The sequence below is a fragment of the Serratia marcescens subsp. marcescens ATCC 13880 genome (assembly GCF_017299535.1).
Taxonomy (GTDB): Bacteria; Pseudomonadota; Gammaproteobacteria; order Enterobacterales; family Enterobacteriaceae; genus Serratia; species Serratia marcescens.
On sequence record NZ_CP071238.1, the window covers coordinates 3,348,428 to 3,406,098 of the forward strand.

52 protein-coding genes (2 of these 52 running past the window's edge) are annotated in these 57,671 nt (G+C 59.2%); 26 read left to right on the top strand and 26 right to left on the bottom strand.

Features of this window, described 5'->3' with window-relative positions; translation table 11 throughout:
* From psrA to J0F90_RS16035, 3 genes are all read right to left on the bottom strand, one after another.
* Positions 1–524, bottom strand: partial view of an L-proline-binding transcription factor PsrA gene (psrA, locus tag J0F90_RS16025; protein WP_016927033.1) — the 5' portion only. 376 nt of this gene lie to the left of the window's left edge; only the first 524 of its 900 coding nucleotides appear in the window; it begins with the start codon at positions 522–524; its stop codon lies beyond the left edge, outside the window.
* 104 nt (positions 525–628) lie between these two features.
* Entirely contained in the window at positions 629–994 is a 366-nt protein-coding gene (locus J0F90_RS16030; RefSeq protein WP_004935528.1) for a diacylglycerol kinase, read from the bottom strand.
* Positions 995–1,213: 219 nt separating this feature from the next.
* Positions 1,214–2,338, bottom strand: coding sequence for a hypothetical protein (locus J0F90_RS16035; RefSeq protein WP_016927031.1), 1,125 nt, complete (start codon positions 2,336–2,338; stop codon positions 1,214–1,216).
* Positions 2,339–3,074: 736 nt separating this feature from the next.
* Here J0F90_RS16035 and J0F90_RS16040 point away from each other — a divergent pair.
* The 4 genes from J0F90_RS16040 to spt are packed head-to-tail and all read left to right on the top strand — an operon-like array spanning position 3,075 to position 7,176.
* On the top strand, positions 3,075–4,814 hold the full coding sequence (locus J0F90_RS16040; RefSeq protein ID WP_033639872.1) for a fatty acyl-AMP ligase: 1,740 nt from the start codon (positions 3,075–3,077) through the stop codon (positions 4,812–4,814).
* Positions 4,811–5,725: an NAD-dependent epimerase/dehydratase family protein gene (locus J0F90_RS16045; protein WP_016927029.1), complete on the top strand. Its 915-nt coding sequence runs from the start codon at positions 4,811–4,813 to the stop codon at positions 5,723–5,725. Before J0F90_RS16040 ends, J0F90_RS16045 begins: the two co-directional genes overlap by 4 nt.
* Positions 5,726–5,756: 31 nt before the next feature.
* A complete protein-coding gene (locus tag J0F90_RS16050) occupies positions 5,757–6,017 on the top strand; it encodes an acyl carrier protein (protein WP_015378483.1) in 261 nt (86 codons plus the stop codon).
* Entirely contained in the window at positions 6,004–7,176 is a 1,173-nt protein-coding gene (spt, locus tag J0F90_RS16055) for a serine palmitoyltransferase (RefSeq protein ID WP_033639871.1), read from the top strand. Before J0F90_RS16050 ends, spt begins: the two co-directional genes overlap by 14 nt.
* Before the next feature lie 70 nt (positions 7,177–7,246).
* Here the strand turns inward: spt and J0F90_RS16060 are convergent, their stop codons facing one another.
* Positions 7,247–7,978: a nucleoside/nucleotide kinase family protein gene (locus J0F90_RS16060; RefSeq protein WP_015378484.1), complete on the bottom strand. Its 732-nt coding sequence runs from the start codon at positions 7,976–7,978 to the stop codon at positions 7,247–7,249.
* A 371-nt stretch (positions 7,979–8,349) separates the two neighbouring features.
* On the opposite strand from J0F90_RS16060, the gene J0F90_RS16065 reads away from it, so the two are divergent.
* The 8 genes from J0F90_RS16065 (at position 8,350) to J0F90_RS16100 (ending at position 15,790) form a co-directional block, all read left to right on the top strand.
* Positions 8,350–9,075 (top strand): nucleoside/nucleotide kinase family protein, encoded by a 726-nt coding sequence (locus J0F90_RS16065; protein WP_033639870.1) that lies wholly within the window; start codon positions 8,350–8,352, stop codon positions 9,073–9,075.
* A gap of 30 nt (positions 9,076–9,105) precedes the next feature.
* Positions 9,106–9,900, top strand: a complete 795-nt coding sequence (locus J0F90_RS16070; RefSeq protein ID WP_033639869.1) for a nucleoside/nucleotide kinase family protein — start codon at positions 9,106–9,108, stop codon at positions 9,898–9,900.
* A 72-nt stretch (positions 9,901–9,972) separates the two neighbouring features.
* Positions 9,973–11,310, top strand: a complete 1,338-nt coding sequence (locus J0F90_RS16075; protein ID WP_004935553.1) for a lipopolysaccharide biosynthesis protein — start codon at positions 9,973–9,975, stop codon at positions 11,308–11,310.
* Complete coding sequence (locus J0F90_RS16080; protein ID WP_016927024.1) at positions 11,307–12,176, top strand: hypothetical protein; 870 nt, start codon at positions 11,307–11,309, stop codon at positions 12,174–12,176. The genes J0F90_RS16075 and J0F90_RS16080 overlap by 4 nt, the downstream gene beginning before the upstream one ends.
* A 20-nt stretch (positions 12,177–12,196) precedes the next feature.
* A complete protein-coding gene (locus tag J0F90_RS16085) occupies positions 12,197–12,763 on the top strand; it encodes a YtfJ family protein (protein WP_028127727.1) in 567 nt (188 codons plus the stop codon).
* Positions 12,764–12,791: 28 nt separating this feature from the next.
* Complete coding sequence (gene lptF, locus J0F90_RS16090) at positions 12,792–13,862, top strand: LPS export ABC transporter permease LptF (RefSeq protein ID WP_033639867.1); 1,071 nt, start codon at positions 12,792–12,794, stop codon at positions 13,860–13,862.
* A complete protein-coding gene (gene lptG, locus J0F90_RS16095; RefSeq protein WP_033639866.1) occupies positions 13,859–14,938 on the top strand; it encodes an LPS export ABC transporter permease LptG in 1,080 nt (359 codons plus the stop codon). The genes lptF and lptG overlap by 4 nt, the downstream gene beginning before the upstream one ends.
* A gap of 102 nt (positions 14,939–15,040) precedes the next feature.
* Positions 15,041–15,790 (top strand): glycosyltransferase family 2 protein, encoded by a 750-nt coding sequence (locus tag J0F90_RS16100; RefSeq protein ID WP_033639865.1) that lies wholly within the window; start codon positions 15,041–15,043, stop codon positions 15,788–15,790.
* A 67-nt stretch (positions 15,791–15,857) separates the two neighbouring features.
* Here J0F90_RS16100 and J0F90_RS16105 read toward each other — a convergent pair whose 3' ends face one another.
* On the bottom strand, positions 15,858–17,165 hold the full coding sequence (locus J0F90_RS16105; RefSeq protein WP_033639864.1) for a serine hydrolase domain-containing protein: 1,308 nt from the start codon (positions 17,163–17,165) through the stop codon (positions 15,858–15,860).
* 107 nt (positions 17,166–17,272) lie between these two features.
* Between J0F90_RS16105 and J0F90_RS16110 the strand changes: the two genes are divergently transcribed.
* Positions 17,273–18,160 (top strand): LysR family transcriptional regulator, encoded by an 888-nt coding sequence (locus tag J0F90_RS16110; protein ID WP_033639863.1) that lies wholly within the window; start codon positions 17,273–17,275, stop codon positions 18,158–18,160.
* A 388-nt stretch (positions 18,161–18,548) separates the two neighbouring features.
* Here J0F90_RS16110 and J0F90_RS16115 read toward each other — a convergent pair whose 3' ends face one another.
* Positions 18,549–20,780, bottom strand: coding sequence for an NACHT domain-containing protein (locus J0F90_RS16115; RefSeq protein WP_126186780.1), 2,232 nt, complete (start codon positions 20,778–20,780; stop codon positions 18,549–18,551).
* A gap of 376 nt (positions 20,781–21,156) precedes the next feature.
* On the opposite strand from J0F90_RS16115, the gene J0F90_RS16120 reads away from it, so the two are divergent.
* Positions 21,157–22,161: a LacI family DNA-binding transcriptional regulator gene (locus J0F90_RS16120; protein ID WP_004935582.1), complete on the top strand. Its 1,005-nt coding sequence runs from the start codon at positions 21,157–21,159 to the stop codon at positions 22,159–22,161.
* A 6-nt stretch (positions 22,162–22,167) separates the two neighbouring features.
* Here J0F90_RS16120 and araD read toward each other — a convergent pair whose 3' ends face one another.
* From araD to J0F90_RS16170, 10 genes are all read right to left on the bottom strand, one after another.
* Positions 22,168–22,860, bottom strand: coding sequence for an L-ribulose-5-phosphate 4-epimerase (gene araD, locus J0F90_RS16125; protein ID WP_033632583.1), 693 nt, complete (start codon positions 22,858–22,860; stop codon positions 22,168–22,170).
* Positions 22,854–23,723: an L-ribulose-5-phosphate 3-epimerase gene (locus tag J0F90_RS16130; protein ID WP_033639861.1), complete on the bottom strand. Its 870-nt coding sequence runs from the start codon at positions 23,721–23,723 to the stop codon at positions 22,854–22,856. The genes araD and J0F90_RS16130 overlap by 7 nt, the downstream gene beginning before the upstream one ends.
* The gene (locus tag J0F90_RS16135) at positions 23,710–25,197 is read right to left on the bottom strand and encodes an FGGY-family carbohydrate kinase (protein WP_033639860.1); all 1,488 of its coding nucleotides are present in this window, start codon (positions 25,195–25,197) and stop codon (positions 23,710–23,712) included. Before J0F90_RS16135 ends, J0F90_RS16130 begins: the two co-directional genes overlap by 14 nt.
* 8 nt (positions 25,198–25,205) lie before the next feature.
* The gene (locus J0F90_RS16140) at positions 25,206–26,195 is read right to left on the bottom strand and encodes an ABC transporter permease (protein ID WP_033639859.1); all 990 of its coding nucleotides are present in this window, start codon (positions 26,193–26,195) and stop codon (positions 25,206–25,208) included.
* Positions 26,192–27,682 carry a sugar ABC transporter ATP-binding protein gene (locus J0F90_RS16145; RefSeq protein ID WP_033639858.1) on the bottom strand — a complete coding sequence of 497 codons (1,491 nt, stop codon included), beginning with the start codon at positions 27,680–27,682 and terminating at the stop codon, positions 26,192–26,194. The genes J0F90_RS16140 and J0F90_RS16145 overlap by 4 nt, the downstream gene beginning before the upstream one ends.
* A 53-nt stretch (positions 27,683–27,735) precedes the next feature.
* Positions 27,736–28,653, bottom strand: coding sequence for an ABC transporter substrate-binding protein (locus tag J0F90_RS16150; RefSeq protein ID WP_016927010.1), 918 nt, complete (start codon positions 28,651–28,653; stop codon positions 27,736–27,738).
* A gap of 135 nt (positions 28,654–28,788) precedes the next feature.
* Positions 28,789–29,856: an erythritol/L-threitol dehydrogenase gene (locus J0F90_RS16155; RefSeq protein ID WP_016927009.1), complete on the bottom strand. Its 1,068-nt coding sequence runs from the start codon at positions 29,854–29,856 to the stop codon at positions 28,789–28,791.
* A gap of 354 nt (positions 29,857–30,210) precedes the next feature.
* Positions 30,211–30,528 (bottom strand): PTS system regulator TmaR, encoded by a 318-nt coding sequence (gene tmaR / locus J0F90_RS16160; RefSeq protein WP_004935612.1) that lies wholly within the window; start codon positions 30,526–30,528, stop codon positions 30,211–30,213.
* 161 nt (positions 30,529–30,689) lie between these two features.
* The gene (locus J0F90_RS16165) at positions 30,690–31,757 is read right to left on the bottom strand and encodes an FUSC family protein (RefSeq protein WP_016927008.1); all 1,068 of its coding nucleotides are present in this window, start codon (positions 31,755–31,757) and stop codon (positions 30,690–30,692) included.
* A 94-nt stretch (positions 31,758–31,851) separates the two neighbouring features.
* Complete coding sequence (locus tag J0F90_RS16170) at positions 31,852–32,619, bottom strand: N-acetylmuramoyl-L-alanine amidase (protein ID WP_033639857.1); 768 nt, start codon at positions 32,617–32,619, stop codon at positions 31,852–31,854.
* Between the two features lie 175 nt (positions 32,620–32,794).
* Between J0F90_RS16170 and J0F90_RS16175 the strand changes: the two genes are divergently transcribed.
* Positions 32,795–33,541 (top strand): S24 family peptidase, encoded by a 747-nt coding sequence (locus J0F90_RS16175; RefSeq protein WP_019453597.1) that lies wholly within the window; start codon positions 32,795–32,797, stop codon positions 33,539–33,541.
* A gap of 34 nt (positions 33,542–33,575) precedes the next feature.
* On the opposite strand, the gene J0F90_RS16180 is transcribed toward J0F90_RS16175, so the two are convergent.
* Complete coding sequence (locus J0F90_RS16180; protein WP_033641387.1) at positions 33,576–34,685, bottom strand: SDR family oxidoreductase; 1,110 nt, start codon at positions 34,683–34,685, stop codon at positions 33,576–33,578.
* Between the two features lie 258 nt (positions 34,686–34,943).
* Between J0F90_RS16180 and J0F90_RS16185 the strand changes: the two genes are divergently transcribed.
* The 3 genes from J0F90_RS16185 to sbcB all read left to right on the top strand — a co-directional run bounded on the left by J0F90_RS16185 (position 34,944) and on the right by sbcB (position 36,911).
* Positions 34,944–35,150 (top strand): hypothetical protein, encoded by a 207-nt coding sequence (locus tag J0F90_RS16185; protein WP_016927004.1) that lies wholly within the window; start codon positions 34,944–34,946, stop codon positions 35,148–35,150.
* A 54-nt stretch (positions 35,151–35,204) separates the two neighbouring features.
* A complete protein-coding gene (locus tag J0F90_RS16190) occupies positions 35,205–35,393 on the top strand; it encodes a DNA polymerase III subunit theta (protein WP_016927003.1) in 189 nt (62 codons plus the stop codon).
* 90 nt (positions 35,394–35,483) lie between these two features.
* The gene (gene sbcB, locus J0F90_RS16195) at positions 35,484–36,911 is read left to right on the top strand and encodes an exodeoxyribonuclease I (protein WP_033639856.1); all 1,428 of its coding nucleotides are present in this window, start codon (positions 35,484–35,486) and stop codon (positions 36,909–36,911) included.
* Between the two features lie 71 nt (positions 36,912–36,982).
* Here the strand turns inward: sbcB and J0F90_RS16200 are convergent, their stop codons facing one another.
* A complete protein-coding gene (locus tag J0F90_RS16200) occupies positions 36,983–38,350 on the bottom strand; it encodes an APC family permease (protein ID WP_004935642.1) in 1,368 nt (455 codons plus the stop codon).
* A 535-nt stretch (positions 38,351–38,885) separates the two neighbouring features.
* Positions 38,886–40,304: a glutamine synthetase family protein gene (locus J0F90_RS16205; protein ID WP_028127730.1), complete on the bottom strand. Its 1,419-nt coding sequence runs from the start codon at positions 40,302–40,304 to the stop codon at positions 38,886–38,888.
* Positions 40,305–40,699: 395 nt separating this feature from the next.
* On the opposite strand from J0F90_RS16205, the gene puuR reads away from it, so the two are divergent.
* The 5 genes from puuR to J0F90_RS16230 all read left to right on the top strand — a co-directional run bounded on the left by puuR (position 40,700) and on the right by J0F90_RS16230 (position 47,157).
* Complete coding sequence (gene puuR / locus J0F90_RS16210) at positions 40,700–41,257, top strand: HTH-type transcriptional regulator PuuR (RefSeq protein ID WP_016927000.1); 558 nt, start codon at positions 40,700–40,702, stop codon at positions 41,255–41,257.
* Between the two features lie 155 nt (positions 41,258–41,412).
* Positions 41,413–42,924: a sugar ABC transporter ATP-binding protein gene (locus tag J0F90_RS16215; RefSeq protein WP_033639855.1), complete on the top strand. Its 1,512-nt coding sequence runs from the start codon at positions 41,413–41,415 to the stop codon at positions 42,922–42,924.
* Positions 42,921–43,916 carry an ABC transporter permease gene (locus J0F90_RS16220; RefSeq protein ID WP_033639854.1) on the top strand — a complete coding sequence of 332 codons (996 nt, stop codon included), beginning with the start codon at positions 42,921–42,923 and terminating at the stop codon, positions 43,914–43,916. Before J0F90_RS16215 ends, J0F90_RS16220 begins: the two co-directional genes overlap by 4 nt.
* 243 nt (positions 43,917–44,159) lie before the next feature.
* Entirely contained in the window at positions 44,160–46,148 is a 1,989-nt protein-coding gene (locus J0F90_RS16225; RefSeq protein ID WP_033639853.1) for a ligand-gated channel protein, read from the top strand.
* Between the two features lie 55 nt (positions 46,149–46,203).
* Positions 46,204–47,157 carry a siderophore ABC transporter substrate-binding protein gene (locus J0F90_RS16230; RefSeq protein WP_016926996.1) on the top strand — a complete coding sequence of 318 codons (954 nt, stop codon included), beginning with the start codon at positions 46,204–46,206 and terminating at the stop codon, positions 47,155–47,157.
* Between the two features lie 33 nt (positions 47,158–47,190).
* Here the strand turns inward: J0F90_RS16230 and J0F90_RS16235 are convergent, their stop codons facing one another.
* Positions 47,191–47,979 (bottom strand): ABC transporter ATP-binding protein, encoded by a 789-nt coding sequence (locus J0F90_RS16235; RefSeq protein WP_033639852.1) that lies wholly within the window; start codon positions 47,977–47,979, stop codon positions 47,191–47,193.
* The gene (locus J0F90_RS16240; RefSeq protein ID WP_004935667.1) at positions 47,976–49,058 is read right to left on the bottom strand and encodes a FecCD family ABC transporter permease; all 1,083 of its coding nucleotides are present in this window, start codon (positions 49,056–49,058) and stop codon (positions 47,976–47,978) included. The genes J0F90_RS16235 and J0F90_RS16240 overlap by 4 nt, the downstream gene beginning before the upstream one ends.
* 364 nt (positions 49,059–49,422) lie before the next feature.
* On the opposite strand from J0F90_RS16240, the gene J0F90_RS16245 reads away from it, so the two are divergent.
* Positions 49,423–50,523 carry a GGDEF domain-containing protein gene (locus tag J0F90_RS16245; RefSeq protein ID WP_033639851.1) on the top strand — a complete coding sequence of 367 codons (1,101 nt, stop codon included), beginning with the start codon at positions 49,423–49,425 and terminating at the stop codon, positions 50,521–50,523.
* 46 nt (positions 50,524–50,569) lie between these two features.
* Here the strand turns inward: J0F90_RS16245 and J0F90_RS16250 are convergent, their stop codons facing one another.
* The 3 genes from J0F90_RS16250 to J0F90_RS16260 form a co-directional block, all read right to left on the bottom strand.
* Complete coding sequence (locus tag J0F90_RS16250; RefSeq protein WP_033639849.1) at positions 50,570–52,048, bottom strand: amino acid permease; 1,479 nt, start codon at positions 52,046–52,048, stop codon at positions 50,570–50,572.
* Between the two features lie 221 nt (positions 52,049–52,269).
* Entirely contained in the window at positions 52,270–53,136 is an 867-nt protein-coding gene (yieE, locus tag J0F90_RS16255) for a DNA-binding transcriptional regulator YeiE (protein WP_016926991.1), read from the bottom strand.
* Positions 53,137–53,243: 107 nt separating this feature from the next.
* A complete protein-coding gene (locus J0F90_RS16260; protein WP_016926990.1) occupies positions 53,244–53,441 on the bottom strand; it encodes a hypothetical protein in 198 nt (65 codons plus the stop codon).
* A 193-nt stretch (positions 53,442–53,634) separates the two neighbouring features.
* On the opposite strand from J0F90_RS16260, the gene J0F90_RS16265 reads away from it, so the two are divergent.
* Positions 53,635–54,708 (top strand): YeiH family putative sulfate export transporter, encoded by a 1,074-nt coding sequence (locus tag J0F90_RS16265; protein WP_016926989.1) that lies wholly within the window; start codon positions 53,635–53,637, stop codon positions 54,706–54,708.
* Positions 54,709–54,806: 98 nt separating this feature from the next.
* Positions 54,807–55,646 (top strand): deoxyribonuclease IV, encoded by an 840-nt coding sequence (gene nfo / locus J0F90_RS16270; protein ID WP_033639848.1) that lies wholly within the window; start codon positions 54,807–54,809, stop codon positions 55,644–55,646.
* A 61-nt stretch (positions 55,647–55,707) separates the two neighbouring features.
* Here the strand turns inward: nfo and fruA are convergent, their stop codons facing one another.
* Both fruA and fruK read right to left on the bottom strand, forming a co-directional pair.
* Positions 55,708–57,393 carry a PTS fructose transporter subunit IIBC gene (gene fruA / locus J0F90_RS16275; RefSeq protein ID WP_033639847.1) on the bottom strand — a complete coding sequence of 562 codons (1,686 nt, stop codon included), beginning with the start codon at positions 57,391–57,393 and terminating at the stop codon, positions 55,708–55,710.
* Positions 57,394–57,404: 11 nt separating this feature from the next.
* A protein-coding gene (gene fruK / locus J0F90_RS16280; RefSeq protein ID WP_015378523.1) for a 1-phosphofructokinase crosses the window boundary here: on the bottom strand, positions 57,405–57,671 show its 3' portion. Its footprint extends 675 nt past the window's final position; only the last 267 of its 942 coding nucleotides appear in the window; the start codon falls outside the window, past its right edge; the stop codon is at positions 57,405–57,407.

Consider the following 57,671-nt stretch of genomic DNA (forward strand, 5'->3'; position numbering starts at 1 on the left):
CGTCGGCAGGCGGCCACGTAGACGTCCCCCACCAGCGGCACAAATTCAAGATTAGGCTGCAGCCGCCCGGCAAAGCAGATGCCGAAATCGGCCTGGCCGCCGGTGACCGCCTCAATCACATTGCCTGCGCTGCCGTCGATCAGCTTGACGCGCACGCGCGGATAGCGCAGCCGGAAACGCCGTATCACGTCGGGCATGAAATAGTAGGCCGCCGAGGGCACCGTGGCGACGGTAACCAGCCCCACCCGCTCTTGACTGACCTTATCGATATCGGCCATCACCGCTTCGACGTTCATCAGCAACTGCTCCGAACGTTCGGCAAAGGCCTGCCCGTACAGCGTCAAGGTCACGCGCCGGGTGGTGCGATCAAACAGTTTGATGCCCAGCGCGTTTTCCAGTTTCTCAATCCTGCGGCTCAATGCCGACTGCGACAAGCAGATAGACTCTGCGGCCAGCCGAAAATTGCCGTACTCCACCAGCGCGCGAAACGCATAGAGATCGTTGAGATCAAAATTTACGGGCATAACGGCCAACTCTCCTTGCTGAAATGGCATAAGACGCAAACCAACGATGATAACCGCTTATATCGCCACGCTCACCGGCTTTGGTGGTTGAACCACCAAGGCCCCTATCGCCCCAGCAGCACCATTCCCCAAATAATGATAGTCATCACCACGGCTACCAGCTGCGCTGCGCCGCCCAAATCTTTGGCGCGTTTGGATAACGGATGCAATTCCAGCGAAATGCGATCGACCACGGTTTCAATCGCCGTATTAAGCAGCTCAACCACCAATAGCAGAAAACTGCAGGTGATTAATAACAGCCTTTCTATATTTGTAATATCTAAACCAAATGTAACAACCAGTAAGATAGCATTAATAACCAATAATTGGCGGAACGCATCTTCGGTAAGCACGGCATCAATAAACCCGGCCCAGGAATTCCTAATGCTGTAGGTTAATCGGCTTATTCCTTTTTTCTTTTCCACAGGCATACAATCAGCTCTCGTCAAAACTGCGACAGTCACTCGCAAATAAATCACGCAGCGTGAATTTATCTTGAGTTTATTAATTAAAAACCTTAACCGTTCTCTTTCCGGAGACGATGCATTCGCTCACTCGCCGTCACCCTGCTCCTGAAACGGCACCGCCCGAAAATGCCCTGGCGCGGTTATTATTCTGGGAGCGTAAAAAGAGGACGCGATATCAGCCGCTTAAAGCGTTTTCTCGTACAAGCGGTAGCGCTTGTACGGCACCGCGCCGATGCGTTCTAAAATCGTCCGCATGCCGGTATTGGTTTCCAGGATCCACGACATTTCCAGCGCGTCGATATTGCGCTTCGCGAAAGGCTCGCGCAGCGCCTCAATCAGCAGCAGCGCAATAATGGGCCCGATGCGGCTGAATTGATATTCCTGGCGTACGCCCATCAACGGCACGCGCGCGGTGCGCACGCCGCTGACTTTCAGGCGCCACAATAGCTTCGCCCAGCCGAACGGCAATAAGCGCCCCTGCAGATCGGCAATCGCTTCGTTAATGTTCGGCAGGCCGACGATAAAGGCGCAGGGCGCGCCATCCACCTCGGCGATATGGATCATATCGTCGGGCACCAGGAACTTCAGCTGATCCCCCATGGTGGCGAACTCATGTTCGGTGAACGGGACAAACCCCCAGTTATGTTGCCATCCGGAGTTGAACACCTCGCGCAGCACCTGCATCTCCTCGCGAAAGCGCTTGCGATTGAGACGGCGGACGGTCACCTTTTTACGCACCTGATCCATCATCCGGGTTAATGACGGCGAAAAATGCAGGTCGGTTCTTTTCATCCAATAGGCCAGCAAATCAATCCCCTCGCTGTAGCCCTGCTGCGCTATCTGGGCCGCGTAGTAGGGTTTCGCGTGCGTCATCAGGGCGGAAGGCGGGGTATCGAACCCTTCGACCAACAGGCCGCTTTCCTGATTGATATTAAGGCTGAATGGCCCGGTGATTTTACGCGCGCCTTTCGACCTCAGCCACTCCTCCGCTACCGTGAATAAGGTGCTGAACACGGCGGGATCGTCAACGGCGTCAATCATGCCGAAGTGGCCGGTATCCTCGCCATGCAGCTCCCGGTGCAGAGAATCGATTTGCGCAGTGATACGCCCAACCACTTTGCCCTGTTTTTTGGCCACCCATGCCTGCCATTCAATATGGTCGGTTCCGGGATTTTTCTTTGACAGGTGCTCTTCGCGCTCTACATGCAGCGGCTCAATCCAGTTCGGATCATCGCGAAACAGTTGCGAGGGGAAAGCAATAAATTCTTTAAGTTCGCGTTTATCCAGAACTTTCTCAATACGGATCATAAATAGCCTTACGTTTTAATAAAATAATTAAATAAGCACGCGACAACGCCTTTAGCATTTTTTATGCTGTTGCCTTTTATTGAATTGTGTATTACCTCCGGCTCACTGATAAGAAAAACCGAATATTCCCCCTCGGCGAATCAGCAACGTGTTGCCTGACATTCACCCTGTGATGTCCATAATTGATAAAAAAAGGAAACAGAAAGCGGCGCAGCCAGGCTACGCTAATAGTGCTCTTTTATTATTTCGTGCTGTTATGGTAAAAGAAACTCGCCGCTTTTAGTGTACCGACTTTAATCAGGAGGTGCGCCGCCATTTTTACCACTTAATGCTATTTTTAAGATTAGCCTTAAATGAATCGTTCACTTTTGAATTTCTTGCGGCATACTGTTTAGGAAGTGTTTAAGTTCCAAGATAGCCATGCATGAGGTCATAACCTATGAGCCGACAGTTATTTCCTGCCCGACAGATGCAGACTAAAGAACGGCGAAGTCCGGATATTACAATAGTCTCTCATATCTCGCCAGGGTGCCGCTCAAGGCTGATGACTCGGGCTACTTACGTTCTGCCCGGTTAATAACCGGCATGCCGCTCGAGCACGGCAATATACGCTGTTCGCGGAATGAAGATGGTTGAATAACAAACTTATTCAAAACCTATTCATAGTAAAACATCAATTACCTCGCCAAGAGTGATTTCTCTTTTGGTGATTTTTAATCTATGGCTAAGTTTGTCTATGTCTGAAACAAGTTCCGTTCATTCTCTTCCCATGCGCTATGCGGACTTCCCCACGTTAGTGGACGCGTTGGATTACGCGGCACTCGGTAATACGGGAATGAATTTTTACGACCGTCGCAATCAACTCGTGACCGTTCTCGACTATCGCACGCTGCAGCAAAAAGCGATCGCGGGCGCGCGGCGTTTATTGTCCCTGAAGCTCAAGAAAGGCGATCGCGTGGCGCTTATCGCCGAAACCAGCCCGGGCTTCGTCGAAGCCTTTTTCGCTTGCCAATATGCCGGCCTGGTGGCGGTGCCGTTGGCGATCCCGATGGGCGTTGGCCAGCGCGACTCCTACACCGCCAAACTGAAAGGGCTGATCGCCAGCTGCAACCCCGCGGCGATCGTCAGCAGCGAAGAGTGGACACCGCTCATCGCGTCGGCCACGGAAAACTCGTCGGCGATGCACATCCTCAGCGACGCGGACTTTAACGCCTTGCCAGAGCCGGAGATCGCGTTGCCGGCGCCTTCGCCCGACGATATCGCCTATCTCCAATACACCTCGGGCAGCACCCGTTTTCCGCGCGGCGTGATCATTACCCAGCGGGCGGCCATGGCGAACCTGAACGCGATCAGTCGCGACGGGATCAAGTTGCGCGCCGGCGACCGCTGCGTTTCGTGGCTGCCCTTCTATCACGATATGGGCCTGGTCGGTTTCCTGCTTACGCCGGTGGCGACCCAGCTGTCCGTCGACTACCTGCGCACGCAAGATTTCGCTATGCGCCCGATGCAGTGGCTGAAACTGATCGCCAAGAATCGCGGCACGGTGTCCGTCGCCCCGCCGTTCGGCTACGATCTGTGTCTGCGCCGCAGCAACGCCAAAGAGCTGGCCGATCTGGATCTTTCCAGCTGGCGGGTTGCGGGCGTGGGCGCCGAGCCGATCCCGGCCGAGCTGCTCGCCCAGTTTGGCGAACACTTCAGCAGCATCAACTTCGACAGCAAAGCCTTCATGCCGTGCTACGGCCTGGCCGAGAACACCCTGGCGGTGAGTTTTTCCGACCCCAGCTCCGGCCCGCAAACCAACGCGGTCGACCGCGATATTTTGGAGTACGAGGGTAAAGCGGTCGCGCCGGGCAAGAAGACCCGCGCCGTCTCGACCTTCGTCAACTGCGGCCGTGCGCTGCCCGGCCATCGCATCGAGATCCGCAGCGAAACCGGGCAACCGCTGCCGGAGCGCCAGGTCGGCCATATCACGATATCCGGCCCCAGCCTGATGAACGGCTATTTCTGCGACGATGAATCCCAGCAGCAGATCCAGGTGACCGGCTGGATGGACACCGGCGATCTCGGCTATCTGCTGGACGGCTATCTGTACGTCACCGGCCGCAAGAAGGATTTGATCATCATTCGCGGCCGCAATATCTGGCCGCAGGATATTGAGTACGTCGCGGAATCCGAACCGGAAATCCGTTCCGGCGATGCGATTGCCTTCGTGACCGAAGAACACGACGAAGCGGCCAGGATCATTTTGCAGATCCAGTGCCGAGTCAGTTCGGAAGAGCGCCGTGAACAAATCGTGCATTCGCTGAGCGCGCGCATTCAAAGCGAGTTCGGCATCGCGGTGGACATCGAGCTGCTGCCGCCGCACAGCATTCCCCGCACGTCGTCGGGCAAACCCGCGCGCGCGGAGGCCAAGAAACGCTGGCTAAGCGCTTCGCTCTACCCGCAAATGCCGCAGCTGGCCGGTTTCGCGCAATGAGCGGCACCGTGGCAGTGACGGGCGCGACCGGCTTTATCGGCCGGCATATCGTCCAGGAACTGCTGGCGCAAGGGTTTAGCGTGCGCGCCCTGACGCGGCAAGCCGGAAAAGCCGCCGTAGACAACCTGCAGTGGATCCCCGGCGCGCTGGAAGATCGGCCCTCGCTCACCGAACTGGTGCGCGGCGCGGAGTGCGTCGTGCATTGTGCGGGCCAGGTGCGCGGGCATGCGGAAGCGGTGTTCACCCGCTGCAACGTCACCGGCAGCCTGAATTTGATGCAGGCGGCCAAACAGAACGGCCGCTGCAATCGCTTCTTGTTCATGTCGTCGCTGGCGGCCCGCCATCCGGCGCTGTCCTGGTACGCCCATTCAAAACAGGCCGCCGAGCAGCAACTCATCGCCGCCACGGGCGATATCGCGCTGGGGATTTTCCGCCCGACGGCGGTTTACGGGCCCGGCGATAAAGAGCTGAAACCGCTGTTCAACGGCCTGCTGCGCGGCGTGCTGCCCCGGCTGGGCGCGCCTGACGCCAGGCTCTCTTTTCTGCACGTGAGCGATTTGGCAAAGGCGGTCAGTCAATGGGTGCAGACCGAACCCGCGCAGCCGAATATTTACGAACTGTGCGACGGCGTGGCCGAAGGCTATAACTGGCTGCGCCTGCGGGACATCGGCGCCGCCGTGCGTCACGGGCCGGTGCGTCTGGTGGGCATTCCGCTGCCGCTGCTGAAAGCCCTGGCGGATATCAGCGTGTTGTGGAACCGCCTGGTAAAACAAGAGCCGATGCTGACGCGCAGCAAAATACGCGAATTAACGCATCGCGACTGGTCCGCCAATAATCAGGCGCTGTCGCAACAGATTAATTGGTTTCCACAGGTGAGTTTGGAACGCGCGCTGCGTGAAGGGCTGTTTTAATTATTCCAAGTAGAGGTGTGTCAACGTTCTTATGCTAAATCGCGATGCTGTAATGGATTATATCCTGACGTGTTTGCAAGGTATCGTCGAAGGCGGAGTGGAAATCAAACCTGATAGCGATCTCGTCAATGATCTTGGCCTGGAATCCATCAGAGTCTTGGATCTGCTGATGATGCTGGAAGATGAATTAGATATCTCCATTCCTATCAATATATTGCTTGATGTCAGAACGCCTGAGCAACTGCTTGACGCGCTGCGCCCTTATCTGGAGAAAAACCATGGGACTGTATGATAAGTTTGCGCGGCTCGCCAATGACCGTGAACAATTTCAAACGTCCGGTCTGAATCCGTTCGGCACCTGTATCGACGAAGTGTATTCCGCCACCCAGGGGCGCATCGGCGATCAAAAGATTGTCCTCGCCGGCACCAATAATTACCTTGGCCTGACGTTCGATGCGCAGGCGATCGCCGCCGGCCAGGCGGCTCTGGCCGCGCTCGGCACCGGCACCACCGGCTCGCGCATGGCGAACGGCAGTTACGGATCGCACCTGACGCTGGAACGGGAGCTGGCGGAATTCTTCGATCGCCCAAGCGCCATTGTGTTCTCCACCGGCTATACCGCCAACCTGGGCGTTATCAGCACGCTGGCGGGGCCGGGCGCCGTGGTGCTGATCGACGCGGACAGCCACGCGAGCATTTACGACGCCTGCGCCCTCGGCGGCGCGGAAATTATTCGCTTCCGCCACAATGACGCCGCCGATCTGGAGCGCCGCATGGTGCGCCTGGGCGAACGCGCCCGCGAGGCGATCATTATCGTGGAAGGCATCTACAGCATGCTGGGCGACGTCGCCCCGCTGGTGGAAATCGTCGACATCAAGCGGCGATTGGGCGGGTATCTGCTGGTGGACGAAGCGCACTCCTTCGGCGTAATGGGCGAGCGCGGCCGCGGCCTGGCCGAAGCGCTGGGCGTCGAGCAAGATGTGGATATCATCCTGGGCACCTTCAGCAAAAGCCTGGCTTCGATCGGCGGTTTCGCCGTCGGCGGCAAGGGGATGGACGTGCTGCGCTACAGCAGCCGGCCGTATATTTTTACCGCTTCGCCGTCGCCGTCCAGCATCGCTTCGGTGCGTACGGCGCTGCAAAAAATCGCCCGCCATCCCGAGCTGCGGGAAAAACTGTGGAGCAATGCGCACCGTCTGTACCACGGCCTCGCCGAGCTGGGCTATACCCTGGGGCCGCGCATCAGCCCGGTGGTGCCGGTCATGATCGGTTCAAAGGAAGAAGGGTTGCGTTTCTGGCGCGAGCTGATCGCCCACGGCGTCTATGTGAACCTGGTGCTGCCACCGGCCGCGCCGGCGGGCGTGACCCTGCTGCGCTGCAGCGTCAATGCCGCGCACAGCGATGAAGAAATCGACGCCATCGTGCGCGCCTTTGCGGCGCTGAAAAAATAAAGCCTTTCCCTCTCGGCCGCGGCGGCGGTGCCGAAAATGGCCTCGCCGCCCTGCCGAACCGATGCGCGCCTCAGTGCGCAGCCGTTGATACCCCATCAGCCGAATAGCGATACCCCTGCGCCGCCATAAATTCCGCGATGGCTTTTTCCGCCGCCGAAAGCACCTCCTCGATCGGCCGATCGGCATCGAGATCCACGATGTCGGCGCCTTCGAACGTCAATAAAGGCGTGACGGCGATCTTCTTCTCCAGCGCCGCTTTGCGGTGATCGGGTTTGCGCGCACAGGCCACGTCCAGACTGACATTCAGCTTGAGCACCAGATCCGGTTTTTGTCCCGCCATCCATTGAAACGCCGCCCGTTCACGCGCCGCCAGCCAACGGACGAAACGGCTGCCTTCAACGTCGACGGGAAAAACCGTGCCGTCGTAAGCGCCAGGGATCTGCGCCTGCGGAAAACGGTCGGTCAACACGATGAACCCTTGCCGGCGATACGCCAGCATGCGGCGAAAACGCAGCAGCCGCCGCCCCACGAAAGCGATGATCACCGCCGACGGCAACAGGCCAATCCGGGATTTTTTCGTTTTGACCTTTTTGGTATTGCTCTCGATAGCCTTGCCCACCGAGCGCCCGAGCAGCGGCAATTTCGCCGCCGCGCGCCCGACGTTGCCCGCCTGTTTGCCCAGATGCACCTGCACCGCCGGGCCATAATGTTTCACATACTCGATCAGATGTTCACAAACGGTGGACTTACCCGATCCGTCGCTGCCGATAACCGCAATCAGCGGCGGAAATTTTGCACTCATAATAAGACTCTCTTTCAATACACCAGAAACGGCGTGCCATATTTGAAGCGAACGTTCGCTTATCATTGCCGCGGCGGCTGCGTGAAAAAAATTTGCCATACGCAGCGCCAAAAAGCACAAAACATTAAGCGAAAATTGAAAACCTCTGCTCTTTTTTCGCCGTGAGCCATGCCGAAAATTAACATAAAAAGCGAAACCGGCCCACGCACGAACAATTAGCACAAAATAACAAGAACAAGCGCCATGAATATCAATTCAAATAACGAAGAAGAATGCCGATCTCATTATTTTATCGCAGCAAATCACAATAAATATCTTGAACCCAAGGCGTATTGGAATACAATAGTTTTTTTCGCATTGGATCAATTATTGTGAGTCAGCAGATAAGACCTTCATCTGATCGCTCGCCCGTGCGCGTAATAGCGATAACCGGCTGTGACGGCTCGGGAAAATCCACGTTAGCCGCCAGCCTGGTCAACGCGTTATCGGCGCAAGAACCTGCCGAACTACTGTATCTCGGCCAGTCTTCCGGGCGCATCGGCGAATGGATCAGTTCGCTGCCGATTATTGGCGCGCCCTTCGGGCGTTATTTGCTGAAGAAATCGGAACGCGTGCATGAGCGCCCTTCCACACCGCCGGATAATGCCACGGCGCTGGTGATATTTTTACTCTCCTATTGGCGCGTTTATAAATTCCGTCGCATGCTGAAGAAAAGCCGCAGCGGCGCATTACTGATCACCGATCGTTATCCGCAGGCCGAAGTGGCGGGGTTTCGTTTCGATGGCCCGCAGTTGGCGAAAACCGCCGGCGGCAATCGCTGGATCCGCGGGTTGAGAAAGCGCGAACAAAACCTGTACCAATGGATGGCGTCTTATCAGCCCTTATTATTAATTCGGCTGGATATTGACGAACAAACGGCCTATTCACGCAAACCCGATCACTCGCTGGCGGCGTTGCGTGAAAAGATCGCCGTCATCCCGCACCTGACGTTTAACGGCGCTAACATATTGGATTTAGACGGCCGCGAACCCGCCGACCGTATTTTCGACGCATCGCTGCGCGCCGTTAAAATATCGCTGAGGGCCGCCAATGCCTAGCCGACAAATAACCTTTTCGTACCGAAACAGATGAAAAAAAATAAACTCACCGCCGAACAGGATACCTCTCCCGTCTGCATCACCGGGCTGATTGCCGTGGTGGGCAGCGACGGCACGGGCAAGTCCACGCTGACCGCCGACCTGGTGAAAAACCTGCAGCAACATCGCCCCACGGAGCGGCGCTATTTGGGGCTGATCTCCGGCGAAGACGGTGACAAAATCAAAAAGTTGCCGTTCATCGGCGTGTGGCTGGAACGGCGCCTGGCGGCGAAATCCGACAAAACCCAGCGCATGAGCAACAGGCCGCCGGCGCTGTGGGCGGCGCTGATCATGTACGGTTTTTCGCTGTGGCGCGCATCCAACCTGCGCAAGGTGCGGCGGCTGGCGCAGAGCGGCGTTCTGGTGATAAGCGATCGCTACCCGCAGGCGGAAATCTCAGGTTTTTACTACGATGGGCCCGGCATCGGCGTGGAGCGCGCAAAAGGGTGGCTATTGAGCCGCCTGGCGGCGAGCGAACGCCGTTTATATCAACGCATGGCCGTCTATCGGCCGGCGCTGATCATTCGCCTTGATATCGACGTCGATACGGCCTTTTCCCGCAAGCCCGATCACAGTTACGAAGAGCTGAAAGACAAGATCGCCGCCATGGTGCGCCTGCAATACAACGGCTCGCGCATCATCGAACTGGACGCCAGAGCCCCTTACGACGAGGTGCTGAGCAATGCGCTCAACGCCATTTCCGCCGTGGTGAACCCCGCGAAGCGCCCGCAGAGCGATCTCGGGCAACCTGGCGAGAACGCCGGTAAAGAAACTCAGGTTTATTAAACGAATACAGGGCAAGCGCATGACTGCGGAAAACAAAATGCAGCAAAACAACGATAACGGCTGGTTTGGGCTATGAAACGGTGGTTTTCCGACGGCGCGTTTCGTTCCATTTTACGTAATGCCGCCTACCTGGGCTCCGGCAGCGTCGCCAGCGCGCTGCTCGGCCTGCTGGCGCTCTCCTGCGCCGGTAAAGGCATGTCGCCTGAAATGTTCGGCGTGCTGGTGGTGATCCAGGCCTATACCAAAGCGGTCAGCGATTTCATCAAATTCCAGACCTGGCAGTTTGTGGTGCAATTCGGCACTCCGGCGCTGGAGCATCAAAATACCGGGCGCTTCCGCGACGTCGTCGCCTTCTCCTTCGGCCTGGATATCGCCAGCGGCGTCATCGCCGTGCTGGGCGGCATGATCATGCTGCCGTTCCTGTCTCACGCCCTGGGGCTGGACAGCGAAAGCTTCTGGCTCGCCATGCTGTACTGCACCCTGATCCCATCGATGACCTCGTCCACGCCGACCGGCGTGCTGCGCGCCTTCAACCGCTTCGATCTCATCGCCATCCAGCAGGCGATCAAGCCGTTCCTGCAGGCGGTGGGCAGCGTCATCTCCTATTATTTCGATCTGGGGTTCCCCGGCTTTATCGTCACCTGGTACGCCTCGAACCTGATCGGCGGCACGCTGTTTTGGTGGTTCACTGCGCGCGAACTGCGCCGCCGCGATATCCACGGCGCGCTGAGGCCGCGCCTGTTCAACGTCGCGCGCCGCATTGAGGGCGCCTGGAACTTCGTCTGGACCACCAACATCGCCCATACCATCTGGGCTGCGCGCAACTCCTGCACCACCGTGCTGGTGGGCGTGGTGCTCGGGCCGGCCGCCGCCGGGCTGTTCAAGATCGCCATGACCTTCTTCGATGCGACGGGCACCCCGGCCAAGCTGCTGGAGAAAAGCTTCTATCCCGAGATCATGCGCCTGGATCCGCGCACCAAGACCCCGTGGCTGCTCGGCCTGCGCTCCTCGCTGCTGGCCGGCGGCATCGGCCTGGCCGTCGCGGTGTTGATGTTGCTGGTGGGCAAGCCGCTTATTTCCGCGGTCTTCGGGCAGCAATACCTGGAAGCCTATGACCTGATTCAAATCATGCTGGGCGCGATCATCGTCTCGATGATGGGCTTCCCGCAGGAATCCTTACTGTTTATGGCGGGCAAGCAGCGCGCTTTCCTGATCGCGCAGGCGACGGCCTCGGCGGCCTACATTGCGCTGCTGGTGTCTATGGCGTATGCCTTCGGCGTGCAGGGCGCCGCCTTCGCTTATTTACTGGGGCAATGTTTAGACGTTCTGTTATCCCTGATACCGACGATCGGCGCCTACCGCAATCGCTTTATGTTGGGGCTGAATGTGCCCAAAGAGAGTAATCAATGACCGCTAGCAATAATTGGAAAAAGTTCTCCGCCGAAACCACCCAGGCGCTGTTTGTCGCGGTGGAAGAGGACGACCTGGTTGAGGCGAATATCAGCCTGCCGCAGCAGATCGATCTGGAATGCTCCCCCGAAAGCATTCGGGACAACTACGCGCTGTGCCTGCAGTTTTGGGAAGACGGCTTTTCCCGCCGCGAGCTGCTGCAATTGGTGAACGGTTTCTTGCAAGACCCGCAGTTGGCGGCGGCGACCCGCATGCGCTACAAATATATCCGCGCCCGCTATAAGCACCTGCGCTTCGCCCAGCAGCTGTACGGCGCCCCCCACCGCGCCAACCGCCTGTTCCACACCACCACCGTGGTGCTCGGCCATTTTCAGGACGCGTTTCGCAACGGCAACCAGAAGAACCTGACGCTGTACGGCAACCTGCTGCGGCTGCTGCTCAGCAAGCCGGTGTGGTCTTACGTGCGCTATGCGCTGCGCCACACCCGGCTGGAAAGCGCACAGGGCTTTATCACCTACCGTCAGGAGCAAATGCGCCAGCTGCAAACGCTGATCGCCGGCCCAGCGCTGACCGGGCATCAGTTCCATGACGTGCGCAAAATCGTCAGCCGCCAGGTCTCATTCTACGACACGCTGAGATCGATCGATCCCGACAACCGCGAGGCCCGGCAGATCTCGCGCTTCCTGGCGGCGATTAACGGCCTGATGGGTGACCGGCATGACGTGATGGTGGCGGACAAGCTGGCCGGCGGCGATATCTATGATCGGCCGGCGATCCTGGATATCGACATCCGCCAGCGCCTGGAGCTGCTGCTGGCGCGCTTTCCCCTGTCGTTTTCCCAGCCGGCCATCGCAGCGGGCAGATAAGCGCATTGCCCGTAGCCATGATGACGTTACCTCGCTTGCTGGCCCTCGCCCTGCTGCTGACGCCGCTGGCGGCATCCGCGCATAACTTCGTGCATGGCCGGCCGGTGGCGCCGATCGCCATCGCCGACCGCGGCGAGCTGCTGCTGCGCAACGGCGATTTCAGTTACCGGCCGTGGAACAGCGCAAAACTGGCGGGCAAGGTGCGGGTGATCCAGTACATCGCCGGGCGCACCTCCGCCAAAAAGAAGAACTCGTTGCTGATCAACGCCGTTAAGGACGCGAACCTGCCGGGCGATCGCTTCCAGCCGACCACCATCGTCAACACCGACGATGCGATACCGGGCTCCGGCTTCTTCGTGCGCGGCAAGATCGAGAAAAACAAGCGGCATTATCCCTGGGCGCAATTCATCGTCGACAGCGACGGGCTGGGGCGCATGGCCTGGCGGCTGCCGGAGGAAAGCTCCACCATCGTAGTGCTGGACAAGGCCGGGCGCGTGCAGTGGGCGAAGGACGGCGCACTCACCCCGCAGGAAGTTGACCAGGTGATCGCCCTGCTGCGCGCGCTGATCGCGCAGGAGACGCCATGAAGCGCACGCTGCCGGGAACCGATAACGCATGTCTTTGATTGAACGCTATATCACGGTTGAGATCCGCCGCCTGGTGATGATGATCGCCGGGTTTCTGATCTTCATGTTCGCCAGCTACTCCGCCCAGCGCTACCTGACCGACGCCGCCAACGGCACGCTGGCGCTGCGGGTGGTGGCCGACGTGGTTTTCTATAAATCGCTGATCGCGCTGGAGATGATATTGCCCGTCGCGCTGTATGTCTCGGTGGCGGTCGCGCTGAGCCAGATGTACAGCGATGCGGAGATCACCGCCATGCTGGCCGCCGGCGCCAGCCCGCTGCGGCTGTACAAGGCGGTGCTGCTACTCGCCGTGCCGCTGGCGATCGCGGTCACGCTGCTGTCGCTGTATGGCAGGCCCTGGGCGTACGCCAATATTTATCAGCTGCAGCAACAGTCGCAATCGGTGCTGGACGTGAGCCACCTGCAGGCCGACAAATTCAACGTCAGCGGCAACGGCCGCATGATCCTCGCCAATCACGTCGACAAAACGGCCAACCACCTGACGGACGCCCTGATTTATGTGCGCGGCGGCCATCACACCAACCTGTACCGCGCGCAGTCGGTGGAAGTGCTCGACGCCTCCCCCGCCAGCCCCGCCGTGCGGCTGAAAACCGGCACCGCCTATGTGCTGGATCGTGAGGGCGCCGACGACAACGGCCAGAATTACGACAACTTTGACATCGCGCTCAAACCGTTCGTGCCCAGCGCCGAGAGCCGGCACAAGTCGGCCTCGCCGGCGGAACTGGCGCGCTCCGCCGATCCGGGCGACGCCGCCGAACTGCAATGGCGCGAGAGCCGTGGGCTGACCACCGTGCTGATGGTGCTGCTGGCGATCCCCTTTAGCCGCATCAAGCCGCGGCAGGGGCGCTACGCCGCGCTGCTGCCCCTGACGGTGCTGTTTACCGTAATTTTCTATGGCGGCAACATTTGCCGCACGCTGGTGGCCAACGGTTCTCTGCCGACGATCCCCGGCGTTTGGCTGGTGCCGATAGCGATGGCTGTCGGCATCGCCCTGCTGCTGGCGCGCGACTTATCCCTGCTGCGGAAACCCTCCCGATGACTATTTTTAGCCGTTACCTGATCCGCAACGTGTTCATCGGCTTCGCCGCCGCGGCCGGGCTGCTCATCCCGCTGTTCACCACCTTTACTCTGATCAACGAGCTGGAGGACGTCACTCCGGGCGGCTACCGCTGGCAGCAGGCGCTGCTGGTGACCGTGATGACGCTGCCGCGCAGCCTGGTCGATCTGGGGCCGTTTATCGCGCTGCTCGGCGGCATCGTCGGGCTGGGGCAGCTGTCTAAAAGCCTGGAGCTGACGGCGATCCGCTCCGCCGGGATGTCAATATTCCGCATCGCGCTGGTGATGCTCGCCGCCGGGCTGCTGATGAACCTCTCGCTCGGCGCCCTCGATGAATGGGCCGCCTCGCCGCTGCAACAACGCGCGCTGCAGATGAAAAACAACGCGCTGGCGCAGTCGAACAGTAACGACGTCACCGTTAACCCGCTGTGGGCGCGGCGCGGCAACGAGTTTGTGACGGTAAAAACCGTCGATGAGAACGACCAGCCCCACGGCATTGAGATCTTCCGTTATCAGGCCAACCGCGCGCTGGAATCTTACATTTACGCCGACAGCGCCAGCACCGCCGCCGATGGCAGCTGGCTGCTGCACAACGTGATGCAGAAAAGCTGGCAAGGCAGAAAGGAGACGATTCAGCAGCAAGACAGCCTGCCGTGGCGCTCGCTGTTCGCGGTGCCGAGCCTGAAAGAGCTGACCCTGCCGGCCGGCAGTTTCTCGCTCCAACAGCTGGATCGCTATATCGATTACCTGCAGGGCTCGGGGCAGCCCAGCACCGAATACCGCCTGGCGCTGTGGAAAAAACTCGGCCAGCCCCTGCTGGTGCTGGCGATGATTTTGCTGGCCATCCCGTTTACCTTCACCGCCCCTCGCGCGCCCGGCATGGGCAGCCGATTAGCGCTCGGCGTCATCATCGGGCTGCTGACCTACATCGCTTACCAGATCGTCCTCAATCTGGGGTTGCTGTTCGCCCTCAACGCGCCCTTCACCGCCCTCGCCCCGCCGCTTTTGCTCCTGGCATTGTCGCTGGCGCTGGTTTATCGGTTTGATCGGCGGGGTTAGGCATTTTCTGAGATTGATAAGGGATAAGAAGAGAATCGCAATTTCCATTCCAGAGAAAACATCACGCACTCACCTGCTCGCGATTTTTAAGGATGTAAGTTAATGGCAAAGATAGCTGTTTGTATACTGACCTTTAACTCCTCTCGTTTATTACACGAGGTGCTTTCTCCACTCATGAGCATTGCGGATGAGTGGATTGTGGTGGACTCCGGCAGTACGGATAAAACGCTGTCTATTTGCCAAAGCTTTGGAATAAGCCCTATTTATCATCGTTTCGAGACTCACGGACGCCAAATGAACTTTGCGATTTCTCAAGCTCATCATGACTGGGTGTTGTGCCTGGACAGCGACGAAATCCTTGATACCGAAACCATAACGTCCATTTTAAAATTCAAATCGCAGGAAAACCCGCCACCGCAGCAAGCCTTTAGAATCAAAAGGAATTGGTTTGTTCTCGGACAGCCAGTCAGAACGATTTATCCCATCTCCTCACCGGACTACCCCGTTCGACTGTTCAATAGAACACAGGTCAGGTTCAATGATGCTCCGGTAGATGATGCCGCTGAAGGCTATATTCACACGTCGGTCATTCCCGGCAATGTTAAGCACGATACTTTTTACTCTCTCCATGAAATACTCAATAAGCTCAATAGCTATACGACAAGGGTAGTAAAATACAGAGACATTAGGCCCTCAATATTTCGTGGCGTCGTTAGCGCGATCGGCGCATTTTTTAAATGGTACGTACTGAGCGGCGCATGGAAAGAAGGCAAAGTCGGCGCCGTCACTGGTTTCTATGCCGTCGCCTACAGTTTCCTGAAGTATTTTAAATCCTGGTATGGCAAAGATTGATAGCGTTAAGGACAGAAACAGGGGCTGAATGGCAACCGCCATCCAGCCCCTGCTTGCCCAGCCGACGTTAACGCAATTCCTTCGCTATCGCGCTAAACATCAGCGATGCCTCCAACGGTTGCGCGCTGAAAGAAGGTTCCGCCTGCGGCCAGGTGGACCACTGGACGATCACCAGATTCTCCGCCTGATTGACCATAATCATCTGGCCGAAGATCCCCAGCGCCCACAGGGAATGCTTGAGGGAGGCCTGCGGAGCGGGTTCTACGTTGGCCGCATTCACCGGCACTTCGTTGTTCCACCACTGGTAGCCGTAGATGCCGTCAGGATGCGCCGCCGACACCGAGCCCGCCGCCCGCGTCCAGTTGGCCGACTGGGCTACCCAATCTTCCGGCAGGATCTGTTTGCCGTTCGGCAGCTTCCCGTTATGCAGAATGAATTCGCCGAAGCGCCCCCAGTCTTCCAGCGTGGCGTTGAACCCGTGCGCGCCCACGTCGTGCTGGCCTTTCGCGTAGGCATGCCACACGCCGTCGCTCGCCATGCCGTACGGCTGCCAGATGCTTTTTTCCAGATAAACCGCCAGCGGCATGCCAGTGGCGCGCTCCAGCACGTCGCCCAGCAGCCACGCGCCGCCGGAGGAGTAAGACCAGTTCTGCCCGGCCGGATGCGCACGGTGCAGACCGGCTACCAGCTTGCGCACGCAGGCGTAGGTGCCGGGCCTGGCTTCACACTCGGTCAGCTGCGCGAAGTCCGATTTCGGGTTGGTGTAGTCCTCATTCCACGCCACGCCGGAGGTATGGGTGATCAGCTGCCTGAGGGTCACGCCGTCCCACGCGGTGCCTTTCAGATCGGGTTCGTATTGCGTGATGAGATCGTCGAGCGAGCGGATCTTGCCCTGTTTAATCGCCACGCCCACCAGCGTGGCGACCACCGATTTGCCCACCGAGCGTGACGTCCACAGGGTGGCGTCGGTATTGCCCTGCCCCAGATATTTCCAGGCGATTTTGCCGTCTTTCAGCACCAGCATGCCGCTGACGTTCTGGCGCTGCAGGTAATCCTGCAGGCTATAGGTTTTGCCATTCACCCGATAACTGGCGTCCGTTAGCTGTTTAGCGGCAGCCACCAGCGGTATGGCATTGCCGTGGTGAAACACATCCCCGGCATAGTTGCGGTAGTCGTTACGAAAACCGATCACCCGGTCGCTCTGGCTCCAGGTGAGCATCTTGTGCGTGTCCGGCAATTGCGCATCGAAAGGCGCCGGACAGGCGCTGAGTTCGGTGCCCGCACAGGCGGCCAGCGCGACGGGCGCCAACAGGCCGCTGCAGAGGCTGATGACAACGCCCGCCAGCAGGCTGCGGTTAAACACTTTGCTTTTCATATTTTTTCTCGCTTAGCTCAGGAAGGCGTTCAGCTTAAAAAAACGCGGCCTATAATAAAAAACGCCTGATGGGGGAAAATCCCCCGCAAAATCGACGGGAGAACCGCGTGCCGAGCCTGATTTACTCCTTTGCCCAACTGGAAGCCTTCACCGCCGTGGCCGAGCACGGCAGCCTGGCAAAAGCCGCGCTCAAGCTGGGCAAAGACCGCACGACGCTGCGCGATTTGATTGATTTTCTTGAGGATGGCTTGGGCTATGCGCTGTTCCTGCGCGAGGGGCGCAGCCTGCACCTGACGCCGGAAGGCGAGCAGCTGCAACGCCAGGCGCACCTGCTGATGCGGCAGGTGAAAGCGTTTGAGGCGTTCGCCAAAGACGTGCCGAAGAGCGCGGCGCAGGAAATCTCGCTGGTCTACGATCCCTTTACCCCCCGCACGCTGCTGCAGGCGCTGATTGCCGCCATGGCCCAGCGCAACACGCGCCTGAGCCTGATTAACGCCTCGCGCGACGAAGCAGAAAGCCTGCTGGCAAGCGGCCAGGCCGATCTGGGCATCTGCCAGGCGCGCAACCGCAGCGTGGGCGACACCATGGAGTGGCGCGCCTTAGGGGCGATAGAGATGGATTTTTACGCCGCCAAAACGCTTTTCCCCGGCGCGGAACAGCCGCTCTCGCTGCTGGAACTTTCGCTCACGCCGCAGGTGATCATGCACCCGGACTCTGACGAACCGGTGGCGCGCCGCCTGCAAATTTCCGGGCATACAATATTTACCAACGAGCTGGAAATGCTGCGCGCCCTGCTCGAACAGGGCTGCGGCTGGGGATTCTTGCCGACGCATATGCATGCCGAACAGTGGAAAAACGTCAACACGCTGCGCACCGAAGTGGGCAGCCAGGGGATCAGCCAAACCATGGTGACCATCTGGAAGCCGGGCAATGACCGGCGGGCGCTGATTGATGAGACGCTGGCGCTGTTGCCGGGGTTGTGGCGGGGGTGTTAAGTTTTCTAAAAAATGGAGGTTTATAATTAATTTTCCTAAGAATTATAAATTAGACACCTTGAGTAAATAGTTTCTCTTTCAGGATGGATCTAAAAATCAGAAGATAACTAAGTAACTAGGTGAATATATGTGCACCAACGAAAAGTTTAATGTTATGATGTGTGTAATTAATTGGTAATTATTTAATTATTTAATTATTTAATTATTTAATTATTTAATTATTTAATTATTTAATTATTTAATTATTTAATTATTTAATTATTTAAACATAATAATTGACAAAGATTAAAGTCTACCAGCTATTTGGAGTGGGAAATTAATGCCGCATGTTTAGCGGCATTTTAAACCTAGTAACTTATCTTTATAGCCAATCATATCTAATGTTAAATTATTCTAAACTAGTTACATATTTCCAAATTGAGTCTTCTGATCTATTAAGCTCTGTTATTATTTTTTCAATTCTACCTTGGAATTTTCTTACTGGTTTATATATCATTTCCCCCTTGTCCTTGCTCGTCTCAAGAAACCCGTTGCTAATAAGGTATCTTAACACTTGATTCATGTTTTTTTTATTTACATGAGCAAGACCTTTAGTTAAAGTATGCTCTAACCTGCCATTACCATCCTGTTTGTATACTTTTATTAAAATGGAAACAAGAATCTCCTGCGTTTTATTCAGCCCAGAGTTTTTTATTGACGTTAAGGTGTCTACCGATTCATAATTTTCAATAGTGCAATTTTCAATCCAATCCGGCAACCCTGTTGCCGAAGAAACACCATACAAACTTACGATATGGCATGATTGCATGATTACGCCAGGAGGGTCTATCTTACCTAACTTGACATATTCGAAAATTCCATTTCTAAAATTTACATTACTAATTTTACTATTATCAAAATCGATAAATCCAAAATGAGGTTCATCAAACATCAAGTTGTTCATATTTAATTCCTGATCCCCTTCTGAGGAAATTGCTGATATAGCATCAGAAATAGAAACTCTATTTACCTTATCTCTGTGTAGAGCATTTTTAATATAATTAACGAATGCTGTTTTTAAATTTTTCTCTTCTATCTCCTTCACCAAAACAGATGTTCCGAGAGAATAAAGTGGATTTATCCATTTTAGATCAGATAACCTTTGGTCCCCGGACTGAATTTTTTCAGAAAGATCTAGCGCCCTTAATCCATCAAGAATGAATGTATCAATAAAATTTCTATCACTAGTTTCTGAACTTACGCGCCCCAACCCAGGCAAGCGCTGCAACATCACAGTAGATTGCTCATTCGGGTAAGTACCTGTAACTTCATGAAATACATTAACCACTTCAACTTCTGTTAGAGGTCCGTAATTCTGAGGCTTGTTTCTAGTCAAACTTGCTAGCCGTATTAATACATTTTTCACCGTTTGCTCATCAAGTATTGGATGTATTAATGAGTCTCTTTTACACATTGCGTCAATAAAATCAAACCAAAATCCTATTTCATTATTTTTAGATGACTCAAAAAGTTCTGAGACCTTATCAACCTTTAGTGAGGCTATTGTTTTCAAAACAAGCGGCTTTTTGGGTAACCACTCAGGTAATTCAACAGCGATATGGTTTAGTTGTAGATATTTGTCAAACTCTTCTACACTAAATTCATTCTTGCATTTTGCTATTGTGGAATTTTTAGCGTCCATACCCAATGCTGAAAACATTTCAGCTTCACTATTAAAGTAGTGATCCCTTCCAGAAATTAAACAGCCTGCGCCAGTTTTACTCAATAGATCCTTGACCCCCTGTAAGGCATGCTTCCTTAGCTCAATAAGGGTACTTTTGTTTTCACTCCATGGCCGAGATCCTATTTCATCAAAACCATCTAATAGGAAACACAATCTTTCACCGTTATATGCTTTTATAACACTGCTGGTTTGGCTCTCGCTCATACCCAAATTTATAAAATGTCTTCTTATTATTTCAACGGCGCTAACCAATCCCCAGACTTCTTTTAAATCAATGGCTATGGGATATAAGAGCGTTTCATTGCTTTTTTTTGATAATATTTTAAACACTTCTTTGAAACATCTACTTTTCCCTGATCCATAGTCTCCTAGGAGGATTATTTTCTCGCCTTTGAGAATTCTCTCAGCGATTTCAACTGCATCAATTTCGCCTTTCTTTTGATGCAAATAGCCAACGGGAGTATATGCTGATGTATCATCTTTCCCTGTTAATGGATCAATCGCACTACCGAATTGTTTACTAGAACGCACTGTGTTATAAGCTGAAAAATCAAAAAACATACGTTGAAAATCCATGAAGCTTATAACATTTATAAAGTACTCATTACCCGCGTCTCTCATACCTTGCGTCGGGATAAAGCCACAGATTATATATGGTCTTACCATTATATTTTTAATCATCATGCTCATTCTTACAGCTTGAATCTTAGCGATGTCAGATCTAATTTTATCCAAGCTTTTGTTTTCTGTAACCTCTATAATAACATGCTCAATTTCGGAGATTTTAAGAACACAATCGAAATTCACACCATTAATTCTTTCTGGATTTGCTGGCATATTCCAAATATACTGAGAATATTCACGGACATTTTTCTCCAAATTACTCCAACTAGTCATGGCATACTCCATAGCATTGTTTTTCCAATATATTCAGCCAGAATTAATAATGGCCATCATTCAAAAACTTAGCTTCAACCCTTCAAAAAAAACAAATATAGCAACCTATGTAAACCCCTGCGAATTGTGTATGTGATTATAACACTACAATGTAGGCAGCTTTATATTTTAGCACTAAATCATCGACCATGGTTCTTCGCATGACACTTAATAAACTTTTTATATAAAAATATCCAATAATTAAATTTAAATAAATTAACAATCAAATAATATTACTTCATTGTTTTTTATTTGTATCCCCGCACTCCCCCCTAGCACCGCCCCCGCCCTTTCCCTACAATAAGGGATCTGTTGAGGCATAACGCAAGGAAAGACGGTGTCGAAAGCCAATCCCAATGCCACTATCGTGGATATCGCCCGCCGCGCCAGGGTGACCAATATCACCGTTTCCCGCGCCTTCAATAAGCCCGAGCTGGTCAAGCCGGAAACCCGCGAGCGCATTCACGCCATCGCCAAAGAGCTGAACTATGTGCCCAACGCCTTCGCGCAGGGACTGAAAAGCAGCAGCAGCCAGATTATCGGCATCGTTACCAGCAGCATGTACAACCCGTTCTATTCCGGCCTGATCAAGACCGTGTCGCGCATTGCGCGTCAGCAGGGCTACCAGATCATGCTGTTCGACACCGACGGCAGCGAAGAGGCGGAAATGCGCGCCATTCAGGCGCTGTTCGGCTACAAGGCGCGCGGCATCCTGCTGTCGGCGGTGCGCGACGACAAGCGCTACCGCCCCGCCTATCTCGAGCTGGCCGAGGTGTATGGCGTGCCGCTGATCCTTATCGACCGCGATCTCTACGATCAGCAGCTGAGCGGCGTGTTCCTCGATAACCGCGAGATCGGCGTGCTGGCCGGGCGCTATCTGGCGGAGCAGCCGGAGCAGAAGCTGCTGATTATCGGCGGCCCGGCGGATTCGGAAATTACGCTAACGCGCACCGCCGGCATCGTCGCGGCCTTGCAGGGCAGCGGCCGTGAGATTCATATCATCAACGGCGACTACGATTTCACCTCGCAAGAGAGCGAAGTGCGCGCCTATCTGGCGCAGCCGGAGAACCGCCCGGATTACATCATCGGCCTGAACGGCATCATCACGCTGGGCGCCATCGCCATCTGCCACGAGATGGGGCTCTATCAGCAGGTGAAGTTCTTCTCGATAGACGAGCCGCCGCGCGCCGGCGCTTACGGCCTGCACATTCCGGGGGTGTATCACGATACGCAGAAACTGGGGGAGATCGCCGCGGAGCTGCTGTTCAGCGCCATTAACAGCCCGCGCGGCGAGTTGCCGGTGCGCAGAGAGTTCTTCACCGGCTCTCTGTTGAATCGCTGACGGGCGCTATTGCCCGTAGTAGGCGTGTTTGCCGTGCTTGCGCAGGAAATGTTTGTCCAGCAGCTCCGGCTGCATCGGGGCGATGGCCGGCGCCAGCTGGCGCGTCGCCATCGCCATGATCGCCACCTCTTCCAGCACCACCGCGTTGTGCACCGCATCCGCCGCGTCCTTGCCCCAGGCGAACGGGCCGTGGGAGTAAACCAATACCCCCGGCACCTGCTGCGGATCGCGCCCCGCCTGATTGAAGGTCTCGATAATCACCTTACCGGTTTCCCCCTCGTAATCCCCGGCGATCTCCGCCTCGCTCATCGGCCGGGTGCAGGGAATGTCACCGTAAAAGTAGTCGGCGTGGGTGGTGCCCAGCGCCGGGATCGGCTGCCCGGCCTGCGCCCAGATGGTGGCGTTGCGGCTGTGGGTGTGCACCACGCCGCCGATATCGGCGAAGGCGCGGTACAGCGCCAGGTGGGTGGCGGTGTCGGATGAAGGCTTGCGGTGCCCTTCGCGCACCTTGCCCTCCAGATCCACCACCACCAGATCCTCCAGCGTCATCGCCTCGTAGGCGATGCCCGAAGGCTTGATCACCACCAGCCCGCTCTGGCGGTCGATCGCCGAGACGTTGCCCCAGGTAAAGGTCACCAGCCCGTATGCCGGCAGGCTGAGGTTGGCGGCCAGCACCTGCCGCTTGAGTTCGTTCAGCATGCGATGCCTCCCTCATTCATCTGTTGTTCGAGCCAGGCCTTGGCCTGGGCGATGCGTTGCTTATCCCGCCCGTCTTCGCGCGCCCACATCTCCAGCAGATAGGGGCCGCGATAGCCGAGCGCGTTGAGCACGGCAAAGGCGTGGGCGAAATCCACGCAGCCTTCGCCGAACGGCACGTCGCGGAACTGCCCGGCGCTGCCCGGCCCCACCGCGACGGTGTCTTTGAGGTGTATGGCGGTGATGCTGCCGATGCCCAGCGCCAGCTCGGCGGCGACGTCGTTGCCCCAGGCGCTGAGGTTGCCGAGATCGGGATACACCGTGAACCACGGGCTGTTGACGTGGGGGGCGATGTCGCGCCATTTGCTGATGCTGTTGATGAACGGCGTGTCCATCACCTCCACCGACAGCATCACCTGCGCCCTGGCGGCCTGCGTCGCCGCCCACTGCATGCCCTCGATAAAGCGTTCGCGGCTGTGGCGATCGGCGGGTTCGTAATAGACGTCGTAACCCGCCAGCTGGATGTTGCGGATGCCGAGATCCGTCGCCAGTTCCAGCGCCTTGCTCATCAGCACCCGCGCCCGTTCGCGGGTGGCGGCGTCATGGCTGCCGAACGGATCGCGCCGGTGCGCCGACAGGCACAGGCTCGGCACCGTCACCCCGCTGTCAAGCCGCGCCTGGATAAACGCCAGCCGCTGGCGGCGATCCCAGTCCAGCCGCTGCTGGCGCGCCGGCTGCTCGTCGATCGACATCTCCACGAACTCAAAGCCCAACTCGGCGGCGGTGGCCAGCCGCTGCGGCCAGCTCAGATCGGCGGGCAGCGCCTTTTCATACAGCCCCAGACAGGCGGCGTTAGTCGTTTGCATCAGTCACCTCACTCAAAGCCTGGGCGACCGCCAGATAGCGCGCCTGCTGGGCGCGCAGGAGCCGGTGGGCGGCGGTCGCGGGATAATAACAGCGCAATTTGGGCGGCGCGGCGGCGATCGCTTCGGCGAACCCGGCATACTCCCCGGCGCCGACGGCGGCGCATAGGGCGGCGGCGCGGCAGCCGCTTTGGCGGGTTTCCACCACCTCAAGCGGCAGGTTGCCGGCGTCGGCGTACATCTGCATCCAGACCTCGGACTGCGTCGGCCCGCCGGTCATGCGCACCCGTTCGATGCGCGGGTTCAACTGCACCATGCGCTCCTGATGGATCAGGTGCGAGAACACGATGCCCTGGTAGATCGCCTGCACCACGTCCGCCATCTCGTGGTGGGCGCTCAGGCCGATCAGCCCGCCCGGTGTGTTGCCGCCGAGGTTGGAGCCGTACAGATACGGCAGGAACAGCAGCCCGCTCGGCTGCTCGCGGCGCTCGGCCACCCAATCGTTGAACTGGGCGTAGCGCTGCCGGTCGTCGGCGCAGAACTGGCGCAGGAACCAGGCCAGGTTGCCGGCCGAGGTCGGGCTGCCTTCGTGCGCGAAATAGCGGCCGTCGATGCAGTAGCGCCCCCAGGCATAGGGGTAATCGGCGGGAATGATGCGCTCGGTCACGCAGGTGGCGATCGACCAGGTGCCCGCCACCGCGCTGAGCGTGCGATCGTCGGCCACGCCGGAGCTGAGCGCCGCGCCCACCACGTCGAACAGGCCGCCGTATACCGCGGTGCCCGTTCGCAGACCGCACTGCGCCGCCGCAGCGGCCGTCACCCGCCCGGCCAGCTGCGCCGAGCCGATCACCTGCGCGGTCTTCTCCTGCGCCTCTTCGATGCCGAAGGCCGCCATCAGCGCCGGATCGTAAGCGCCGCTGCGCTGGTTAAACAGGTTGCTGCCGGAGATGTTGGTCACCTCGGCCGCCGCCTCGCCGGTGAGGCGAAAGCGCAGGTAGTCGTGCGCCATCAGGATGCGATCGACGGCGGCGTACTGCGCCGGCTGCCGCTGCTTCAGCCAGCGCAGCAGCAGCGCCGGGTGGCTGGGCCACAGCGGCTGCAGGCTGCGCGGGTAGGTCTGCGCGTCCACGCCGGCGCGGCGCAGCTCAGCCGCCGTGGCCGCCGCGCGGTTGTCCGAAGAGAGGATGCCGTTGCCGACCGGTTTGCCGTGGCGGTCGATGGCGTACAGCCCTTTGCCGTGCGCCGAGAAGCTGACGCCGCGCACCTGCCCGGCCTCCAGCCCCGCCGCGTGCAGCGTCTGGCGGATCGCCGCGCAAACGTCATCCCACAGCGCGTCCATATTGCGTTCGCTGAAGCCCGGCTGAGCGGCGATCGCCGCGCCGTCGCGCTCGGCGATCGCCAGTTCTTCGCCATCGGCCCGGTACAGCCCGGCCTTGATCACCGTGCCGCCGACGTCTATGCCAAGAAAAACTGACATCGCGCCTCCTATTTGCGCCGCACGGAGCTGAGGTAGATGGCGGCCAGGATGATGCCGCCCTTCACCACATTCTGGATATACGGCGATACGTTCATCAGATTGAGACCGTTGTTGAGTACCCCGAGCATCATCGCCCCCACCAGCGTGCCGACGATGGCGCCGCGCCCGCCGGAGATCGCCGCCCCGCCCAGCACCACCGCGGCGATGGCGTCCAGCTCGAAGCCTTCGCCGGCGTTGGGCTGCCCGCTCATCAGGCGCGAGGTCAGCACCAGCCCGGCCAGCGCGGCGGTCAGGCCGCTGATCACGTACACCAGCATCTTGTAACGCGGCACACGGATGCCGCTCAGGCGCGCCGCCTCTTCGTTGCCGCCCATCGCGTAGACGTAGCGGCCGAACGGCAGCTGATTGAGCATCAGCCAGGCCAGCACGTACACGCCGAGCATGATCAGGATCGGCACCTGAATGCCCAGCACCGTGCCGCGGCCGAAGAAGGAGAAAACGTCGGGCAGGCCGGAGATCGGGTAGCCGCCGGTATAGAGCAGCGCCAGGCCGCGGGCGATGCCCATCGACGCCAGGGTGACGATGATCGGCGGCATGCGCAGGTAGGCGATGCAGGCGCCGTTGGCCAGGCCGAACAGCGCGCCGAGCGCCAGCGCCGCCACCATCGCCAGCGGAATGGGCACCGCCGCCAGCATCAGCCCGGCGGCGACCGAACCGGCCAGCGCCATCACCGGCCCCACCGAGAGATCGATGCCGCCGGTCAGGATGGCGCAGGTCATGCCCACCGCGATGATGGCGTTGATCGACACCTGGCGCGCCACGTTGGTCAGGTTGTTGACGCTGAGGAAGCTGTCGTTCAACAGGCTCATCAGCACGAACAGGATCACAAAGCCGATAAACGGCAAGACCGCCGGGTGATGCAGCAGTTTTTCCCAGCGCTTGCCGAGGCTGGGGCCGGCGGCGCGGCGCGCCACGGCGGGTTGTTCAATTCCGATCATAAGGCACTCCCGGTCGCGTGAAGCATGATGTGGTTGGATTCGATGTCGTCGCCGGTCAGCTCGGCGACGATGTGGCCGCCGCGAAACACCAGCACGCGGTCGCACACGCCGATGATCTCCGGCAGTTCGGAAGAAATCATGATGATGGAGATGCCCTGCTGGGTCAGTTGCTGCATCAGCTGGTAGATCTCGGCCTTGGCGCCCACGTCTATGCCGCGCGTCGGCTCGTCGAAGATCAGGATGTTGCAGTCATTGTTGAGCCAGCGGGCGATCACCACCTTCTGCTGGTTGCCGCCGCTCAGGGTGCTGACGGCGGTCTCGGCGTCCGGGGTTTTCACGCCCACGGCGCGGATCAGCCGCTGCACCACGTCGCGATCCTTGCGGGCGCTGACGAAGATCTTGCCGCGCCGGTGGTGCCGGTTGAGGGTGATGTTCTGCGCCACCGAAAACGGCAGCACCAGGCCCTCGGTTTTGCGGCTCTCCGGCAGCAGGCCGATGCCCTGCGCCAGCGCCTGCGCCGGGGAGCGCAGCGCCGCCGGTTGGCCGCCGAGGCGGACGCGTTTGCGGTGGCAGCGGCTGGCGCCGATCAGCGCCGAGACGGTCTCGGTGCGCCCGGAGCCCACCAGCCCGGCGAAGCCGAGGATCTCGCCCTTGTGCAGGTGGAAGCGGTCGGTCGCGCCGTGCTTCTCGCGCTGGATCTCCGCCTCCAGCAGCACCGTCGCGGTATCGACCGGGTGCTGTTTCGCCGGGAAGGCGTTCTCGATTTTGCGCCCGACCATCAGCCGCACCAGCTCTTCCACGTTGGTGTCGCCGGTGGCCAGCGTTTCGATGTAGGCGCCGTCGCGCAGTACGGTGATGCGATCGCAGATGGTGAAGATCTCGTCCAGGTGGTGCGAGATAAACACCATGCCGACGCCCAGCAGCCGCAGATCGTTCATCACGCTGAACAGGTGCTCGGCCTCGCCCGGCGTCAGCGTGGCGGTCGGTTCATCCAGCACCAGCACCCGCGCCTCCAGCGACAGCGCCTTGGCGATCTCAACGAACTGCTGCTGCGCCACGCTCAACTGCTCCACCGGGCAATCGAGATCGATAGCCACCGTCAGCCGCTTGAAGATCGCCTCGGCCTTGCGCCGCATCGCCCGCCGATCCAGCAGGCCCCAGCGATTCCTGATCTCCCGGTTGAGGAAGATGTTGTCGATGGCGCTCATGTAGGGAATCAACGAGAATTCCTGAAAAATAATGCCGACCCCGGCCTCGATCGCCTGGCGATAGTTGTTAAAGCGGCGCTGCTCGCCGTCGATAAAAATATCGCCCTCGTCCGGCTGATAGATGCCGCACATGATTTTCACCAGCGTCGATTTGCCGGCGCCGTTTTCGCCCAGCAGGGCGTGCACCTCGCCGCGTTGAATGGCCAGATCGATGCCGTCCAGCGCCTTCACGCCGGGAAAGCTTTTCTTGATTCGCTTCAGTTCCAGTAAAGGTGTCACCGCATTGCCCTCCGCGCCGAACGCCCCGCCGCAGCGGGGCGAACCGGCCGCTGTTACCAGCTAAAGCCGGCCGCATTGCTGCGGTCGATCAGCTTCACTTTGACCGGCACGGTTTTCGGCACCGTGGCGCCCCAGTAGCGGGCCAGCGCAATGCCGAGCGCGATGCGCAGCTGGTCGCGCGGGAACTGCGCCGAAGTGGCGATGAACGGCGAATTCGGCTTGAGGATCTCTTTGATGGCTTCCGGCTGGCCGTCGACGCTCACCAGCTTGACCTTGGCGCCGTTGCTTTCGATCGCCGCCAGGGCGCCGAGCGCGCCGACGTCGTTGACACTGAAGATGCCCGCCAGATCCGGCGCCGACTGCAGCATGTTTTCGGTCACGGTCAGCGCGGTGTCGCGTTCCTGCTTGCCGTTTTGCTTGGTGACGATCTTGATGTCGGGGTATTTTTTCATCGCCGCTTCAAAGCCGCGCACGCGCTCCAGGATCGGCACCACCGGGATGCCGTCGAGGATCGCCACCTTGCCTTTGCCGCCCAGCGCTTTCGCCAGATATTCGCCCGCCTGGAAGCCGGCGTCGTAGTTTTCCGAGCCGACGAACGAATCCAGCGGCCCTTCCGCCTGCGCGTCGATCGCCACCACCACCGCGCCGGCCTTATGGGCGGAGATCACCGCCGACTGCACCCCCACCGAATCGGTCGGGTTGATCAGCAGGATATCCACCTTCTTCTGCAGCATGTCTTCCACGTCGCCGATCTGTTTGGCGACGTCATGGCGCGCATCGGCCACGTACACCTTGGCGCCGATATCCGCCGCCGCCTGATCCAACGCCTGTTTCATGGTGACAAAGTAGTCGTTGTTCATTTCCTGGAACGACATACCGATAGTGATTTGCTTGGCCAGCGCCACCTGGCTGGCCGCCAACATTCCACCGGCGACGATAAAAGGCAGGGTCTTTTTGAATAATGAAAACATAGCCAATTCTCCTGTAGGGAAGCTTCTTGTTGTGGTTATCAGAGCAACAGCATGTCTTTACGTTTGGCCGACCAACCGGCCCCCCATTGCGAACGGGCCGGCGGTCGTGACTGCAACAGCGGTACGGCGGGAAAATCAGGGAACCAGGATCACCTTGATGGAGTCGGTCGAGTCCGCCAGGGCGAAGGCTTCGTCCCAGTCGTTCAATGAATAGCTGTGGGTGACCACGCCGTTGGAAGTCACCAGCCCGCGTTCGAACAGATCGATGGCGATTTCATAGCTGTAGGGCGCCAGGTGCGCGCCGCGAATGTCCAGCTCCTTGCGATCGCCGATGATGGACCAATCGACGGTGGTTTCCTTGCCGAACACGCTGAACTCCACGAAGCGGCCCAGCTTGCGGATCATCTGCAGCCCCTGGGTGACGCCGATCGGCGCGCCGGTGGCCTCGATATACACGTCACAGCCGTAGCCGCCGGTCAGCGATTTGACGATCTGGTCGGCATCTTCCTTCAGCGGGTTGATCACTACGTCGGCGCCGAATTCCTTCGCCAGCGCCAGCCGCTCGTCGATGGCGTCGATCACGATCAGTTTCTTCGGCGTCTTCAGGCGCGCCACCTGCACCATGCACAGCCCGAGCGGCCCGGCGCCGGCCAACACCACCACGTCGTCCAGTTGGATGTCGCCGCGCGCCACGGTGTGGATGGCGCAGGCCATCGGTTCGATCAGCACCGCGTCTTCATGGCTCAGGCTTTCCGGGATCTTGTGGACGATGGCGTTCTCAGAAAAGCGCATGTATTCCGCCATGCCGCCCTCCGCCACGTCTTTCTGGAAGCCGTAAATGTTATGCGTCTCACACATCCAGTAACTGCCGGATTTGCAGTAACGGCACTCCCAGCACGGCACGATCTGCTCGGCGATCACCCGCTCACCGATCCGGTATTTGCCTTCCGCGCCCTCGCCCAGCGCGGCGATGCGGCCGTAGAACTCATGTCCCGGCACCACCGGCGGTTTGACCCACGGGTTCTCCCCCCAAAACATCTGCGCGCCGTTCTTGCACTTGCAGTCGCCGGCGCAGATGCCGCAGCCTTCCACCTTGATCACCAGCTCGCGCGCCTTCGGCAGCGGCGTGGGCACCTGTTCGAAACGGTAGTCCTGCGGGCCGTGGCAAACGACCGCGCGCATTTTTTCCGGCAACTGGCTCATCTCTTCCTCCAATACACTCGTTAAACGCTTGAAAATTCTAAATGTTGACGTTGTCATTTTTATTCAACAAAAAACGAGCAACGAAACAACATGTTAAATTTCAATAAATTAATCATAAAACATCTCGAAAACTCAAAATGACAACGTGAACATTGATCGACATATAACCAAAGCTGCAAAAAGAATTGTTTGAGCAAAATCACAGTTCGTTAACATTGCGGCTAAAAATGCTACAAATGCGGATCGCGATCCCATTTACGGGATCGATGAGGATCGGGAGATGATCGAAACGCCAGGAAGAAGATGATTGGCAGGAATGCGGGCCTGGCATCGCGCCCGGCCCGATAAAGCGGGTTACTTCACTTCGCCCATCGCTTTCAGCTTTTTGGACAGCTCGCGGCGCTCTTTGGACAGATCGGCATTTTTGATGATGTAGTCATCAACGCGATCTTCATAGTCGCTGCGCATGTTGGCGATGATGCCCTGAATGTCTTCAATGCTCATGCCGGGCTTGATGTACTCGCTCAGGTTGTCGAGCAGCAGCACGCGCTTCTGGTTATCACGAATTTTTTTTTCGTTGTCGACGATCTCGCGTTGCAGTTTGTTTTTGCGGCGGAACATACGCACAAACTCCAGCACGTCCTGGAAACTCGGCTTATTTGCATTATCCATCTTTATACCCTTGCTTTAGTAATACACAGATTCATTTGCTTACGGCCACATGGCACCAAGATACAGGTTTGTGGCGGTCCGGCACAACAGTGATTGCCTTATCTTACCCACTTTGCCCCGGCGGCCAAAACCCAAAGCGCCGCCTTCATGATCTGACCCCCTTATTCACGCCCGGCGGCGGTGCAGACCTGGAGCAGATCCCCCAACTCTTCCAGCTGCTGCGCCAGCTCCATGCTGAGCCAGACATAGCCGTAAATCGGCGCTTCGCCGTGCTGGCCGAGGCTGACCTCCTGCATCAGCGTTTTCAGCTCGCCGGCGATCTCCGCCAACTGCCCCGCCGCCGCCTGCCGCTGCGCCTGTGGCCCTTCGCGCATCAGCAGCGCCAGCGATTCCAGCGAGCTCAGCGTCAGCAGTTGGGTGCTGCGCAGCGTGCGGGCGTTCAGCATGATGAAGTGCGTTTCGCGCGAAGCCCAGTAGGCGTCGGCCATCAGTTCCAGCGTGCACACCAGATTGCGGCTGAGGGTTTGCACCGCCTCGAACACCGCTTTGGGGATGCGGGTTTCCTTGCTGGCGGGCACGATCAGGCTGCGCAGCTTCACCACCTGATTCAACAGATCCTTGAGCTGCGGCTCCAGCCGCGGCCGCTCAATGACGTTCGGCGAAAAGTAGGCGCCGTAAATTCGGGCGGCGGTTTGCAGGCAGTCCGCCATTTGCATGCGCCACAGAATGTAGGCGCGCTGCGGGTAGATGCTGGTGAACAGCAGCGCCAGCAGCGAGCCGAAGATCACGTCGCCGCTGCGCCAAAGCGCGGTGTGCATGTCGCCGGCGCCCGCGCCGCACACCACCGCCAGCGTGATCCCCACCAGCAGCGCCATATACGGCCGTTTGCCGAGCGTCAGGTAACCGCAGACGAACATCACCACGCCGCACCAGACCAGCATCAGCGGCAGCGAATAGAGTTCCAGATACAGGGCGATCAGGCCGGACGCGGCGCCAAACACCGTGCCGGCAATGCGTTGCAGCGCCCGCTGCAGCACGTTGCCCCAAAACGAGATCGGCCCCATCACCACCACCAGGGTGATCAGCGGCCAGGTGCCTTCGGGCACCGCCAGCAGGCGGATCAGCAGAAAGGTCAGGATAAACGCCAGCCCGATGCGCACGCCGTGAACGACGCGATAGTGGCGATAGGTCAGCAGTTCAAGGGGAGAGATTTTTCGATCGAGGCGCACGATGCCTCCGATAAAGACCAGCCAGGCCGCTATTTTAGCGGAGGAAGCCCGGCGAGGAAAAGGCGAATGAGGCGTCCCCCATTCGCGGTCAGGCTCAGGCGGCGTACTTGTCGACCAGCGCGCGCAGAACGGCGGCGGTTTCGGCATCCATCACGCCGTCATACTTCTGCGGACGGAAGTGCAACTGGAACGCGCGCACCAGCTGGCGATAGCCTTCTGCGGTGTTCGCCGCCGAGGTGTCATAGCCGTATTGGGCGAACAGTTTCAGCAGCTCGGCCTGCGCCGGCAGGCCCTGGCTGCAGTATTCCTGCTGGCGCTGCTGCTTGGTCGCTTCGTCATACCAGGCGCCGACGCCGGCCTGATACAGCTGCTGCCACGGGAACTGCGGGCCCGGATCGCTCTTGCGGCCCGGTGCGATGTCGGAGTGCGCCACCACGTTCACCGGCGAGATGTCCGGATAACGCTGCAGAATGTTCTGCGCCAACTGGGTGACCGCCTCGATCTGCTGCGGATTGAACGGCGGGAAGGTGATGTTTTCACCGTCGCCGCTCGCCAGGTTGACGATCTCGATGCCGATCGAGGTGTCGTTGATATTGCTGCGGGTGCCCCACTGGCTGGTGCCGGCATGCCAGGCGCGCTCGTTCTCGTCCACCAGGTTGAAGATGCGCACGCCGCTGAAGCCGGCCGCCTGATAGGTCGCCTCGGTCGGATCCGGCACCAGGTAGTGCGCGCTGACCGATTTTCCGGTCAACGACGTCACCGAGTCGGCGAAGTTTTGCGCCGTGTAGTGCAGCACCAGAAAACGCACGCGGTGGCCGAAGCTGGCGACCGATCGGTAGCTATTGTAATCAATCTTGTACATCGTAAAGTCCCTCTCTCGCTTGATTTCACTGAGCGGCCCCTCATCATGACAGGCCGCCCCGCACGGGTGAACCCTTGGTCCACCCTTTTGTTTTAGCTAATTGCTAAATTATGCGCAAGTGTTTTTTAGCAAAATCGTTATTTACCTTTTTGCTAAAGAGTGCGATCATTGCACGATGGAAACTAAAGAAATCAGGCGCAACAATCTGCGCGAATTGATGGCCCGCTACGCCCGGCAAGGCGTCAACCAGAATGAGTTCGCCACGCTGGTTGAGTCTTCCGCGCCAACGCTGAGCCAAATCATCGGGGAAAAATCCTCCCGCAATCTTGGCGACAATCTGGCCAGGCGGATCGAGGCCAGGCTGAATTTGCCCAAGGGCTGGTTCGACGTGTTTCACGAAAAGCAGCTGGTGCGCCCGTTTGACAACGTGGCGGCGGAGTCGGACTTCCAGCCCGCCCGTTTGAAACCGGTGGTATGGGAAGATACCGAACAAGACAAGGAAGAGTTTGTGGAGATCCCGCTGCTGGATATTGATTTTTCCGCCGGCGACGGCTGCTACGAAATCGTCGATCGCGAGGAGTTTTCGCTGATCTTCCGCCGTTACTATCTGCACAAGATGGGGGTGGCGGTCAACGCCGCGCGCATTATCCGCATCTCCGGCTCCAGCATGGAACCGCGCCTGCAGGACGGCGACGTGGTCGGCATCAACACCGACGACACGCGCATCCGCGAGGGCAAGACCTACGCCATCCGCCACGGCAATTTGCTGCGGGTGAAGGTGCTGATCGAGCAGCCGGACGGCGGCGTCATCATCCGCTCCCTCAACCGGGAAGAGTACCAGGACGAGCATCTCAGCTATCAGCAGCGCAAGGAGCAACTGGTGGTGCTCGGCCGCGTCTTCTGGTCGTCTTCGTCCTGGTAGCAGAGCAACCTCGGGCGCCCGTTGCGCCCGGCGGTTATTTGAAGTCCACCACCATCTGCTGCTGGATAGACAGCCCGCGCGTCGACTGCACGCAGCCGGCGATGTAGTCGGTGAAACGCGGCGGTTTCGGCATGCCCAGCTTGAGGATCTTCTCGTTGCTGAAACGCACGTTGAGCATGGCGAACGAGCCGTACAGGCGCATCGCTTTGAGCATCAGCCGCTCGTTGCACGGGCCGAAAATGTCTTTCAGCTGACGGCGCATTTTCACCAACGCGTCATAGGTCACCTGCGCATACTCATCGCCCACCGGCGCTTTTTCCAGGGCCGCCGCCATGGCGTTGTCAATTTCAGCAAAGCTGACGCTGCTCTCCTCACCGGCGGAGATGTGATAAACGTCGTTCTCCAGCGTTTCGCTGTTCATCAGCATCACCAGCGCATCCGCGCAGTAGTCCGCCGGGATCACGTCGATATTGTCCTGCAGCGAGCACATGAACTTGCGCAGCATCAGCGCCATGCCAAACACCCAGAAAATGCTGCTGGAAGGCTGGCAGCCCAGGCGGGTGTGCCCCACCACAATCGACGGACGAGCGATGGTCAACGGCATTTGCGGGCAGCGCTGGCGCATCAGCTGTTCGATGGTGGATTTGGAACGGGTATATTCCACCAGGTGCTCGGCGTCCTCCTCAAACTCGCCGCTCTCCGCCACCAGCGAACCCGGCTCCGGCGAACAGGACATGGCGGTGCCGACGTGCAGGAAGCGTTTTAATCCCGGCACCTGCGCCATTCTTTCAGCAAAGGCCAGAGTGCCTTCTACGTTTACCTTCCAAATGAGCGGGTTATTACCAAATGAAGCAACGGCCGCGCAGTTAATAACGTGCGTGACATTGTTAATACGTGCGTCAGTTAAAAAGTCGGCCGGCTCGGAAAGATCGCCCAACAATATATTTTCCATCGTAATTTTAGACAGCAGATTCGCGTCGATATTAAACTTTTCCATATTCGCGCGAATACGGGCCAGCCCTTGCTGCGCATCATCGGCGCGCACCAGCAAAAGATAATTAATAGACTGATTTTCAATCAATAATTTTTCAAGAACTGCACCACCGAGAAAGCCGGTAGCGCCGGTCAACAGTAGCGTTTTCATCATTGTCACCCACATTGGCATTGAATGTGGGAGATTGTATCTGCGGATATTTAAACAAATATTAAATAGAATTACGGCGCCCAGACTCACTTTTCTTAATATTATCTTAAGGAATCTTTTGAAACATCCATCCTGGGTTTAGTAACAAAAGAACCGCGTAGATTCCATGATTAATCTCCGCCGTTTAAATACCATTGATGTAGTGCCTGATTTAATTTAAAGGTCAATGTTATTTCTCTTTTCGTCCGTGGAGGACTTATGACCTATAACCAAAAAATCTGGTTGGGGGTTTTACTGCTGTGCACCCTGTTTTGGGGGGCGGTGATAAGCGGCGCCTGTTCGCTGTATAACCGGGCGGATCGCCTCAATGCGCACCAGGCGCAGAGCGAGTTCGCCGCGCGTCACAGTCTGACTTCCAGCTCACAGCAAAGCGCTCAGGCGTCCACCTCCCCTCGGAATGGGTAGGGACAAGACCCGCTAACGATCCTATTATACCCTAAGGTTAACAGGGAGATAACGATGGTTCGAAAGCTGGATAGCTTACCGCAGGCGCAACGCGAGAAAATAGAAACCGATTTGCTGGCCATCAGCGTGATCTACAACGAGCGCTACGGCATCGCCTCGACCCAGGCGGAAACAGAACGACAGATCCCCGATCACCTGCTCCCCTACTTTCATCAGCGGCTGGATTTCTATCGCCGTGCGTAATTGCGCGCATTTCGCTAACCGCCGCTTGGCATCGCTCCCCACGCCGTTACAATAGGGGCATATTGTATCCGCCACTGAAGAGACGCGATTTTGAGCAGCAAGGCAACGGCCACATTTTACATTCACGACTATGAGACCTTCGGCAAGAGCCCGTCGCTGGACCGCCCGGCGCAGTTCGCCGGCGTGCGCACCGATATGGATTTCAACATTATCGAAGAGCCGCTGGTCATCTACTGCGCCCCGGCCGACGACTACCTGCCGGAACCCGAGGCGGTGATGATCACCGGCATCACGCCGCAGGTGGCGCGAGCCAAAGGCGTTAACGAGGCCGAGTTCACCCGCCAAATCCATCAGGCCTTCAGCGTGGCCGGCACCTGCATTCTCGGTTACAACAACATCCGTTTCGATGACGAAGTGAGCCGCAATATCTTCTATCGCAACTTCTACGATCCCTATGCCTACAGCTGGCAAAACGGCAACTCGCGTTGGGATCTGCTGGATGTGATGCGCGCCTGCTACGCCCTGCGTCCGGACGGCATCGTCTGGCCGGAAAACGAAGACGGTTTCCCCAGCTTCCGCCTCGAACACCTCACGCGCGCCAACGGCGTCGAACACACGCAGGCTCACGATGCGATGTCGGACGTTTACGCCACCATCGCGATGGCCAAGCTGGTCAAGCAGGCGCAGCCGCGGCTGTTCGATTTCCTGCTGCAGCACCGCAACAAGCACAAGCTGAACGCCCTGATCGACGTCGCCGACATGACGCCGCTGGTGCACGTCTCCGGCATGTTCGGCGCGGCGCGCGGCAACACCAGCTGGGTGTCGCCGTTGGCCTGGCACCCGGACAACAAGAACGCAGTGATCATGTGCGATCTGGCCGGCGACATGACGCCGCTGTTGACGCTGAGCGCCGAGCAACTGCGTGAACGGCTGTACACCCGCCGCGACGATCTGGCGCCGGATCAGGCGCCGGTGCCGATCAAGCTGGTGCACATCAACAAATGTCCGGTGCTGGCGCCGGCCAAAACCTTGCTGCCGGAGAACGCCGAGCGGCTGGGCATCGATCGTCAGGCGTGTCTGCAAAATCTGCAGCTGCTGAAACAGCATCCGGAAGTGCGCGAGAAAGTGGTCGCGCTGTTCGCCGAAGCCGAGCCGTTCAAAGGCGCCGACGACGTCGACGCCCGCTTGTACGACGGTTTCTTCAGCGACGCCGACAAGGCGGCGATGAGGATTATCCAGCAGACCAAGCCGCAGAACCTGCCGGCGCTGGATCTGGCCTTCAGCGACGGCCGCATGAAAGAGCTGCTGTTCCGCTTCCGCGCGCGCAACTACCCGAATACGCTGGACGACACCGAGCAGCGCCGCTGGCTGCAACACCGTCAGGAAGCCTTAAGCGCGGAGCGCGTGCAGAGTTACCTGCTGCAGCTCGAATCGCTGTATAACCTGCACGAAGGCGACAAAGAGAAAACCGCCCTGCTGAAAGCGCTGTTCGATTACGGCAAAGAGTTGGTGGGATAAAACCCGCAGCAAGCAGAAAAGGAAAAGGCCGCGAAAGCGGCCTTTTTTGTGGCTGAGGAGACGGCTCGCGCTTAGGCGGCGTCTTCGCTCGCTTGCGGCACCGGCAGACGGAAGCTGCGGGTGACGAAGGCCAGGTAGATCAGGCCGATGGCCGCCCAGACCAGGCCCAGCGTCATCGAGCTGGCTTCCAGGTTGATCCACAGCGCGCCGACGGTCAGTGCGCCCATCACCGGCAAGATCAGGTAGTTGAACGTGTCCTTCACGGTGCGGTTCATCTTGTCGCGAATATAGAACTGCGAGATCACCGACAGGTTGACGAAGGTGAAGGCCACCAGCGCACCGAAGTTGATCAGCGCAGTCGCGGTCACCAGATCAAACGACACTGCGGACAGCGCGATGGCGCCAACCAGCAGCACGTTCAGCGCCGGGGTACGCCACTTCGGATGCACATAGCCGAAGAAGCGAGTCGGGAACACGCCGTCGCGGCCCATCACGTACATCAGACGCGAAACGCCCGCGTGCGCCGCCATGCCTGACGCCAATACCGTCACGCAGGAGAACACCAGGATCACCGACTGGAAGAACTTGCCCGCCACGTACAGCATGATTTCAGGCTGCGACGCGTCAGGATCCTTGAAGCGCGAGATGTCCGGGAAATACAGCTGCACGAAGTAAGACACCACGATAAAGATGATGCCGCCGATCAGCGCCGTCAGGAAGATGGCTTTCGGGATCACTTTCTCTGCGTCTTTGGTTTCTTCGGACAGCGAGCTGATGCCGTCGAAGCCCAGGAACGAGAAGCACAGGATGGTCGCGCCGGTAATCATCGGCACCACGTGAGCGTTATCGGACCAGAACGGGCGGCTGCTGACCAGCGTACCGGCGCCTTCGCCGTGGTAAACGCCGTTGATCACCAGGCCCAGGAACACGATCATGATCGCCACCTGCACCACCACGATGATGGAGTTCAGGTTAGCCACCAGCTTGATGCCGCGCAGGTTGAAAATCGTCATCAACCCGACCAGCACCGCCACGAAGATCCAGGACGGGACGCCCGGGAAGATCGCTTCCAGGTAAATCTTGGCCAGCAAAATGTTGATCATCGGCATGAACAGGTAGTCCAGCAGCGATGACCAGCCCACCATAAAGCCGACGTGCGGACTGATGGCTTTCTGGGCGTAGGTGTAGGCGGAACCGGCGGAAGGGAACTTCTTCACCAGCTTGCCGTAGCTCAGGGCGGTAAACAGGATCGCCAGCAGAGCGAAGGCGTACGCGGTCGCGACGTGACCATCGGTCAGGCCGGATACGATGCCGAAGGTATCGAAGATGGTCATTGGCTGCAGATAAGCCAGACCCATCATCACTACCGGAACCAATGTCAGGGTTTTACGCAGCTGAGTGCGCTGAGCCGGAGCGGCGTTAAGGGTGTTATCGGACATTGTTCAGCCCCCCCTTACCTTGAGCCTTGCGGATGGCGGACACGCCAAGACTTAAGGTTGCGGGGAAACTTCGCAACGAGCGACTTAATTCTAAAAGAAGGGGATTGTAAGCTGGATAACGGGTCGAGGTAACCTCGGCTGCTCCATAGTCGCTGCGGCCACAGCGGAAACCGGCGGGCACCGGCGCTAAAGTGAAAAATTGCCCCATCTTTCTAATCCTCATGAGTCACGACCATAAAGTTTTGTTTGATCGTGCACGAAACTATTTATCTATCCGGATCGGTGTCCGGCCTCGCTTGGTGTATGAAACGCTACGTTGGTAAAACTAAATGCAAAAAAAATAACCGACGCTTTCAAAACGTCGGCTATCTGCATTTGAGATATTTTGCACCAGAATGCCTCCGGATGACAAGATCCGGAAGCCCTCAAATACAAATTCTTTTTGTCGATCGAACGGAAAAACAGCCCGGCAGGCGAATTAATCCGCTACCGGCAGGCCGGTCGCCCGCACATACTTCTTACTTTATACGCCCATTCAGGCATTTTTCAACATCCAGTCGATCTCGGTTTCCGTCACCCGCCGTTCAAACTGCAGCAATTCGTCCGTCTTGCAGGCGTGATACACCTGGGTGAAACGCTCGCCCAGATAGTGGGTCAACGCGTGCTGATGTTCAAACTCGTACAGCGCATCGCTCTGGCGGATCGGCAGCGGCAGCCCCTCCTGCTCCAGCCCGTTGCCGGTCACCGGCTCAGGCAACGGCAGCGCGTTGTCCAACCCGTACAGCATGCCGGCCAGGATCGCCGCCATCACCAGATACGGATTGGCGTCGGCGCCGGCCACGCGGTACTCCACCCGATGATTCTCCGGTTCGCCGCAGGGGATGCGCAGCGCCACGGTGCGATTGTTGTGGCCCCAGGCTGCCTGGATCGGCACATACATCCCCGGCTGGAAACGCCGATAGGCATTGACGTTCGGCGCCAGCAGCGCCATCGACGCCGGCATCAGGGTGATCATTCCGGCCAGCGCCTGTTTCAGCAACGGTGAATCCTCGCCTTCGCCGTCGGCGAACAGGTTGTTGCCCGCCCCGTCCTGCATGCTGACATGCACGTGCATGCCGCTGCCGGCGTAATCCTCATAGGGTTTGGCCATAAAGGTGGCGTGCATACCGTGGTTCTCGGCCACCAGCCGCACCAGCCGCTTCAGCGCCAGCGCGTGATCGCAGGCCAGCAAAATATCGTCGGTATGACGCAGATTGACCTCGAACTGTCCCGGCGACGCCTCCGCCACTGCGCCGTCCGCCGGCAGCCCCTGCAGCTTCGCCAGCGCGTCGATATCGTTCAGCACCTCAGCGAAATGGTTCAGGTTATCGACGGAATACACCTGGCTTTGGGTGTTGCGCTCCTGGGTACCGGGCGCACACGGCGGCTGCAAATCGCCTTCCGCGTCGCGCAGCCTATCGATGAGATAAAACTCCAGCTCTACCGCTGCCACCGGGAACAAGCCGCGCTGTCGCAGCGCCTGCCACACGCGGTTCAGCACATTACGGGGTTCAACGTCAAAGGGAGTGCCATCTTCATCCAGCATGGTCAGCAACACCTGGCCGATATGCTCCGGATCGGCGGCCGACGGCGTCAGCGAGCCGGGCACCGGCAGACAAATGCGATCAGGCTCGCCGAGCTCCTGCCCAAGACCGGTCTCCTCCACCACGTTGCCGAGGATGTCCATGGCGAACACCGACGCGGGGAAGTAGCTGCCTTTTTCCAGTTTTTTCAACCCTGAGACGGGTATGCGCTTGCCGCGGAAGGAACCATTGAGATCGGTGAGAAGGATATCGACATACTGCGTGGCGGGATGGCGTTCCAAATAATGAGCAACCTCATTTTGGAACGCGCTACTTCGCCTCTCTTCATGATGCTGTGCAAAATGTTCAACTGCTGCGCTATTGGTTTGCATACGTCACCCGCCATTATGCTCTTAAGGCGCGTTAGCGCCCGTCCGCCGTTCGATTCAACACATGATTGGATTTCTCGCCAGGTCGCGCCGCTGCCGGGCGCTCAAAATAACATCCACAATATGAAACATAGTATTAACAGAATGGGTTTGCAAATGTTACAATCCTGTTTGATTATTCATCACCGACTGCTAAATTGATAAAATATTGACCGAAAAGGCCTTGCTGCCATTTTTACGTCAACTATTTCGTCCAACGCACCGAGAGTGAATATGGGCAATATATTTTCCAAACCCACCCTAACTACCGATATCATGCAGCATCGTTATCGACCAGACAGGCACCCGATAGCGATCTTCATTTCTACCTGTCGCCCTTACCAGAAGGAAGTACCGCTATGAGCGAAGCCAGCTTGGCACCGGGCAAACGCCTGTCACAGATCCGTCAGCAATTGGGTTTGTCGCAGCGCCGGGTCGCCGAACTGTCCGGGTTAACCCACAGTGCGATCAGCACCATCGAACAGGACAAGGTCAGCCCGGCCATCAGCACGCTGCAAAAGCTGCTGAAGGTGTATGGCCTGTCGCTGTCTGAATTCTTTGCCGAACCGGAGGCCGTCGACGAACCGCGCGTGGTGATCGACGCCGAAGATCTGATTGAGATCGGCAGCCAGGGGGTGTCGATGAAGCTGGTGCACAACGGCAGCCCGACGCGCAACCTGGCGATGATGCTGGAAACTTACCAGCCCGGCACCACCACCGGCGAAAAGATCAAGCATCAGGGCGAAGAGATCGGCACCCTGCTGGAGGGCGAGATCGTGCTGACCATCAACGGCCAGAGCTATTGCCTGACCGCCGGTCAGAGTTACGCCATCAACACCGGCATTCCGCACAGCTTCAGCAATACGTCGGCGCGCATTTGCCGCATCGTCAGCGCACACACCCCTACCACCTTCTGACCGCTTCTCGCACCGGCGCAGCCTGACGCGGGTTGCGCCCCTGCCTCTCCACGTTTTTCATCGCCGTTATGCCATTTTGTTGGTTGCCAACGGCGCAATCTGTGTTACAACAGAGCAAAACAGCCATCTAAACATCTAAACGGCCTTACTACCCTATGTCAACCGCAACGCCTTCACGCCTCGAGATGCGCAATATCTCGATCGCCTTCGCCGGCTTCAACGCGCTGCAGGACGTGGACTTCACGCTGCAGGGCGGATCAATCCATGCGCTGGTCGGCGCCAACGGCGCGGGCAAGTCGACGCTGATGGCGATCCTCTCCGGCGCCCACGATCATTATCGCGGCGAGATCCTGATCGACGGCCAGCCGGTGGCGATCCACTCCCCGCTGCAGGCGCGCCGTCACGGTATTCACGTGGTGCAGCAAGAGGTCGACGTCGCGCTGATCCCCACGCTGTCGGTAGCGGAAAACATCATGCTCGACTGGCTGAACGAGCCGGGCCACTGGCTGAACTGGGCGGAGCTGCACCGCCACGCCGCGCAGCTGCTGCAGCAATGGGCGCTGCCGCTCAACCCGCGCAGACGCCTGGCGGACTGCACGCTGGCGGAAAAACAGCAGGTGCTGCTGGCGCGCGCGCTGTCGCACCGCTGCCGTTTTCTGGTGCTCGACGAGCCGACCGCGCCGCTCGATCGCGCCGAGAGCGAGCGCCTGTTTAACGTGGTGCGCCGCCTGCAATCCGAAGGCATCGGCATCGTGTTTATTTCCCACCGCATCCACGAACTGAGCGACATTTGCGATCGGCTGACGGTGCTGCGCGACGGCCGGCGCGTCAGCGAAGACGCCATGCGCGGGCTGAACGGCGAACAGGTCGTCGAGAAGATGCTCGGCCATCGGCTGGACGACATTTTCCCGCCGCCGCGCCCGCCGCACCCAGAGCGAACGCTGCTGCAGGTGGAGGGCTTGCGCGATCGCCATAAGCTGCGCGACGTTTCGCTGCGGTTGCATGAGGGCGAGATCCTCGGCATCGCCGGGCTGGCCGGGGCGGGCAAAACCGAACTGTGCAAGGCATTGTTCGGCGCCGGCGCCGTGCAGCTCGAGCGCGGCGAACTGCGCGGGCAGCCCTGGGCGCCACGCGCGCCGCACCTGTCGGTCGAACAAGGATTGGCGCTGGTGCCGGAAGAACGCCGCAAAGAAGGCATTTTCATCGACGAGGCGATCCCGATGAACCTGAGCGTCAGCGCCGACGACAGCTTTTCGCGCTGGAGCCTGTTCAACCGGCGGCAAGAACTGCGCTGGGCGCGCGAGATCATGCAGCGTCTGAACATTCGCGCCTCCGGCCCGCAACAGCGGCTGGCGCGCCTGTCAGGCGGCAATCAGCAAAAAGTGGCGATCGGCAAATGGCTGCGCGGCGACGCCGAGGTGCTGATCTTCGATGAGCCGACCAAGGGCGTGGACATCAAGGCCAAACAGGAGCTGTTCAGCCTGATCGACGGCCTGGCCCGCGCCGGGAAAGGCGTGATTTACGCCTCCGGCGAGTTCGCCGAGCTGATTGGCCTGTGCGATCGCATCTGCGTGCTGTGGGACGGCCGCATCGTGGCGGAGTTGAACGCCGCCGACATCGACGAAGAAACCTTATTGCTCTATTCCACCGGAGGAACCCCTGCGTGAGTAAAGAATTTGCCTTGCGGCCTGCGCTGCCCTGGCGCCAACAGCTGTTCGATTTCCTCTACAAGTGGGGCATGCTGCTGACCGTGGCGGCGCTGATCGCCCTGTTTGGCCTGGCGTCGGACAATTTTCTCGATGCCAACAACATCATCAATATCCTGCGTTCGATCGCCATCGTGACGGTGATCGCCATCGGCGTCTCCATCTCGCTGTCGGTCGGCGGTTTCGATCTGTCGGTCGGCTCAACCGCCTCACTGGCCAACGCGCTGGTGATTTCACTGTTCGTCTGGCACGGGTTCGGCACCACCGGCGCCATCGTGGTGACGCTGCTGCTGTGCACACTGGTCGGCCTGTTCAACGCCCTGCTGATCGTGGTGTTCAGAATTCCCGATATGCTGGCGACGCTGGCCAGCCTGTTCGTGATCCAGGGCGTGGCGATGACTTACAGCTACGGCGGCTCCATCACCCAAAACATGGTGCTGCCGAATGGCGACATGGCGGAAGGCCTAATCCCGGAGATGTTTTCCGCCCTCGGCCAGGTGCCGGTGATCGTGCTGATCATGCTGGCGGTCACCGTGGCGGTGCAGCTGTTTTTGTCGTTGACCAAGCACGGCCGCCGGATGTACGCCATCGGCGGCAACCCCGAGGCAGCGCGTCTGTCGGGCATCCGCACCGTGCGTTACAGGGTTGCCGCTTACGTCATTTCCTCTTGGCTGGCGGCGCTTGGCGGCATCTTGCTGGCGTCACGTATCGGCTCTTCGCAGGTCAATGCCGGCGGCGGCTATCTGATGGACGCGGTGGCGGCGGCCTATATCGGCTTCTCGCTGGCGGGCTCCGGCAAACCCAATGCGCTCGGTACCCTGATCGGCGCGGTGATCCTCGGCGTGCTGCAAAACGGCCTGGTGATGCTGTCGGTGCCCTACTACGCCATGGACATTATCAAAGGCCTGGTGCTGGCGCTGGCGCTGGCCATCACCTACATCCAGAAACGCTGATCCCCCCGGCGCACGCCCGCTGCGCCGCTTTTCCCTTTAATTCATCCGGTTACCCTTTCCCGTCAGCAGAACAAGCATACAAATGATATGAATTATCATTAGCGTTTACATTCAGTAAAAAATCCTTACAATACCCTCACGCAACGCTGACGAAGCGAAGTATTTCTCAGCGAACGATGAATAATTTCATTAGAAATTCAATTGGTTAATTACTTTCACTTCAATCCAGGAAAGGTTCACCTCATGGAAACGCCACGTTACAGCAAGCTCGCCGCTCTGGTGATTGCCTCACTCAGCGCCACCGCCGCACTGGCCGCGCCGCAGAACGACACCCAGGACACCATGGTCGTCACCGCCTCCGGCTTTCAGCAAAAAATTCAGGACTCCGCCGCTTCCATCTCGGTGATCCCGCGCCAGCAAATCGAAGACAAGGCTTACCGCGACATCACCGACGCGCTGAAAGACGTGCCGGGCGTGGTAGTCACCGACGGCGGCAGCAAAAGCGACATCAGCATCCGCGGCATGTCTTCCAAGTACACCCTGATCCTGGTGGACGGCAAGCGCGTCGACACCCGCGGCACCCGCCCGAACAGCGACAACGCCGGCATCGAACAAGGCTGGCTGCCGCCGCTGGAAGCCATTGAGCGCATCGAAGTGGTGCGCGGGCCGATGTCTTCGCTGTACGGTTCCGACGCCATGGGCGGCGTGATCAACGTCATCACCCGCAAAACCTCACGCACCGAGTGGAAAGGCTCGCTGCACGGCGATGCCACCCTTCAGGAAAACCGCGATTCCGGCGACCTGTTCCAGACCAACGCCTACGCGTCCGGCCCGCTGGTTGAAGGCCTGCTCGGCCTGCGGGTCAACGGCCTGCTCTCACGCCGCGCGGAAGATAAAATCGTCAACGGTTACAACGAACAGCGCATGCGCAGCGGCACTGCGGTGTTCACCCTGACCCCGGACGAGAAAAACGAATTCGACTTCGAAATCGGCCGCTCGCTGCAGGATCGCAACAGCACGCCGGGCAAATCGGTGGTGGCGGAGCGCTGCAGCAAAGGCAAATGCACCCCAACTTCCCGCAGCGAAGATCTCTACACCCGCACCAACTACTCGCTGACCCACAACGGTTATTACGACTTCGGCAACTCCACCAGCTACGTTCAGCGGGAAGAGACCAACAACCCGGGCCGCAAAATGAAGATGTACAACACCATCTTCAACACCCAGAACCAGTTCGAGCTGGGTTCCCACATGCTGAACCTCGGCGGCCAATACCGCTATGAGAAACTGGGCGACAGTGGCAACCAGCTAAGCTCGGCGCAAGACGTCAATCAACTGACGCGCTGGAGCTGGGCGCTGTTCGCCGAAGACGAATGGGCGCTGACCAATGACTTTAGCCTGACCAGCGGCATCCGTATGGACCGCGATCAGAACTTCGGCAGCCACTGGTCGCCGCGCATGTACGGCGTTTGGCACCTGACCGAGCAGTGGACGCTGAAAGGCGGCGTTTCCGCCGGCTACCGTTCGCCGGATCTGCGCCAATCCTCCGCCAACTGGGGCCAGGTCACCGGCGGCGGCGTGCGTAAAGGCATCATCGTCGGCAACCCGGATCTGCAGCCGGAGAAGAGCCTGAGCGAAGAGATCGGCCTGATGTGGGATAGCCTGAAAGGCGTCAACGCCGGGGTCACCGTCTTCAACACCGACTTCAAGAACAAGATCACCGAAGTGCGCCGCTGCGAAGACACGCCGGACTGTAAGATCGGCAATGACGTCTACGACTTTATCAGCGATCGCGTCAACGTCGACAAAGCCAATATGCGCGGCGTAGAAGCCACCTTCGGCTGGCAGATCAACAAAGACTGGAAGTGGAACACCAACTACACCTACACCTCTTCCGAGCAGAAGAGCGGCGAGTTCCAGGGCAAGGCGCTCAACCAGATGCCGAAGCACATGGTTAACACCGTGCTGGATTGGCGCGCCACGCAGGATCTCAGCCTGTGGTCGCGCGTTAATTTCCGCAGCAAAACGTCTGAGTATCTGAGCCGTACCTCGATGGCCAAGAGCACGCCGTCCTACACCTTCGTCGATGCGGGCCTGAGCTACCAGGCGGCGAAAAACCTGCAGCTGACCGGCGGGGTCTACAACATCCTCGACAAGACCGTGGATTACGATCACTACAACACCACGCTGGACGGCCGCCGTTACACCGTCGGCATGACCTACAACTTCTGATGCCCTTGGGCGCGCGCCGCGCGCCCTTTTCATTCCATCACCGTGAGGAAGCTCCATGAAATTACGCCGCTCCCCCCTGATGATCGCCCTGCTGGCCGCGATGGCGCTGGCGGGTTGCCACAGCAAAACCGATACGCAGGTAGCCGCTACCCCGGCTACCGTCAACGTCCAGCACCTGAATGGCAGCACCGAGGTGAAGAAGCACCCGCAGCGCATCGTGGTGCTGGATTACGCCTCGCTGGAAACGCTGCAGCTGCTGGACGTCGAGCCGCTGGCGCTGCCCGGCAACCGCAAGAACTTGCCGGATAGCCTGAAGCGCTATCAGGATGACAAATACCTCAATGCCGGCACCCTGTTCCAACCGGATATGGCCGTGCTGCGCGCCGCCAAACCGGATCTTATCCTGATCGCCGGCCGGGCGTCCAAAGCCTATGACGAGCTGAACACGCTGGCGCCGACGTTGAACATGTCCGTCGATCAGCAGGATCAGTTGGGCAGCCTGAAACAGCGCACCCTGCAGCTGGGCGAGCTGTTTGATAAGCAGCAACAGGCGCAGGCGGCGATCGACAAGCTGGATGCGCAGATCGCGGCGGTCAAACCGCAGGCCGCCCAGGCCGGACGCGGGCTGGTGGTGCTGTTCTCCGGCGGCAAGATCAGCGCTTACGCCCCCAAGAGCCGTTTCAGCTTCGTCTATGACGCCCTCGGCTTCGCGTCCGCGTTGCAGTCCGATGAAAAAGACGTGCGCGGCAACAAGCTGACGCCTGAGCAGGTGGCCAAGCTGAATCCGGACTGGCTGTTCGTCATCGACAGAGACGCCGCGACCGGGCGGCCGAACGCGGTGGCGCCGCAGAAAATCCTCACCGGCACCGCACTGAAGAAAACCACGGCGGTGAAAAAAGGCCAGGTGGTTTACCTGCCGGCGGCCGAGGTCTATCTGTCCGGCGGCATCGTCACCGCCCAACACGTCGTCGAACGCGTGAGCGAGGCGCTGAATCACACTGCGCGATAAAGAAAGCCCGGCGATGCCGGGCTTTTTCTTGGGTTAAATCGTCGGCTGGTTTACCAAACCGTCTATCAGCACCTGCGGCGTGCCCTGCGAGCAACGTTCGATGCGCCCGCGCACGCCGTAGACCCGCGCCAGGCTCTGCGGCGTAATCACCAGATCCGGCGCGCCATCGGCGATCAGATCGCCATCCTGCAGCATCAGCACGTGGTCGCCGTGACGCAGCGCGATGTTGATGTCATGCACCACCACCACCGTCACGATATTGCGCTTGCGGGTTTCACGGCGCACCAAATCCATCACGTGGAACTGATAGTTGAGATCGAGCGCGCTCAGCGGCTCATCCAGCAGCAGCAGCGACGGCTGACGGATCAGCGACTGCGCCAACCCCACCAGCTGTTTCTGGCCGCCGGACAGCTGATCGAGATAACTCAACGCCAGATGGGCGATGCCCAGTTGCTCCAGCAGGGCCATCACCTCCGCTTCTCTGCCGGCGTTGCTGCGGCCGCCCGAGGCGCGCTGCGCCACGATGATCGACTCCAGCACGTGCAGGTGCACCCCGGCGGGCAGCGACTGCGGCAGATACACCACTTTCTCCGCGCGACGAGCGAACGGCATCTGCATCAGATCGCCGTCGTCCAGCCACAGCTTGCCCTGCGCCGGGTTCAGCCCGGCCAGCGAGCGCAGCAGCGTCGATTTGCCGCTGCCGTTCGGCCCCAGCAGCACGGTGATTTGCCCGCGCGGCAGCATCGGCACCGAGAGATCGTCGATCACCTGGCGTTTCGGGTAGCCCGCCGAGAAGTGTTCTATGCGCAAGCCCTGGTTCATACGTTCCCCCGATGGCGCAGAATAATGCTCAGGAAGAACGGCACCCCGACCAGCGAGGTGACGATGCCCACCGGAATGATCACGCCGGGCACCAGATTTTTCGACGCCACCGAGGCCATCGACAGCACCAGCGCGCCAATCAGCGCGCTGGCCGGCAGGTAGAAACGGTGATCTTCGCCGAAGATCATGCGGGCGATGTGCGGCGCCACCAGGCCGATAAAGCCGATCGGCCCGACGAAAGCCACCGCCAGCGCCGAGAGCATGCTGATGCGCAGCAGCGTGGTCAGCCGCAGACGACGCACGTCGATGCCGAAGCTCACCGCCCGGTCTTCACCCAGACGCAGCGCGGTCAGTTTCCACGAGCTCATCATCGACAGCGGCAGCAGCACGGCGAACACCCCGAACAGAATGCCCAGCTTGTCCCACGAGGCGCGCGCCAGGCTGCCCATGGTCCAGAACACCAGCCCCTGCAGCGTGTCCTCGCTGGCGATGAATTGCATCATCGAGACCAGCGCGTTGAAGGTAAACACCAGCGCGATGCCGAACAGCACTACGCCGGAGGTGGCGACCCGCGTCCAGCGCGTGATGCCGTCGAGCATCAGCGCGGCGAACAGCGCGAAGATAAAAGCGTTGGCGGAGATGAACCACTGATCGGGAATGCCCGGAATGCCGATGCCGAGCACGATCGCCAGCGCGGCGCCAAAGGCCGCGGCGGAAGACACCCCGAGGGTGAAGGGACTGGCCAGCGGGTTATTCAGGATGGTCTGCATTTCCGCCCCGGCCAGGCCGAGCGCAAAGCCCACCACCACCGCCATCAGCGCATAGGGCAAGCGGATGTCCCAGACGATCACCCGCGTGCCGGCATCGGCCGCGGCGGGGTCAAGCAGCGTTTGCCATAAGGAGGACAGCGACAGGCCGGACGGCCCCATGGTGAAATCCAGCAGCAGCGAGCCCAGGATCGCCAGTGCCAACACGCCCATCATCAACAGGCGATGGCGAAGAATATGCTGATAACGCCCCATCACGCCGGCGTTGGGTTGCCCCTTGGCGTCAGTCATGGGATCGGTGGATACGCTCATTCGTTAAGATACCTGTTACAACCATCATGACAGCGGCGCGAAGGCGACCGCCGTAAACCGGAAAGCGCGCGGCGACCGCCTGTGCGCAGCCGCCCACAATAAAGCAAACGATAATACTTATCAATCATATCAATAGGTGAAAACAGCGTTGTCGAAATGTAATAATTTGTTTTTTCTCGCCATTTTTCAAACCACCACGCTTTCCCCCGCCAACGGCCAGTAGGTTAATTATTCTGAAAATTATTCCTGATCCGACCAGACTCTGACAAATAGCGGCAAAACCACATAGAATCCAAAACCACAGCACCGCGCGTGCAAAAAACTTTCAGGCCGCCGCAAGAGCGGCCTTATTGACGAGGCTGTAATGAGAAGTCCATCTCCGGCGGTAACGCCCAAACGCCCGGCGCTGCTGAACTGGCTGTTGCACAGCCCGCTGCACGCCGATGACGAACCGTTTCAACGCCAGCTGCGTCTCACGCTGACGCCCTCTCCTCTCACCCCCTGGCTGAATGCCGTGGGGCCGGCCGCGCTGTTGGCGGGGTTCGCCTGGCTGAACCAACCGCTGGTCGGTATCGGCCTGCTGCTGCTGTTGCTGCTGTTGACCGCCGGGCGCGCCAGGTTGGCGCAAAGGCGCCAACCCGCCTGGCCGAACGCCATGCTGGTGACAGTGTTGTTGTGGGCGCTGCTGGTTGGCGCCAGCGCCGCGCTGGCGATGCTGTCGGGCCGCTTCGTGCTGATCCTGTTCGCCGGCCTGACCATTACCGCCCTGGCCTGCTGGCTGATGCAGCGCCACGCCGCCGCCCCGCGCTTCGCACTGCTTGAGGTGATCGCGCTGACGCTGCCCTACCTGCTGGCGGCGCCGCTGTCGCGCGTGCAAAATCTGTTTGTCCTGGCGGATCTCGCGCCGCTGTGGCTGGTGCTGGCCCATGGCATGATCGCGCGCTACCACCGCCAACTGGTGCAGCACGTCACGCTGGCCTGGGAGAAGCAGCAGGCATCGCACCGCGATCGCCTGACCGGCTTTCTCAACCGTGCAGGCGGCGAGGCGGTGATGCGCAGCATCTGCCGCCCCGCCGCGGCGCAGCCGATCTCCCACCTGTTCATTCTCGAATTCGGCCCGCTGGCGGCGCTCTACCAAAGTCACGGCGTCCAGATCGGCGACGACGTGCTGCGCACCGTCGGCGAGCGCCTCAAAACGCTGATCCGCCCGAGCGACTACGTCTGCCGCTACACCGGCGGTCTGTTTCTGATTCTGGTGCACGATCTGCCCTACGGCGCGGAAAGCGAGTTCCTGGCGCGCATTGTGCCGCCGCTGGAGGCGCCCTACGATTTTGGCGCGTTCGGCGAGGTGAACATGCGGCTTAACGCCGGCATTTTGGCGCTGACGCAGAATTACGCGACGGTAGAGAGTTTGATGAGCTCGGCGCAGCAGGCGCTGGCGGAAGCCAAAGGCGGGAAAAAGTAAAACAAAACGCGGCGGGAGCCCCCCGCCGCGTGTCACTCACCGAAAATTACTTCACGTCCATCTTCGGGAATTCCATTTCGCTGTACTTCACGACACGGGTGCCTTGCGACAGCTTGTAACCGAACCAAATCAGCAGGAACAGCGGAATGCCGATGTAGGTCGCGGTCACGCCGTACCAGTCAATCTTGTCTTGCAGGAAAGCCTGGTAATTCTGGCCCAGGGTAATGATCAGGCACAGCACGAAGGCGAAGATCGGCCCCAGCGGGAAGAACCCGGAACGGTACGGTAAGTCGTTGAGATCGCGCCCCTGCAGCATGTAACCGCGACGGAAACGGTAGTGGCTGATAGCGATGCCCAACCAGGCGATGAAACCGGTCATGCCCGAGGTATTGAGCAGCCACAGGTAAACCGACTGGTTGCCGAACATTGACGTCAGGAAGCACAGGCCGGCCACCACGCAGGTCGCATACAGCGCGTTGCGCGGCACGCCGCCTTTTGACAGCTTGGCGAAAATGCGCGGCGCCTTGCCTTCCGATGCCAGGGTGTACAGCATGCGGGTCGATGCGTACATGCCCGAGTTACCGGCCGACAGCACCGCCGTCAGGATCACCGCGTTCATGACCGCCGCCGCCGACAACAGGCCGGCATGCTGGAACACCAGGGTGAACGGGCTGACGCTGATGTCTTTCACGTCGTTGCGCAGCAGGCTCGGATCGGTGTACGGAATGATCAGGCTGATGATCAGAATGGCGAAGATATAGAACAGCAGGATACGCCAGAACACCTGACGCACTGCGCGCGGGATGTTTTTACCCGGATTCTCCGATTCGCCGGCCGCGATGCCGATGAGCTCGGTGCCCTGGAACGAGAAGCCGACGATCATGGCCACGCCGATCATCGCCGAGAAGCCGCCGGCGAACGGCGCATCCCCAATGGTCCAGTTCTGCCAGCCGGCATGCTCGCCGCCTTTCAGAATGCCGACAATCATCAGCACGCCGACGGCGATGAAAATAATCACGGTGCTGACCTTGATCAGCGCGAACCAGTATTCCGCCTCGCCGAACCCTTTCACCGAAATGTAGTTCAGCAGGAACATCAGGCCGAGGAACAGCGCGCTCCAAACCCAGCCGGGAGTGTCCGGGAACCAGTAGCTCATCACCAATTGCGAAGCCACCAGGTCAACAGCGATGGTCACCGCCCAGTTGTACCAGTAGTTCCAGCCCAGTGCGAAGCCGAAGCCTTCTTCCACGTATTTGGCGCCGTAGGTGGAGAATGAACCGGAGACCGGCATAAAGGCCGCCAGTTCGCCCAGACTGGTCATCAGGAAGTACACCATCAAACCGATCAGAGCGTAAGACAGCAGCGCCCCGCCGGGGCCGGCCTGAGAAACCGTGGCGCCCGAGGCGACAAACAGGCCGGTGCCGATGGAGCCGCCGATGGCGATCATGGTCAAATGCCGGGCTTTCAGCTCGCGGCGCAATCCGGGAGCTTGCTGCCCCGATGTTTTTATATCCTGCTGAGCCATTCGTTCCCTATCTATCTGCTCTTCGAAAAATGAGGGCGGATTGTAACAAATACCCGCCGGTGAACTAGCAACATTGCACCGATATAAGATAGCTTCATAATTCAGAGGCAATTATTAGCCGCGGCCCTTATGGCCTTACTTACTCTCATTAATGTGAGCGCGCGCAGGTTTTTATGCTTTCTTTTGCCTGCGCGGCGATAGAAGACGTGACGCGCTGTCGATTACAGCGCGCAATAGCTGAGAAAACGCTGCAAGGCGTTGGAAATGTGCTTTTGCCGATGGCGGATCAGGTACAGGGTGCGCCGCAGCGGCGGCAGCGGCACCGGCAGTTCCACCAGCGCGCCGCTGGCCAACTGCTCCGCCACCACGCGCCGCGACAGGCAACTGATGCCGATACCGTGCCGCACCGCATGCTTGATCGCCTCCGAGTTGCCGAGCTCCATCACCAGCTGGAAGTGCGGCAGGTGCGCCAGCAGCAGGTGATCCAGCACCTCGCGGGTGCCCGAACCGCGCTCGCGCAGGATCCAAGGCGCATTCGCCAGCGCCTCCAGCGTCGGCGGCTGGCGGGTCAAGGGATTGTCCGGCGCGGCGAACACCACCAGCTCATCCTCCAGCCACGGCTGCGTCACCAGCTCCGGCATATGGCAAGGCCCTTCGATCAGCCCCAGATCGACGCGGAAATCCGCCACCGCCACGATCACGTCCTGGCTGTTGCCAACGTTCAGCTCCAGCGGCGTGGCCGGAAAGTCCCGGCGGTAACGGGCGATCATCTCCGGCAGCATGTAGTTGCCGATGGTGCTGCTGGCGGCGATGCGCAGCGCCCCCCCGTCATGGCGAAACAGCTGCTCGATCTCCCCCGCCTGCTCCAGCAGCGCCAGCGCCTTGGGATACAGCAACCGGCCGTGTTCGTTGATCACCAGCCGTTTGCCGACGCGATCGAACAGCTGCACGCCCAGTTGCCCCTCCAGATCCGCCAGCGCCGCGCTGACCGCCGACTGCGACAGCGCCAGCACCACCGAGGCCTGAGTGGTCGAACCGCTTTTCAGCACTTCGGTGAAGACTTCCAGTTGACGCAACGTGATATGCATAGTCGTCCCGGTATTGAAAAAGGGTTCTGCCAGAGAACCGCAAAATTAATGTCAACATGATGTGGGGAGCCCGGCCAGGCTACCCCGTTTGCGGCCAGTTCGACGCGCTACTTGCCCAAGGCGACCAGCTGCGCCGCCGCGGCCAGCGCCGCCTCGCGCGGCGTGCCGGCTTCGTCCCGCTGTATCAATTGCAGCATCGCCACGAGATGGTCGCGGTCGATCGCCTTGTTTTCTTCAATCAACCGCCGCACCGCGCGCCCCACTTCCTGATCTACCTGCTCTCTGCGTTGATCGTCGGTATCCATCGCCTGCTCCTGTTCAGTTGGAAAGTTGACGGCGGCTTGCCGCTCCACCTCACCCTAGCCGCAATGCGACTTTATGCCAATGCCTGACGCAATACCACTTATTCAGATAGGTTATAAATATATAATCAATTTCTCTTTTATTCAGCCCAAACGTACTCTTAGCAGCAAGAAACAGACTGAAGGACTGACTTTTATGGCGACTGATACCACTCACACTTACCCCGAGCGACGCTTTCCGCTGTTCGGCCTGCCGCGGCTGGTGCCGGGGCTGGCGCTGACCGGCGCGCTCACCGCGCTGGCCGTCTGGGCCGGCGATATTCCCTGGGTGGCGGAGCTGGGGCTGGGGGCGCTGACGCTGGCGATCCTGCTCGGCATTCTGGTGGGCAACACGCTGTACCCCCGCTGGCAAACCGTTTGTCACGGCGGCGTGCAGCTGGCCAAACAGCGCCTGCTGCGTTTGGGGATTATTCTTTACGGCTTCCGGCTGACCTTTCAGCAGATCGCTGACGTGGGCGCCAGCGGCATTATCATCGACGCGCTGACCCTGATCACCACCTTCCTGCTGGCCTGTTGGCTCGGCAAGAAAGTGTTCGGCATCGACAGCCAGACCGCGATACTGATCGGCGCCGGCAGCAGCATTTGCGGCGCGGCGGCGGTGATGGCCACCGAGCCGGTGCTGAAGGCCGACTCCAGCAAAGTGGCGGTAGCGGTCTCGACCGTGGTGGTGTTCGGCACCCTGGCTATCTTCGTTTACCCGTGGCTGTATCAGTTGAATGAACACTTCCAGTGGCTGCCGTTCAGCCAGGAAACCTTCGGCATCTACGCCGGCTCCACCATTCACGAAGTGGCTCAGGTGGTCGCCGCCGGGCACGCCATCGGGCCGGACGCCGAAAATGCGGCGGTGATCGCCAAGATGATCCGCGTGATGATGCTGGCGCCGTTCCTGCTGCTGCTGTCGGGCTACATCAGCCGCGGCAGCGCAGGCAAGGCGGAAAAATCCGCCATCACCATTCCGTGGTTCGCCGTGCTGTTTATCGCCGTCGCCGGGCTGAACTCCTTCAACCTGCTGCCGGCCACGCTGGTGCGCCATCTGATCACCGCCGACACCTGGATGCTGGCGATGGCGATGGCGGCGCTGGGGTTGACCACCCACATCAGCGCCGTGCGCCAGGCCGGGGTGAAACCGATTCTGTTGGCGACGCTGCTGTTCGTCTGGCTGCTGGTCGGCGGCGGCGCGATAAACCAACTGGTGCAACACCTGCTGTAATCGCCCTCGGCGGCCCGCTTCGGCGGGCCGCCGCTTTTCGCCATTCAATCCGCCCGCCATCAATGCCATAATGTCACCGATAACACAGGAGAATGAAGATGAAGTTTGTCGGTGCACATGTCAGCGCGTCAGGCGGCGTGGATCAGGCGGTTATCCGCGCGCACGAATTGGAGGCGACCGCGTTCGCCCTGTTCACCAAAAATCAGCGTCAATGGAAGGCCGCGCCGCTGGCCGCCGACGTTATCGATAAGTTCAAGAGCGCCTGCGCCCAGTACGGCTTCGGGCCGGGGCAGATCCTGCCGCACGACAGCTACCTGATCAACCTGGGCCACCCGGTGACCGAGGCGTTGGAAAAATCACGCGAGGCGTTTATCGACGAACTGCAGCGCTGCGAACAACTGGGGCTGACGCTGCTGAACTTCCACCCCGGCAGCCACCTGCTGCAAATCGATGAAGACAAATGCCTGGCGCGCATCGCCGAATCGATCAATATCGCGCTGGACAAAACCGCCGGCGTGACGGCGGTGATCGAGAACACCGCTGGCCAGGGCAGCAACCTGGGCTTCAAATTCGAACACCTGGCGGCGATCATCGACGGCGTGGAAGACAAAAGCCGCGTCGGCGTCTGCATCGACACCTGCCACGCCTTCGCCGCCGGGTACGATCTGCGTACCGAAGAAGAGTGCGAGCGCACTTTTAAGCAGCTTGGCGACATCGTCGGCTTCAATTACCTGCGCGGCATGCACCTGAACGATGCCAAGAGCGAGTTCAACAGCCGCGTCGACCGCCACCACAGCCTGGGGGAAGGCAACATCGGCAAAACGGTGTTCAGCTACATCATGCGCGATCCGCGTTTCGACAATATCCCGCTGATTCTGGAAACGGTAAACCCGGACATCTGGGCGGAAGAGATCGCCTGGCTGAAGGCGCAGCAGTAACGCGGCGCCCAAACGACAAAACCGGAGCCTGGGCTCCGGTTTTTTTATGGCTGGATCGCCGTTACGCCACGCTGGCCGCCGGTACTTCAGCACGTTTCAGCAGGGCATAAGCCACCCCGGCCAACAGCGTGCCGGCGGCGATCGCCACCAGGTACAGCAGCACCGGCGAAATCGCGCCCGGAATCAGCAGCACGAACAGCCCGCCGTGCGGCGCCATCAGTTTGGCGCCGAACGCCATCGACAGCGCGCCGGTCAGCGCCCCGCCGGCGATGCAGCACGGCAGCACGCGCATCGGATCGCGGGCGGCGAACGGAATCGCCCCTTCGGTGATGAAGCACAGCCCCAGCACCAACGCCGCCTTGCCGCCTTCCTGTTCGGATTTCGGGAACTTGCGGCGCGCCAGCAGCGTCGCCAGACCCATCGCCAGCGGTGGCACCATGCCCGCCGCCATGATTGCCGCCATCGGCGCATACACCGAGGAACTGAGCAGCGCCACGCCGAATGCATAGGCCGCTTTATTCACCGGGCCGCCCATATCGGTGCACATCATGCCGCCGAGGATTGCCCCCAGCAGTACGGCGTTGGCGGTGCCCAGCGATTGCAGCCAATGGGTCAGGCCTTCCATGATTTTCGCCACCGGCGTGCCGACCACGTAAATCATGATGAGACCGGTGATCAGGCTGGCCACCAGCGGAATGATCAAGATGGGCTTCAGCGCTTCCATACTCTGCGGCAGACGCAGCTTGCTGCTGATCGCCTTGGCGACGTAACCCGCCAGGAAACCGGCGATGATGCCGCCGAGGAACCCGGCGCCGGTGCTCACCGCCAGCATGCCGCCGATCAGGCCCGGCGTCAGGCCCGGACGATCCGCGATGGAAAAGGCGATGAAACCGGCCAACACCGGCACCATCAGCGCGAAGGCGGAGCCGCCGCCGATCTGCATCAGCGCCGCCGCCAACGTGCCTTTGACTTCAAACGCCTTGATGCCGAACACGAAAGACAGCGCGATACACAGGCCGCCGGCCACCACCATCGGCAGCATGTAGGACACGCCGGTCAGCAGGTGACGATACGGGCCGTTGCCCTCTTTCTTCTTCGCCGCCGGCGCCGCGCCGCCGCGCTGCTGCGGCTGGAACACTTCAGCTTCGGCCAGCGCCTTGTCCAGTTCCTGCGCGGTTTTCTTCAGCGCCAGGCCGGTGGAAGTACGATACATCGGTTTACCGGCAAACTTGTCCAGATCCACCTCGATGTCCGCCGCGACGATCACCAGATCCGCCGCCGCCACTTCTTCCGGGGTGATGGCGTTACCGGCGCCCACGGAGCCGCGCGTTTCCACTTTCACCCACCAGCCGCGTTTCTTCGCTTCACTTTCAATGGCTTCGGCCGCCATAAAGGTGTGCGCCACGCCGGTTGGGCAAGCGGTGATCGCCACGATGCGTTTTTGCCCATCGGCTTTCACCGGCGCCGCCGCCTGCGGCGCCTGATAGGTTTCAGCTTCGGCCCTGGCGCGCGCCAGAAAAGCGTCCGGTTCACGCACCGCCTGTTCTACATCGCCCACATACACCAATTTGCCGTTCAGCCCGGCGTCAGCAGGGGCAGCCTGCCCCGCCACCGCCACCAGTTCGGCGTCCTGCAGCGACTCGACCAGCGTCAGGCCGGTTTTGGCCGCGGCGGCCTCCAGCATGCGTTTCGCCAGGTGGCCACGGGCCTGCCCCAGCGAACTGTCTACCATCAGCAGCGTTTTCATTCTGCCTCCTGCTATTGATTGAAAGGTTTCAGATCGACGCGCGCCATCATCGCGGCCAACTGGGGACGATCGGTCACGCCGACGTTGCTCTGGCTGACCGCCAGCGCCGCTACCGCCGTGGCCAGACGCAGAGTGTGTTCGCTGGATTCGCGCATCAGCAGGCCGTAAATCAGACCGCCTACCATCGAATCGCCGGCGCCCACGGTACTGACCACCTCACAGGACGGCGGTTTGGCGATCCAGGCGCCGGATGCGTTAACCCACAGCGCGCCTTCCGC

Excerpts from the sequence above, each read along its gene's own strand:
- lptF (WP_033639867.1), top strand. The coding sequence starts at position 12,792 with ATGTCTTTGATTGAACGCTATATCACGGTTGAGATCCGCCGCCTGGTG.
- J0F90_RS16150 (WP_016927010.1), bottom strand. The coding sequence starts at position 28,653 with ATGTTTTCATTATTCAAAAAGACCCTGCCTTTTATCGTCGCCGGTGGA.
- lptG (WP_033639866.1), top strand. The coding sequence starts at position 13,859 with ATGACTATTTTTAGCCGTTACCTGATCCGCAACGTGTTCATCGGCTTC.
- J0F90_RS16170 (WP_033639857.1), bottom strand. The coding sequence starts at position 32,619 with ATGTACAAGATTGATTACAATAGCTACCGATCGGTCGCCAGCTTCGGC.
- J0F90_RS16265 (WP_016926989.1), top strand. The coding sequence starts at position 53,635 with ATGGCGACTGATACCACTCACACTTACCCCGAGCGACGCTTTCCGCTG.
- J0F90_RS16200 (WP_004935642.1), bottom strand. The coding sequence starts at position 38,350 with ATGTCCGATAACACCCTTAACGCCGCTCCGGCTCAGCGCACTCAGCTG.
- spt (WP_033639871.1), top strand. The coding sequence starts at position 6,004 with ATGGGACTGTATGATAAGTTTGCGCGGCTCGCCAATGACCGTGAACAA.
- J0F90_RS16105 (WP_033639864.1), bottom strand. The coding sequence starts at position 17,165 with ATGAAAAGCAAAGTGTTTAACCGCAGCCTGCTGGCGGGCGTTGTCATC.
- J0F90_RS16235 (WP_033639852.1), bottom strand. The coding sequence starts at position 47,979 with ATGAACCAGGGCTTGCGCATAGAACACTTCTCGGCGGGCTACCCGAAA.
- J0F90_RS16085 (WP_028127727.1), top strand. The coding sequence starts at position 12,197 with ATGACGTTACCTCGCTTGCTGGCCCTCGCCCTGCTGCTGACGCCGCTG.
- J0F90_RS16115 (WP_126186780.1), bottom strand. The coding sequence starts at position 20,780 with ATGACTAGTTGGAGTAATTTGGAGAAAAATGTCCGTGAATATTCTCAG.
- fruA (WP_033639847.1), bottom strand. The coding sequence starts at position 57,393 with ATGAAAACGCTGCTGATGGTAGACAGTTCGCTGGGGCAGGCCCGTGGC.
- J0F90_RS16245 (WP_033639851.1), top strand. The coding sequence starts at position 49,423 with ATGAGAAGTCCATCTCCGGCGGTAACGCCCAAACGCCCGGCGCTGCTG.
- J0F90_RS16185 (WP_016927004.1), top strand. The coding sequence starts at position 34,944 with ATGACCTATAACCAAAAAATCTGGTTGGGGGTTTTACTGCTGTGCACC.
- J0F90_RS16180 (WP_033641387.1), bottom strand. The coding sequence starts at position 34,685 with ATGAAAACGCTACTGTTGACCGGCGCTACCGGCTTTCTCGGTGGTGCA.
- J0F90_RS16030 (WP_004935528.1), bottom strand. The coding sequence starts at position 994 with ATGCCTGTGGAAAAGAAAAAAGGAATAAGCCGATTAACCTACAGCATT.
- J0F90_RS16205 (WP_028127730.1), bottom strand. The coding sequence starts at position 40,304 with ATGCAAACCAATAGCGCAGCAGTTGAACATTTTGCACAGCATCATGAA.
- araD (WP_033632583.1), bottom strand. The coding sequence starts at position 22,860 with ATGCTGAACGAACTCAAGCGGCAGGTGCTGGCCGCCAACCTCAGCCTG.
- J0F90_RS16045 (WP_016927029.1), top strand. The coding sequence starts at position 4,811 with ATGAGCGGCACCGTGGCAGTGACGGGCGCGACCGGCTTTATCGGCCGG.
- J0F90_RS16240 (WP_004935667.1), bottom strand. The coding sequence starts at position 49,058 with ATGAGCGTATCCACCGATCCCATGACTGACGCCAAGGGGCAACCCAAC.
- J0F90_RS16070 (WP_033639869.1), top strand. The coding sequence starts at position 9,106 with ATGAAAAAAAATAAACTCACCGCCGAACAGGATACCTCTCCCGTCTGC.
- J0F90_RS16130 (WP_033639861.1), bottom strand. The coding sequence starts at position 23,723 with ATGCAAACGACTAACGCCGCCTGTCTGGGGCTGTATGAAAAGGCGCTG.
- J0F90_RS16250 (WP_033639849.1), bottom strand. The coding sequence starts at position 52,048 with ATGGCTCAGCAGGATATAAAAACATCGGGGCAGCAAGCTCCCGGATTG.
- J0F90_RS16075 (WP_004935553.1), top strand. The coding sequence starts at position 9,973 with ATGAAACGGTGGTTTTCCGACGGCGCGTTTCGTTCCATTTTACGTAAT.
- J0F90_RS16215 (WP_033639855.1), top strand. The coding sequence starts at position 41,413 with ATGTCAACCGCAACGCCTTCACGCCTCGAGATGCGCAATATCTCGATC.
- J0F90_RS16225 (WP_033639853.1), top strand. The coding sequence starts at position 44,160 with ATGGAAACGCCACGTTACAGCAAGCTCGCCGCTCTGGTGATTGCCTCA.
- J0F90_RS16080 (WP_016927024.1), top strand. The coding sequence starts at position 11,307 with ATGACCGCTAGCAATAATTGGAAAAAGTTCTCCGCCGAAACCACCCAG.
- yieE (WP_016926991.1), bottom strand. The coding sequence starts at position 53,136 with ATGCATATCACGTTGCGTCAACTGGAAGTCTTCACCGAAGTGCTGAAA.
- tmaR (WP_004935612.1), bottom strand. The coding sequence starts at position 30,528 with ATGGATAATGCAAATAAGCCGAGTTTCCAGGACGTGCTGGAGTTTGTG.
- J0F90_RS16230 (WP_016926996.1), top strand. The coding sequence starts at position 46,204 with ATGAAATTACGCCGCTCCCCCCTGATGATCGCCCTGCTGGCCGCGATG.
- J0F90_RS16060 (WP_015378484.1), bottom strand. The coding sequence starts at position 7,978 with ATGAGTGCAAAATTTCCGCCGCTGATTGCGGTTATCGGCAGCGACGGA.
- puuR (WP_016927000.1), top strand. The coding sequence starts at position 40,700 with ATGAGCGAAGCCAGCTTGGCACCGGGCAAACGCCTGTCACAGATCCGT.
- J0F90_RS16135 (WP_033639860.1), bottom strand. The coding sequence starts at position 25,197 with ATGTCAGTTTTTCTTGGCATAGACGTCGGCGGCACGGTGATCAAGGCC.
- J0F90_RS16100 (WP_033639865.1), top strand. The coding sequence starts at position 15,041 with ATGGCAAAGATAGCTGTTTGTATACTGACCTTTAACTCCTCTCGTTTA.
- J0F90_RS16155 (WP_016927009.1), bottom strand. The coding sequence starts at position 29,856 with ATGAGCCAGTTGCCGGAAAAAATGCGCGCGGTCGTTTGCCACGGCCCG.
- J0F90_RS16035 (WP_016927031.1), bottom strand. The coding sequence starts at position 2,338 with ATGATCCGTATTGAGAAAGTTCTGGATAAACGCGAACTTAAAGAATTT.
- J0F90_RS16140 (WP_033639859.1), bottom strand. The coding sequence starts at position 26,195 with ATGATCGGAATTGAACAACCCGCCGTGGCGCGCCGCGCCGCCGGCCCC.
- nfo (WP_033639848.1), top strand. The coding sequence starts at position 54,807 with ATGAAGTTTGTCGGTGCACATGTCAGCGCGTCAGGCGGCGTGGATCAG.
- J0F90_RS16050 (WP_015378483.1), top strand. The coding sequence starts at position 5,757 with ATGCTAAATCGCGATGCTGTAATGGATTATATCCTGACGTGTTTGCAA.
- J0F90_RS16175 (WP_019453597.1), top strand. The coding sequence starts at position 32,795 with ATGGAAACTAAAGAAATCAGGCGCAACAATCTGCGCGAATTGATGGCC.
- J0F90_RS16190 (WP_016927003.1), top strand. The coding sequence starts at position 35,205 with ATGGTTCGAAAGCTGGATAGCTTACCGCAGGCGCAACGCGAGAAAATA.
- J0F90_RS16260 (WP_016926990.1), bottom strand. The coding sequence starts at position 53,441 with ATGGATACCGACGATCAACGCAGAGAGCAGGTAGATCAGGAAGTGGGG.
- J0F90_RS16040 (WP_033639872.1), top strand. The coding sequence starts at position 3,075 with ATGTCTGAAACAAGTTCCGTTCATTCTCTTCCCATGCGCTATGCGGAC.